The following is a 57,671-nucleotide window of genomic DNA, read 5'->3' on the forward strand; positions in this document are numbered from 1 at the left end:
TTCGACAATCCATCCCGATAACGGGCATATTGCATTTTCGTTGGCGATGATATTTTCTTATAGTCAGTCTCCAACTGCTTCTTTTCCCGCTCAGCCATCAAATCCTGACTTTATCACTTTTTTAAAATTTTCTCATGAACCTGCCCTATAGATATCTGTAGCAGTGTTTTTAAGTCTAATTTGGGTGACGCACGGGAATTTTGTATCTTCGTGCTATGTTTGTGCGTAGGAAAAAGAATCGATCCGGTTCGACCAGTGTTGTCGTCGCCGATAAGAGTTCCAGTAGATTTACGGAACTCCATGTCATAGGTGTGGGTACAACCGAGGATGAAATTAGTCAACTTGTAAATGAAGGAAAGAATTGGATAGCCCATTACGGTGGACAGCAAACCATAAGCTTCCCTGATGATGAGTGTGAAAAACTAAGACGGGAAGAGAATTCAATGACTGAGTACATAGTATCCAATATAATAAGTACTTCTCTGAATTCACCTCAGAGAATCATCAATAAAGTTTACGATAAAATCGGATTCAATATCATACAGGATGAAGAACTACGTCATCTTGTAGTATCCAGAATATGCTCTCCTATGAGCAAGAAGGCCACAGTGGATTATCTGAGACGGCATTTCAAGGAAGAGGTCAGTTTACAGAAGATTTATCGTTATCTCGATAAACTATATAATACCCAGCAGGAACTCGTGCAGGAGATAAGTGTTAAGCATACAAAAGGATTGTTTGGCGGGAATTTAGGGATACTTTTCTACGATGTCACAACCCTTTATTTTGAGACAACGAATAAGGACGAGTTACGGGAATCCGGTTTTTCCAAAGATGGTAAAAATGCAAATTCACAAGTAGTTTTAGGACTTCTTGTCAGTCGTGGAGGATATCCCTTGTCTTATTCTCTGTTTAACGGTTCACAATATGAGGGATATACAATGCTTCCCATCGTAGATGATTTTGTTCAAAGATTCAATCTCGGCAATGATTTTGTAGTAATTGCAGACTCCGGGCTTATGAGCGCAAAGAATGTAAAGCTACTCCGTGATGGTGGATATAAGTATATAATAGGTGCCAGGATAAAGAAGGAATCCGGCCGGATAATGGAGAAAATAATTGCAACAGAGCGTCGGTGTGGGGTGTTCAATGATATCAAATATCCGGATGGAGACAGGCTTATTGTTGGATACTCTGATGAAAGGGCAAAGAAGAACGCATTCGATAGAGAACAAGGTGTGGAAAGGCTAAGAAAACGTTTTTCTAAGGGAACACTGACGAAGGCGGACATCAACAAACGAGGCTACAACAAGTTCCTTTCAGTCAGTTCTGGAATTACAGTCAGTATAGATGAGGAAAAGATAAAGGAAGATGCAATATGGGATGGATTAAAAGGGTATAAGACAAATACGGATCTAAGTCCAGAGAAAGTCTATGAAGCCTATCAGAATCTATGGAATGTGGAACGGTCGTTTCGTATTACCAAAGGTACGCTGGATGTAAGACCGATGTTCCATTTCACGCCAAGAAGAATTGAGGCTCATGTTTGTATATGTTTCGTTGCTTTGAAAGTATACAAGGAACTTGAAAGGCTATTAAAATTGTCTGGGTGTCCATACTCTGTAGATGAAACACTCAAGATAGCCGAGACTATAGTTACTATTGAGATTGCACGTCCGGAGAATAAAGACACTATAACAAAAACTCTCTGCCTCACAGAGGAGGAGAGAGCTATAGCGTACCTCATTGATACTGATGATTGGTTAGAGTTATGATTTGGGTGACGCAATGATAAAGTCAGGAGAACTTTTCTATTAATGAATGAAAAGTGGGTTATTAAGAGCCTGCTCCGAGTTTTGCCCGACACAGTTTTGAGAGTTGCTTTCGAGTATATTTTCTGTTGTTGTGAGCAGCAGCATGACGGAGACTATGTGACGAATAAAAACTGGTCGGTAAAGCCTATCTAACATAATCTCAGGAAAATTTAAACAGGCTCTAAGAATTTGATAGTAAAAAGATGTATCCACAAGGCTACGTCACTGCCAGACGGTCAAATTCACACATACCGAATATATACGGTGAATCGCTTAGCGATTCACCTCTTTTTCTATTCTCAATATCTTATCCAACGTCTTTTGAGCCTCTGTCGACGGAAACCTCAATACAACCTTCCGCAAGGAGTTCCGTGCCTTTTCGTATCCCGTAGCAAACACTTTCGACAATCCATCCCGATAACGGGCATATTGCATTTTCGTTGGCGATGATATTTTCTTATAGTCAGTCTCCAACTGCTTCTTTTCCCGCTCAGCCATCAAATAATAGTAATTCCCTAAAAAGATATTGGCAGCCAAGTTGTCCGCATCCAATTGCAATATCTTCTCATACATGCGCAGAGCATCTTTTTCTTGTCCTCGATAAACTTGCATTTCGGCACAGGGTTCGAGATAGTCTACATTATTGGGAGCCTTTTGAAGTAACTCTTTATAGAACAGATAAGCCTTGTCATAATTCCGCTTCTTCTTATAGGCAATCGCCAGTTCATTCGCCAGATTCACGCTGATTTCACTGCTTTTGTCCACACTCGTCCAATAATACATTTCCGTGCGGTCAATATTCAGGCTGATCGTTTGCCGGAAATAGCTCACAGCCTGTCCGTGCTGCCCGATTTCGATAGCGGCAGACACTTTCTGCAACATCTCATCCACCGACTGCGCATTGAGCATCAGCGGCAACGAAAACAATGATAAAAAGAAGATAGTTAAGGCTCTCATAATCCAATATTTGCTATTTAGTTCGTGACACACAAAGATACAATAAAAAAATAAAAAATGTACCTTTGCACACAAAAAGAACAATCGATTTGATAAAAGTGTTTCTATAAAATGATAGATAAAAAACAAACCTCTGAAAACAGACGAATATTACAGATTGCCATACCATCGATTATATCCAATATAACCGTTCCTCTACTCGGACTTATTGATGTCACTATCGTAGGTCATCTCGGTTCTCCGGCGTATATCGGAGCCATTGCCGTAGGGGGAATGTTATTCAATATTATCTATTGGATTTTCGGATTCCTGCGTATGGGGACGAGTGGCATGACTTCACAAGCTTACGGGCAGCATGACCTTAATGAAATCACCCGGCTATTGCTTCGCTCGGTCGGCGTCGGCTTATTCATAGCAGTCTGCCTACTGGTACTCCAGTATCCTATCTTGAAACTGGCATTCACTTTTATACAGACTACTCCGGAAGTTGAACAACTGGCAACCACCTATTTCTATATCTGCATTTGGGGAGCACCTGCCATATTGGGGCTGTATGGATTCGCTGGCTGGTTTATCGGCATGCAGAACTCACGTTTCCCGATGTATATCGCCATCACCCAAAATATCGTCAATATCGCAGCCAGTCTATGCCTTGTCTATCTGCTGGACATGAAAGTGGCAGGAGTAGCCACAGGAACCCTTATCGCACAATATGCAGGTTTCATCATGGCAATACTGTTATACATACGTTATTACGGCAAGCTCCGCAAACGAATCGCATGGAAAGACATCTGGCAGAAACAAGCCATGTACCGCTTCTTCCAGGTCAACCGGGATATATTCTTCCGCACGCTTTGCCTTGTCATGGTTACCATGTTCTTTACCTCAGCCGGAGCCGCACAAGGAGAAATCGTATTGGCTGTGAACACATTGCTCATGCAATTATTTACGCTCTTTTCCTATATCATGGACGGCTTTGCCTATGCCGGTGAAGCATTGGCGGGACGCTATATCGGAGCTAAAAATCAAACAGGTCTGCGCAACACTGTATATCACCTTTTCTATTGGGGATTCGGGCTTTCGCTGGTATTCACTATCCTATATTCTGCCGGCGGGAAGGAGTTTTTGGGATTACTGACTAATAATGATTCCGTAATCAATGCATCGGACTCCTATTTTTATTGGGCACTCGCCATTCCATTAGCAGGCTTCTCCGCCTTCCTGTGGGACGGGGTCTTTATCGGCGCTACTGCCACCCGCCAGATGCTTTACTCTATGTTAATCGCTTCCGCCAGCTTTTTCGGAATATATTACGCATTTCATTCTCTTTTGGGAAATCATGCTTTATGGCTGGCTTTTCTTGTTTATCTTTCATTGAGAGGAATTGTACAAACCTTCCAGGGAAGACGAATCATGAAAAAAGTAATCGTATCTCAATAAGGCTATATGACAAATTATCTCTATATTTGCGGCAAACAATAAAAAGCAAAAGATATGGCTAAGTATAAAAGAATCTTGCTGAAACTAAGCGGAGAGAGCCTGATGGGCGAAAAGCAATACGGCATTGACGAAAAAAGGCTGGCAGAATACGCAGAGCAAATCAAAGAAATCCACGGACAAGGCGTGCAGATAGGCATCGTTATCGGTGGTGGAAATATCTTCCGTGGATTGAGTGGAGCCAATAAAGGTTTCGACCGTGTGAAAGGTGACCAGATGGGGATGTTGGCAACTGTTATCAATAGCTTGGCATTGAGTTCGGCACTGGTAGCTGCCGGAGTGAAAGCCCGTGTATTGACAGCAGTCCGCATGGAACCTATCGGCGAGTTCTACAGTAAATGGAAAGCTATCGAATGTATGGAAAACGGTGAGGTTGTCATCATGTCTGCAGGAACGGGAAATCCTTTCTTTACTACTGACACAGGTTCTTCATTAAGAGGAATAGAAATCGAAGCAGATGTAATGCTGAAAGGTACCCGTGTAGACGGTATTTATACTGCCGACCCTGAAAAAGACCCGACTGCAACCAAGTTCGACGACATCACATACGATGAAGTGCTGAAACGCGGATTGAAAGTGATGGACTTGACAGCGACTTGTATGTGCAAAGAAAACAACCTGCCTATCGTCGTATTTGACATGGATACGGTAGGTAACCTTAAAAAAGTAATCGACGGAGAGGAAATAGGTACAGTTGTACACAACTGATTAACCCCTTCAATACATCTATAACAAGGCAGAGAATCTCGTTTCGGGAGATTCTCTGCCTTGTTTCGTATATAATTATTCCCTCCTAAAGACTATCCTTCCACCTGCACTCCTTTAATCCTCAAACTGCATGATTTTAGTTCTATGCAGGCAGAAGATTAGTTTTCAGCATACGAAAGATTAAATTATACTATCAACGGGGGAAACGCTTGTTTATCATGTGCGAACTGCGTACTTTTGCACGCCATTTTAAAAACTTAAAACGATGAACAGCAAAACCAAAGGCTTTATCTATGGAGCGATTGCCGCCGCAAGTTACGGTATGAATCCTCTTTTTGCGCTCCCGCTCTATGCAGCAGGCATGAGTGTCGATACGGTATTATTCTACCGTTACTTTTTTGCTGTCATTGTATTAGGGATACTGATGAAGATGCAACATCAATCTTTCTCCCTTCAGAAAGCGGATATTCTGCCGTTGGTTATTATGGGATTGTTGTTCTCGTTTTCTTCTTTACTCCTTTTTATGAGCTACAACTACATGGACGCAGGAATCGCATCCACGATTCTATTCGTCTATCCAGTGATGGTAGCTGTTATCATGGGAGCGTTTTTCAAAGAAAAGATTTCAGCGATTACCATATTTTCCATCCTGCTGGCACTTTCAGGCATTGCATTGCTATATCAGGGAGATGGCGGTAAGCCGTTATCAACCGTGGGAATCATCTTTGTCCTGTTGTCCTCACTCTCCTATGCTATATATATAGTAGGTGTGAACCGTTCGACACTGAAAAACCTACCGACAACAAAACTCACATTTTATGCTATTCTGTTCGGGCTTTCAGTTTATATTGTCCGCCTGAACTTCTGCACGGAACTGCAAGCCATACCATCCGCATGGCTCTGGGCAGACGTACTGGCACTGGCTATTCTGCCTACTGCCGTATCATTGGTATGCACAGCACTGGCTATCCATTATATAGGCTCTACACCGACAGCCATCTTAGGCGCTTTGGAACCTGTGACGGCTTTGTTTTTCGGAGTTCTTCTGTTTCACGAAAAACTCACGCCCCGGTTAATGGTAGGTATTTTAGTGATTATCACCGCCGTTACCTTGATTATCATTGGCAAGTCGCTCATAAAAAAGATGAGTATGCTGTTGCAGATGAACAAAAAATAATATACTTTTGCTAATTAATCAATCGAATAGCAACTTTAATTATCGAAAAATATGGTAGACGTAAAGACTTGCCTTGACAATGCACAAGAAAAAATGGATATGGCGATCATGTATCTGGAAGAAGCACTGGCACATATCCGCGCCGGAAAAGCGAGTACCCGACTGTTGGACGGTATCCGTGTAGACTCTTACGGAAGCATGGTTCCTATCAGCAATGTAGCAGCCGTGACCACACCCGATGCACGCAGCATCGCCATCAAACCCTGGGATAAAAGCATGTTCCGTGTCATCGAAAAAGCAATTATCGACTCCGACCTCGGCATCATGCCCGAAAATAACGGTGAAATAATCCGTATCGGTATCCCGCCTTTGACGGAAGAACGTCGTAAACAACTGGCAAAACAGTGTAAAAGCGAAGGCGAAACGGCTAAAGTAAGCGTGCGTAACGCCCGCCGTGACGGTAACGACGCATTGAAAAAAGCCGTAAAAGACGGATTGGCAGAAGACGAGCAGAAGAATGCGGAAGCTAAACTGCAAAAAATCCATGATAAGTATATCAAACAAATTGATGATATGCTGGCTGAAAAAGACAAAGAAATAATGACAGTATAAGTTGAGAACTCTCCATTCATGAAGGGATTAGTAATCAAAAACACAGGTAGCTGGTATCAGGTAAAGACCGATGACGGGCAACTTATCGAATGTAAAATCAAAGGTAATTTCCGACTCAAAGGTATCCGTAGCACCAATCCGGTAGCGGTGGGCGACCGTGTTCAGATTATACTCAATCAGGAAGGCACTGCTTTCATCAACGAAATAGAAGATAGGAAGAACTACATTATCCGTCGTTCTTCCAATCTTTCTAAACAATCTCACATTCTTGCCGCCAATCTCGACCAGTGCATGTTGGTGATAACCGTCAACTATCCCGAAACTTCCACTATCTTCATCGACCGTTTTCTTGCATCGGCAGAAGCCTACCGGGTTCCTGTCAAACTGATATTCAACAAAATAGACGCTTACGATGAAGACGAACTACGCTATTTGGACGCACTTATCAATTTATACACACATATCGGATATCCCTGTTTCAAGGTTTCCGCCAAGAATGGCGACGGGATAAACGAAATTAAAAAGGCTTTGAAAGGCAATATCACTTTATTCTCCGGTCATTCGGGAGTAGGTAAATCGACGCTTATCAACGCCCTACTACCGGGAATAGAAGCTAAAACCGGCGAAATATCCTCTTATCATAACAAGGGAATGCATACCACTACTTTCTCCGAAATGTTTCCTGTAAACGGAGACGGGTATATCATTGATACTCCAGGCATCAAAGGCTTCGGCACATTCGATATGGAAGAGGAAGAAATCGGACATTATTTCCCCGAAATATTCAAGATTTCCGCCGACTGCAAATACAATAACTGTACCCATCGCCACGAACCGGGATGCGCTGTGCGCAAAGCGGTAGAAGAACACTTGATAAGCGAATCACGTTACACCTCTTATCTGAATATGCTGGAAGATAAAGAGGAAGGCAAATACCGGGCTGCTTACTAACTCTCTTCCCGCCTTCGGGAGATTAACGTTTTTTTACTACAATCTTTATTAAACCTTTCCGATTAGAAGATGTCTAATTTTCTAAAGACGTAATGTAACATGCTATATACTATACTAAACCATGAATAAGAAAACTAAATGGGGCATCATTATTCTTGTCGGTGCCGGTATCATTGGTGGTGGAATCTACTCACAATTACCCAAAAAGAACAACGAACTGGCCGCTGCCGACAAAGTGATGGGCGGCAAATCCAAAAAGGGAAAGCAGATTTTAAATGTGAACGCCAAAGTCATAAAGCCACAATCCCTGACAGATGAATTTACGACTACAGGGGTACTTCTGCCTGACGAAGAAGTGGATCTGTCTTTCGAGACTTCCGGCAAGATTGTTGAAATTAATTTTGAGGAAGGAACATCGGTAAAGAAAGGTCAGTTGCTTGCCAAAGTAAACGACCGGCAGTTGCAGGCACAATTACAACGTCTTGTTTCACAATTGAAATTGGCAGAAGACCGCGTATTCCGCCAAGACGCGTTACTGAAACGCGATGCTGTCAGTAAAGAAGCCTACGAGCAAGTGAAAACAGATTTGGCTACCTTGAATGCCGACATAGAAATAATCAAAGCTAATATCGAGTTGACCGAGCTTCGTGCTCCGTTTGACGGAATTATCGGACTTCGCCAAGTCAGTATCGGTACCTACGCCTCTCCTACTACGGTCGTTGCCAAACTGACTAAAATCGCTCCCCTCAAAGTTGAATTTTCCGTACCGGAGCGTTATGCCAAACAGATTAAAAAAGGGACTAACTTAAACTTCAATGTTGAAGGCAATTTGGATGCGTTCGGCGCGCAAGTGTATGCTGTGGAATCGGCCATCGACCCCAACCTGCACCAGTTTACCGCCCGCGCACTGTATCCGAATGTCAACCATATCCTACTCCCCGGCCGCTATGCAAGCGTGTTAATAAAAAAAGACGAAATAGCCAATGCCATCGCTATCCCTACGGAAGCGATTGTGCCGGAAATGGGTAAAGACAAAGTCTACCTGTACAAATCCGGAAAGGCCGAACCAGTGGAAGTCACTACGGGCATCCGCACCGCATCCGAAGTGCAAGTGATAAGGGGATTGCACATGGGAGATACTATCATCACCTCAGGAACATTGCAGCTCCGCACCGGACTTGCCGTGAAACTCGACAACATTGATTAATACCAGCGCCCTATGAATATATCCGAATTAAGCATACGCCGACCGGTATTAGCCACCGTACTGACAATCATTATCCTACTCTTCGGATTTATCGGATACAACTACCTGGGTGTCCGTGAATATCCGTCTGTGGATAATCCGATTATTTCCGTCAGTTGCTCCTATCCGGGAGCCAATGCCGACGTTATCGAGAACCAGATTACCGAACCGTTGGAGCAGAACATCAATGGTATTCCGGGTATCCGTTCTTTGTCCAGTGTCAGCCAACAAGGACAGAGCCGTATTACAGTAGAGTTTGAATTGTCCGTCGACCTGGAAACGGCAGCAAATGACGTGCGCGACAAAGTTTCACGTGCCCAACGCTATCTGCCGCGCGATTGTGACCCGCCTACCGTATCCAAAGCCGATGCGGACGCTATGCCTATCCTGATGGTGGCCCTTCAGAGCGACAAACGTACCTTGTTGGAATTGAGTGAAATCGCTGATTTGACAGTAAAAGAACAGTTGCAAACCATTTCCGATGTAAGTAGCGTATCCATTTGGGGAGAGAAACGCTACTCCATGCGTCTCTGGCTCGACCCTGCAAAAATGGCCGGATACGGTATCAGCCCTATCGACGTGAAAAATGCAGTGGACAGTGAGAACGTAGAACTTCCGTCCGGTAGTATCGAAGGAAATACCACCGAGCTGACAATCCGCACCTTAGGATTGATGCACACAGCAGACGAGTTCAATGATTTGATTATCAAGGAAGAGAATAACCGCATCGTGCGTTTCAGCGACATCGGACGTGCCGAATTGGGACCTGCCGACATCAAAAGTTATATGAAGATGAACGGTGTGCCGATGGTAGGTGTCGTAGTTATTCCACAGCCGGGTGCCAACCACATTGAGATTGCGGACGCCGTATATCAGCGTATGGAACAAATGAAGAAAGACTTGCCGGAAGACGTGCACTACAACTATGGTTTTGATAATACCAAGTTTATCCGCGCATCCATCAACGAAGTGAAGTCTACTGTGTATGAAGCTTTCGTACTCGTTATCATCATCATTTTCCTTTTCTTGCGCGACTGGCGTGTCACACTCGTGCCATGTATCGTGATTCCCGTATCCCTTATCGGCGCGTTCTTCGTCATGTATCTGGCTGGTTTCTCCATCAATGTACTTTCCATGCTTGCCATCGTATTGTCCGTGGGACTGGTAGTAGACGATGCCATCGTTATGACGGAGAATATCTACATCCGTATTGAGAAAGGAATGACCCCGAAAGAAGCGGGTATAGAAGGAGCCAAAGAAATCTTCTTTGCTGTTATTTCCACCACTATTACGCTGGTAGCGGTATTCTTCCCTATCGTCTTTATGGATGGTATGACGGGACGTCTGTTCCGGGAGTTCAGTATCGTAATCTCCGGTTCGGTCATCATCTCTTCATTTGCCGCACTGACTTTCACGCCGATGCTGGCAACCAAGTTGCTTATCAAACGGGAAAAACAAGGCTGGTTCTACACAAAGACAGAACCGTTCTTTGAAGGTATAAACCGGCTGTACAGCCGTTCACTTGCCGCTTTCTTGAATAAACGATGGATTGCGCTTCCATTCACATTCATCACCATTTGCCTGATTGGTATCCTGTGGAATGCGGTTCCTTCGGAAATGGCACCTTTGGAAGACCGTTCGCAAATCAGCATCAATACGAGAGGTGCAGAAGGCGTCACTTATGAATACATACGCGATTATACCGAAGATATCAACCAACTTGTCGACTCCATCCTTCCGGATGCGGAAGCGGTGACTGCCCGTGTATCCAGTGGTAGCGGAAACGTACGTATCACGCTGAAGGACATGAAGGACCGCGACTACACGCAAATGGAAGTTGCCGAGAAAATCTCGAAAGCGGTACAGAAGAAGACAATGGCGCGTTCGTTCGTGCAACAGCAATCTTCCTTCGGCGGACGTCGTGGAAGTATGCCTGTCCAGTATGTACTTCAGGCTACCAATCTGGAAAAACTGGAAGAGGTATTGCCTAAATTCATGGCGAAAGTGTACGAAAACCCGGTCTTCCAGATGGCGGACGTTGACTTGAAGTTCAGCAAACCGGAAGCCCGCATCCAGATTAACCGCGACAAGGCGAGTATCATGGGGGTAAGCACAAAGAACATCGCCCAAACGTTGCAATACGGATTGAGCGGCCAACGCATGGGATATTTCTATATGAACGGAAAACAGTACGAAATCCTCGGAGAAATCAACCGCCAGCAAAGAAACAAGCCTGCCGACCTGAAAGCGATTTATGTTCGCAGCAACGGCGGAGACATGATTCAACTGGACAACCTGATTGAACTGGAAAGTGGTATTGCCCCGCCTAAACTATACCGCTATAATCGTTTTGTATCCGCCACTATCTCTGCGGGACTGGCAGACGGAAAAACCATCGGACAAGGGTTGGACGAAATGGATAAGATAGCCAAGGAAACATTGGACGATACGTTCCGTACGGCTTTGGCAGGCGACTCCAAGGAGTATCGCGAAAGTTCTTCCAGTTTGATGTTTGCCTTTATCCTGGCTATTCTTCTGATATACTTGATTCTGGCTGCCCAGTTCGAGAGTTTCAAAGATCCGTTGATTATCATGTTGACAGTGCCGCTGGCTATTGCCGGAGCATTAGTATTTATGTATTTGGGAGATATTACAATGAATATTTTCAGTCAGATTGGTATCATTATGCTTATCGGGCTGGTGGCCAAGAATGGTATCCTGATTGTGGAATTTGCCAATCAGAAACAGGAAGCCGGCGAGGACAAGATGAATGCCATCAAGGATTCTGCCCTGCAACGTCTACGCCCGATTCTGATGACAAGCGCTTCTACGGTTTTGGGACTTATCCCATTGGCTTTTGCCACCGGTGAAGGTGCTAATCAGCGTATTGCCATGGGTACGGCAGTAGTAGGTGGTATGGTAGTTTCTACTTTGCTCACCATGTATATCGTACCGGCTATTTACAGTTATATTTCGACGAACCGAATCAAAAAACTAAAAGAATGAAACAGAAAGATAGTTGTATGAGACGCATCATATATATAGTTACCGCATGTGTATTCTTATCAGTTTCTACTGCGAAGGCACAAGTGCTCACCTTAAAAGAGTGTCTGGAAGAAGGATTGCAAAACAATTACTCTCTGCGTATCGTCCATAATGAAGAGCAAATCAGCAAGAACAACGCGACATTGGGAAATGCGGGTTACCTACCTACATTGGACTTCTCTGCCGGATATACCGGAAACTTGGACAATATCGAAACCAAGGCACGTGCTACCGGAGAAATAACAAAGCATAACGGAGTCTACGATCAGACGGTCAATGTCGGTCTTAACCTCAACTGGACTATTTTCGACGGCTTCAATATCAGTACCACCTACAAACAGTTGAAAGAGCTGGAACGTCAGGGGGAAACCAACACGCGTATTGCCATTGAAGATTTTATTGCTGCCCTGACTTCCGAATACTATAATTTTATCCAGCAGAAGATTCGTCTGAAAAACTTTCATTATGCAATGTCACTTTCCAAAGAGCGTTTACGTATAGCGGAAGCAAGCCACCTTGTGGGCAAGTTCTCCGGGTTGGATTATCAGCAGGCAAAGGTGGATTTCAATGCAGACAGTGCCCAATACATCAAACAACAGGAATTGCTACATTCTTCACGCATCCAGTTGAATGAACTGATGGCTAACAACAATGTTAATCAAAACATTATTATCAAAGACTCTACCATCGACGTATACAGCGACTTGCAATTTGATGATTTGTGGAATTCAACGTTAGCAACCAATGCTTCTTTGCTCAAGGCAGATCAAAACACGGTACTTGCCCAATTGGACTACAAGAAAATAAACTCACGCAACTATCCATATCTCAAACTAAATACCGGATATGGATATACATTCAACAAGTATGACATCAATGCAAACAGCAGAAGAGGTGAACTGGGCTTCAATGCCGGAATAACTGTCGGTTTTAAGATATTCGACGGTAATCGTCGTCGCGAAAAGAGAAATGCAAGTCTGGCTTTCAAAAATCGTCGCCTGGAACGACAGGATTTGGAATTAGCCCTTCGCTCTGATCTCAGTAACCTATGGCAAGCCTATCGTAACAATCTTCAATTATTGAATCTGGAACGTCAAAACCTGATAACCGCCAAAGACAATCACGATATTGCCATGGACCGTTATATACAGGGGGACCTTTCCGGTTTTGAAGTGCGCGAAGCACAAAAGAGTTTGTTAGATGCAGAGGAACGCATCCTCTCTGCTGAATACAATACGAAACTTTGCGAAATATCCCTGTTGCAAATCAGCGGAAAGATTACGAAATATCTGGAATAAGGAAGTAGTTTCCATTTATTTTTTGATTGAGGCTGTCTAAAAAGTCGTCAGTAACTCTAACTCCCCTCCTTCGGGAAGAGGAGAAGAATGAAGATAGAACCGACTTTTTAGACAGTCTCAATTTTTACTGTATAAAAAACAGTTATTACATACCGATATTTTTCTTTCTTCCTACATTTGCATACTTAAAAACATTAAAATAATAAAAGCCATGAGAAAACTAAGTCTTTTCTTACTATTACTTTTTATCCTGGCAAACGCCTCAGCCCAAAAAGCAACAGATTACAGAAAACAACAGAACTACAAAGATTGGGTACACATCGCCCCCAAATTTGACGATGATTTCTTCAAGACGGAAGAAGCCCAACGCATCGGTGACAACGTGTTACTCTATCAACAAACGACCGGAGGCTGGCCCAAGAATATCTATATGCCGGCGGAACTGACGGAACAAGAATATAATGCGGCACTAAAAGCTAAAGAAAATACCAACCAAAGCACCATCGACAACAATGCCACCACGACAGAAATAGAATATTTGTCACGGCTTTATCTGGCTACGCAAAAAGAGAAATATAAAGAAGGAGTGCTGAACGGTATTCAATATCTGCTTAAATCGCAGTATGAAAACGGTGGATGGCCTCAATTTTATCCGCGTCCCAAAGGTTATTATGTACAAATCACTTACAATGACAATGCAATGGTGAGAGTGATGAACCAACTTCGGAGCATATACGAAAAGAGAGCTCCGTACACTTTCCTTCCTGACAATATCTGTGAACAAGCACGCAATGCATTTAACAAAGGGATAGAGTGTATACTCAAAACGCAGGTACGCCAGAATGGAGAGTTAACAGTGTGGTGCGCCCAACATGACCGTGTCACTTTAGAACCCTGCAAAGCACGTGCCTATGAACTCCCGTCACTAAGCGGACAAGAGTCGGACAATATTGTATTACTGCTGATGTCACTTCCCCATCCATCTGCAGACGTTGTGAAATCCATAGAAGGAGCTATCAAATGGTTCCAAAAGTCTGCAATAAAAGGAATACAGAAGGAATATTTCACTAACAGTGATGGCAAAAAAGACTATCGCATGGTTCCCTGTGAAGACTGTCCTACTCTTTGGGCACGTTTTTATGAGCTGGAAACAAACCGGCCTTTTTTCTGCGACCGTGATGGCATAAAGAAATATGATATATCGGAAATCGGACACGAACGCCGGAATGGTTATAGCTGGTATAACAAAGATGGAAGCAAGGTGCTGAAGAGATATGAAAAATGGAAAAAGGAACAGAATAAGTAATCATAACTGATGAAAGGTTGATATTTACACTGAAAAAGTAAATATCCGGAAAGTCTTTAAGTCCTTAAAATAAGAAGAGGGGCTGTCTGACAATAAAATAGTCAGACAGCCCCTTTATGAATTCAAGAGGCTGTCTAGTTACTAACGACTTTTTAGACAGCCTCTCTTCTTACTGTTTCATCCCAACAGGTATCAACCGGTTATTTTTTGCAATTCCACGGTTTCAACTGTTTGAAGAAGTCGTTACCCTTATCATCTACCAAGATAAATGCCGGGAAGTCCTCTACTTCAATCTTCCAGATAGCTTCCATACCCAATTCCGGATATTCCACACATTCGATGCTCTTGATGTTGTTCTGTGCAAGGATAGCTGCCGGACCTCCGATAGAACCAAGATAGAAACCACCATATTTCTGACAAGCATCTGTCACCTGCTGGCTACGGTTACCTTTTGCCAACATCACCATACTGCCGCCATGACTTTGGAACAGTTCTACATAAGAGTCCATACGTCCTGCCGTAGTAGGACCCATAGAGCCACACGCCATGCCTTCCGGAGTTTTTGCCGGACCAGCATAATAAATAGGATGATCCTTAATATATTGTGGCAAGTCTTCACCGCGATCCAAACGCTCTTTCAGTTTAGCATGAGCGATGTCACGACCTACAATAATCGTTCCGTTCAATGACAAACGGGTAGCAACCGGATATTTAGCCAACTCTTTCAAAATTTCAGGCATCGGACGGTTCAGGTCGATCTTCACAACATCACCTTCACCTGCCTGACGCAGTTCAGCCGGAATCAGTTCACCCGGATTTGAATCCAGTTTCTCAATCCAGATACCTTCCTTATTGATTTTACATTTGATGTTACGGTCGGCAGAGCAAGATACGCCCAAACCTACCGGACAAGATGCACCATGACGAGGCAGACGGATGATACGTACATCGTGAGCAAGATATTTACCTCCGAATTGTGCACCCAGCCCAATCTTGTGAGCTTCTGCCAATACTTCTTTTTCCAGTTCGACATCGCGGAATGCACGACCATATTCGTTTCCGGTAGTCGGCAGGTTATCATAGAAATGAGTAGAAGCTAATTTCACTGTCAACAGGTTCTTTTCAGCAGAAGTACCACCGATTACGAAAGCGATATGATAAGGAGGACAAGCAGCTGTTCCCAATGTCTTCATCTTTTCAACCAGGAACGGAACCAATGTACCGGGATTCAGGATCGCTTTTGTTTCCTGATACAAATATGTCTTGTTGGCAGAGCCACCACCTTTTGTTACACAAAGGAATTCATATTCCATACCTTCGGTAGCTTCGATGTCAATCTGTGCAGGGAGGTTACATTTGGTATTTACCTCATCATACATATTCAGAGGCGCATTCTGTGAATAACGCAGGTTTTCTTCAGTGTATGTTTTATATACGCCCAGTGAAAGCGCTTCTTCGTCAGAATATCCAGTCCATACCTGCTGTCCTTTTTCACCATGAATAATAGCAGTACCGGTGTCCTGGCAGAATGGAAGTACGCCTTTTGAAGCAACTTCTGCGTTACGCAGGAAAGTCAGCGCCACATACTTATCGTTCTCGCTTGCTTCCGGATCGCTCAGAATCTTAGCAACTTGTTCGTTGTGCGAACGACGAAGCATGAATGATACATCACGAAAAGCAGCATTAGCCATCGCAGTCAAACCTTCTTTTTCAATTTTCAGGATGGGATTTCCTTCAAACTCGCTTACTGATACATAGTCTTTTGTAAGCAGATAATACTCAGTTGTATCTTTTCCCTTTTCAAACATGGGCTGATACTTAAACGGAGGTGTTGCCATAAGTTTCTTATTTTATTACGTAATGTTAGTTAGTGTGGCAAAGGTAATGATAAATTAAGAATTGAGAATTAAAAATTGAGAAATAAAACATTGTAGGATAAAAATAGGTAGGTCAATAAATGATAATTTATTTTTCACCACAGAGGACACGGAGGACACAGAGTTCTTCTCTCTCTTTCCGTAGGTAAAACAGAGCGATAAATAACGTCAGTTCGATACAACTTCGTCCGCATGGTTTCCCCTCCCTTCGGGAAGGAGGAGAATAGGAATAGTACAAGCTTATATCGAACTGACGTCAAATACGATTCTAAATACGTAAGACTCTGTGTTACTCTATAGTAAAAAAAATAGTAAACCTCTGTGTCCTCCGTGTCCTCTGTGGTGAAATTGAAATTCCCATTTATTAATCTACTTATTCTTGACTCGCTACACTATTTCCGTTTTATCAATCATTTTGATTCGCTCGATGAGCTCATTTCCAAGAGCCGTTTTATCTTCAATATGTTTCAACACCGCAGTCACAAATGTATTGCTTTCGAAATCACCGCGTACTTGCTCAAAGTCCTGCTTCATTTCGTCATGAGAGCCATCAGCACCGAATCCGGTCATAGAAGATAACGAAAATTCTTTCTTAGCATCCTCATATACCATCTTATCCAATCCGACAACTGCTTGCTGCCAGGCTTTCACGATACCGATGATGTCTTGCGCTGTAATCGTTTCCGGATCTAAGCCATAGAATTCCTGAATCTTATAATACGCCCATGTCCATTCATAAGTATAATAATTCTCGTGCATTTCTGCGAAGCTTGCATTGATAGACTTCAAACGATTGACTGCTCCTTTCTCAATACCATCCAGCAATCGGTCGATCTCACTCTTGGGAGCAATCAGTCCGGAAACATCCACCCATTCGCCGATGCCAATTTCCGTATCGGGTTTCAGGCGTTGGCGGATTTCGTCATTGCTCTGGAAGTTAATGCCTTCCAGCCGTTTTATAATGGAGTTTCCTAAGAACTTGTGGATAGCAATTTCATAAAAACGGATTCCATTGTTCAAAGAAGAATTCTTGATTTTAGCACTCTGGTAAGAGTAGATTTCTGAAGTTTCGCCGGACACACGTTTCAATTCTTTCAAAATAGAACGCCCTTTGAACATCTTCTGAATGGTATAAGGACTCAACAGGTTATAGTTGATATAATCCAGCTTGTTCGGGTCTTTACGATTATCACGTTTCGGCCATTTTTGTGCGTCACGGATAGTACCTACACTTCTTAAGTTGACTCCCGGAACCAGATAAGTCGTATTCCGCTGCTCTATCAGGTAAGAGAAAGGAAGATTAGAAGTATCGGCATGATTGACATGACGTCCCATGACCAATGAGAAAGCTCCGACACGTGCCGGCCACAAGATATAGGAATCGGAAGTGGTCTTCGCTCCTCTTTCCATCGTTCCTTGATGGATAGGTCCCAACTTATACATGTGGTTGCTCTGATTGGATCCCGAACCTGCATTCATAAACGAGAACATTCCGGCAATCAGCAAAGTAGATTTATGATGTGTCACGGTGAAAGGACCTGCAAAGATAGCACATGCCTCACCGTTCTCTCCTTGGCAATTACTAAAAAACAAAGAATCGGAAGCAGAATAATTGTGTCCCAGTTTACAGGACTGCCCAACGAAACAACGGGTCAGCATTGTGCCGTCATCCACTTTTGAACCGGAAGAGATTATGAAGTCGTCACAAATTACCCCGTGACCGATATGCACAGGCGCTGTCACATTACTATTGATGCTTCCATTAAATAAGCGGCAAGTTCCACAGATATGGCAGTAATCACCAATCCGGACATTCTTGATTGAACCTGTATTGAGAATCATAACATGATTGCCAATACTGCCGACAGCAGAAGCATGTTTATTGGAATAATAATCCGCAATTGCTTTCATGCGGTTAATCAGTTCGGGACGATGACGGTACAACGCAAGTATATATGCCTGATGCGCAGACAGTTTGTCGTTCATCAACACTTCACGCCCCCCTGTTTCATTCAATACAGCCACTTCTACCCCATTACCGAAGGTGCTTAATCCATCCACTAAAATAATATCTACATTCTCAATGAAAGTATCGCTACCGATCTCATAGTTAGCAATGTAGTTCTGGATATTCTCAATACAACAGTTATCGCCCACCGATACATTGTGTAACGTCACATGACGTAATCCCGAATGTTTCTTGATTCCCCCCGGCAATGTAAATTCTGATTCGAATACTCCCAGTTTTACTTCACCCGAGAAACGGGTATGATGGACATACTCACAATTAAAGCCCTCTGCCACTGATACATTTCCCCAATCATCAGCCAAACACGACTGACTCTTCAACTGAAGTACCTCATCTTCAGTCAATCTACGATAATCTTTCATTTTAATAATGTGTTAATGTGTCAATATGCTAATGTGTCAATTGACTACGCATGTTGCATAGAAATTGGCACATCTGCACTTTGACATATTGATTATTCTACCTCTTCTTCGTAGGTCTGATAAAGAAAATCGTTATAGGGATATTTCTGAACGTGTAATTCTTTCACTCGCTGATAAACTACATTTTTCAGTTCGTCTATATTGATTCGTTCGCGGGCGGAAATAAAGAGGCAGTTATCCTCCATTTTTGCCATCCACGTCTTCATCAGTTCTTCGAGTGTTAAGTTTTCCTTTGTTCGGGGGGTAAGGTCGTCCGGCGCTTTCTCCACGTAGGTGTAAGCGTCTATTTTATTAAATACAAGTATCATAGGTTTGCCACTGCCGCCAATCTCTGCCAGTGTCTTGTTCACTACCTCAATCTGTTCCTCAAATCCGGGGTGGGAAATATCGACTACGTGCACAAGCAAATCTGCTTCACGCACTTCATCCAGGGTAGATTTAAAAGATTCTACCAGGTCGGTAGGCAACTTGCGAATAAATCCTACCGTATCCGACAACAAGAACGGTAGATTATCAATAATCACTTTACGCACAGTGGTGTCTAAAGTCGCAAATAGTTTGTTTTCTGCAAACACTTCGCTCTTGGAGAGAAGATTCATCATGGTTGATTTTCCCACATTGGTATAACCAACCAGTGCAACACGTATCATGCGTCCGCGATTCTTTCGTTGGGTAGCTTTCTGCTTGTCAATCTCCGCCAGACGTTCTTTCAATAATGACATACGGTTCAGGATGATACGGCGGTCCATCTCGAGCTGTGTTTCACCCGGACCACGAAGTCCTACGGAACCTTTACCGCCACCTGCACCGGAACCACCTCCCTGGCGTTCCAAGTGAGTCCAGAGTCGCTGCAAACGCGGCAACATATATTTATATTGCGCAAGCTCCACCTGCGTCTTCGCATTGGCTGTCTGCGCACGCATGGCAAATATATCAAGAATCAGTGAAGTACGGTCCAGTATCTTCACTTTCAGTTCGGCTTCAATATTACGAATCTGTTTCGCAGAAAGTTCATCATCAAAGATGACCATTCCTACTTCACGTTCTTCTTCCTCTTCATTACGAATATATTGTCTGATTTCTTCCAGCTTTCCCTTTCCGACATATGTCACTGAATGAGCTGTCGGCAATTTCTGCGTAAACCGTTTCACTACTTCCGCCCCAGCCGTCTCGGCAAGGAAAGCCAGTTCATCCAGATACTCGTTCGTCTTACGCTCATCCTGCGTTTGTGTGATGAGTCCGACAAGCACTGCTGTCTCTACTTTGGCTTCGGATATTACAAATTCTTTCATTCTTTACTTCTAATGTATATATAATAATGTGAGCGCAAATATAATAAAAAATATGGAGCTTATGATTGAGTTCCTTTATTTTCGTCAACCACAAGCCCCATATTCTAAGGAAGAGTCTCTTCCGAACCGGATGTTAATATCCCGGATTCTGCTTGATATTCGGATTAGCGTCTATTTCCGCTTGCGGAATAGGCATTATTGTACGGTAATCGTTCCAGTTCACTGTAATCAAATCATTGCCATTCAAAAAATGTCCCGTTCCCTGACGCTTGATTTCTGATCCTTGACGCAATATGTCATACAAACGATGTCCTTCCAATACCAACTCTTTACGACGTTCTTTAGCTACCAAATCCAATGTTGCAGCAGGTTTTTCAACACCCGGATGAGCACGATCTTTAATGGCATGCAGATAGTCGTTAGCCAAAGTTTGATCGGGCGACGTTTTTTTCAAAGCAGCCTCGGCACCAATCAGGTAAATATCCGACAGGCGAATCACCCGAACATTGTTAATCGTTACCGCACCACGTCCCGGATATTTATTGATTGTACGTTTTGTTCCATTCTTATCTTCAATCAACAAACCAAGACGCACGTCGTCCGGATCCTCATTCAACAGATCGATAAATGTTTGTGTAGCAACCACTGCACCATATTCACTTGGGCTGACAACAGCTCCCCACAATTCGCGGCTACCGGAATACATCGTTGATGACAATGCCAAATCAAAAATCGATTCATCATTTTCCTCTTGTCCCCATACTTCCAGATATTTGTCATGGTCAATCAATTTATACGGACCATTCTCTACTACATCCTTGGCATATGAATAAGCTGCTTCATAATCACCCTTATACAAATTGACACGCGCCAGCAAAGCTTTTACGCCCCATTTGTTCAGATGACCATAGTTTTTCTCTTCACTGATCCAGTTCAACGCTTCTGTCAAATCGTCCAAAACAGCTTTATATCCCTCTGCTACTGTAGAACGACTTGGCAAATCAACTGCATTCAACACCTCTTTCACAACAGGTACACCCAGCGAAGCTCCATTGTCTTTCAAATAGGGAGTACCATACGTAATAATCAGATTGAAATGCGCCAAGGCTCTAATAGCCAACGCCTCGCCTTTTGAGTTCTTCACTACATCATTCATCTGGACTTCGCCTTTATCAATAGCCTCCAAAAGCACATTTACTCTATTGATAACGGTATAAGGAGGATACCACAAATCTTGCGGAGCGTTATTCTGACGGTCAGTAAAACGATAATAATTCTCTGTACGGTCGCCCACTTTATTTGTCTGAGCGTCCTCTCCGCCCACCTCTGCACGAGCCAGAAAGTCTGTGCCATAATAATAATTAGACTCTACGGCAATCAATCCGGCATACGCACCGTTCAATGCTGTTTTTGTATCTTCCGGAGTACTGATTGCTCCATCACTCACCAAAGAATCAGTAGGCAAAGTCGTTAGATAATCGCTGCACGATGATAGCATCATCAAGCTGGCGAAAAGAACTCCCCCTATATTTTTATATCTATTGATTGTTTTCATCATATTCTGTTTTTATTAAAATCCGATTTCAATACCAAATGTCACACTTTTCAGATTCGGGAAAGCGAAAGTGGGAATACCGTTTATCGACAATTCCGGATCTACATTCTTATAAGAGGTCAAAGTCAGAAGGTTGCTTCCTGAAACAAACAAACGAACATTCTCCATTTGCACACGACGCACCCACTGTGCAGGAAGTGTGTATGACAAGCTCATGCTCTTCAGACGCAGATAATTCAAGTCTTTCATGAAACGAGAACTTCCATAGTTTCCATACTCGTAGTTGTTGATACGTCTCGGAACACTTGTCACATCGCCCGGTTTCTGCCATCTGTCAAGCTGGTCGACAGAAGAGTTGTAATAAATCACATAACCGTCGGTATCCGTAAAACTAGTTCTCATGGTATCGAACACTTTACCACCCAACGAGAAGTTAAACAGCATATTCAGTTCCAAGCCTTTCCAAGACACGGTGTTTCTCCAACCTCCGGTCAGTTTCGGATCCGGCTTACCAATTATTACGCGCTGAGCCTGAGCCGGATTCTTAGTCAAGTCCTTGTTAAGGGTTCCATCTTCATTTTTCGTGTTCAACACCCATTGTTCTTCACCGGTTTCGGGATCAACTCCCGCCCATTCGCGGCTCCACCATGAATAATAGGATTCACCTTCGCGGATGATGCTTGTACCATCAATAATATCTTTTCCACCATACAGTTTTGATACCTTGTTTGAGTTGTGTGAAAGAGCCAGACCTGTATTCCATCTCACTTGTGAGTGCTTGAACACATCCACATTGATATCAAGTTCCACACCTCGGTTAGTCATCTCTCCTACATTCTTCAACATATTCTTGAAGCCAACAACCATTGAAGTCGGTACATTTTGCAACAAGTCGCTCGTTTTACGGCTATAATAGTCAAAGCTAACATTCAAGCGGTCGAACAACGTAGCGTCAAAACCAATATTGAAGTTCTTATTCTTCTCCCATGACAAGTCAGGGTTAGGTACAGATTGCGGTGCCGAACCTGGTATGTCTTGATAATTGTAGCCGTACCCATACAGACTCAAATGACCATACAAATCACTCGGCAATGTTCCGTTTATACCGTAAGACGCTCTCACCTTCAAGTCGTTAATCTGCGTGATTCCCTTCATAAACTCCTCCTGCGTCAATCTCCAAGCTGCTGACACTGACCAGAAGTTAGCCCAACGGCTGTTTGCTCCCAAACGTGAACTACCGTCTCTACGGAAATTTACCGAAGCGTAATACTTATTGTCATAATCATAATTGACACGTGACAATAAAGAAAGCAAATGATCTTCAGTATAGTAAGAAGACCCCTCCTGCGGAGTAGCCGCATTGATCGACTCAGGCAGTTTGTCATGAGGATATCCTGAAGATGTTGCAAAAACATACTCCGTACGACGGTCGTCTACATCCCAGCCTACCAATGCATCCAAATTGTGCTTTTGCGCAAATGTCTTCACATAATTCAACGTAGTAGATGAATAGACATTATGCTGCTGCACCGGATAGTTGGCCCTCAATCCGTTGTTCATCGAGCCGTTATTAGAGTTCAAGGGCCAATACGTGATAGAGTTGTTGTTCAGATAATCATAATTGACGCTTTCCTTCAATGTCAATCCGTCAATAATCTGATAAGAAGCCCATAAGTTGTTGGTGCTTCTGAACACTCTCGATTCATTCTTATCCAAACTGATGTCTTCTACCGGATGGGTGTGAGGGAAGATTTGCTGCAAGAATGGATGCGTATAATAATTACCCTCATCATCATAAATCGGCATATTCGGTGTACATACGTAATTGATCAGAAAGAAAGGATTAGAATAGGCAGTCCCCTCGCTTGCTACAGAAGAATTCTGTTTGGACAAAGAGATATTAGCTCCCATCTGCCACTTATTATCAGCAGAGCGGTGAACGGCATTGATACGTCCCATAAAACCATCTAATGAAGATGTTCTAGACTTGCCTTCCTCTTTCTTATAGGCTAATGAAGCAAAGAATGAATTGCGCTCGTCTCCACCCTGTGCCGAAAATTCATAATTTTGGCTTGAACCATGTTTGCGGAAGAAAGCATCTTCCCAATCCACATCATATTTAGAATCAGCATAGAAACCAGCCATCTCCTCTGCGTACGCTTTCGCTTCCGCATCGGAAGCCGGACCGTTATAGTTACCATCATTGTCAGGAATACCATAAATAGTAGCCTCATTATAGCATGCCTCATACGTTAACTCATGGCGTTGTTTTCCGTTCACACTCTTACGATTCTTCATAGCCCAATCCGAGAATCCCCAATTCGCCTTGAAATTAACACGTGTTTTTCCGGCTTTACCATGCTTCGTGGTAATCAGGATAACACCGTTTGCCGCACGCGAACCATATAACGAAGCAGCTGCCGCATCTTTCAACACTGTAATATTTTCAATATCACTCGGGTTGATAGACGACATTACGTTAAATGCCTTCGAATCGTTTGACACGGCAGAGATTGCAATGTCTCCCGAGACAACAGGCACACCGTCAATCACATACAACGGTTCGTTCGAAGCGTTCATAGAACCCGTACCACGTACACGAATCTGCAATCCCGCTCCCGGCTGTCCGCTGGTAGAATTGATCGTCAGTCCCGGAGTCGTTCCAGAAAGAGCCTGTTCAAAAGATGTTACAGGAATATCTTTCAGGGCCTGGTCGCCCTTAATGGAAGAAGCAGCACCTGTAAATGACGCTTTTTTTGTAGTACCATAAGCTACAACCATCACCTCATCCAATTTCTGAGCATCCGACTTTAACACCACTTTCAAAGTAGACTTTATAGCCACTTCTTGTGTTTGCATACCGATATACGAAATCTGCAAAGTCTTTGCAGAACTAATAAATTTGTATGCAATTGATAATCAGATATGTAAATAGAGATAAAACAGTAATACAAGTCGATGTTTTGTCAAATGGGAATATTCTATATATCTAATTAACAATTGATTATCCTAGTTCAGCTAATATTCTACTCTCTTGTATGTAATACCATTTCTCTACCGGAATGAGCGCTATTTGTTTTATAATCAACATTATATCTATAAAGCAAGGAGCTATTATAAATAAAAAATAGTATCATGCTATTAGAGAGGCACTTTTATTTGTAAACAATTAATCGGGTAATGGATGTTGCCAAATTAAAAACATGATCTCACTCATTTTTCTTTTAAAGGCAAGTAATTATTGTAAAGATTGAAGATTACTCATATATTAATCTGTCTTAGTTAAGGTTAGATTGCAAAAAAAAGGCTGCCCCGATTTATTGGAACAGCCCTCTCTATATTTAAACTCCTCTTTTAAAAATCGTCAGCAGGGAAACCTGTTCGACGGAAGCCTGAAATCTTATAAGTTAATTCATTTTCATCGTCGTCGAACTGTACCATATATACGATACTGTCAGCAGGCATACCGCTAGGAGTAGTGGCAGCTTTTTCCAGTACTTTGCCATCGGTTATCTTCACTTTGGATTCGTATGTTACATTATCCACAAAGCCTGTTGTCGAGAAAGTTCTTGTTGCATAATTCACGTTCACTTTCACTTTATATTCCCAAAAGTTTCCTAAATCATCCAGCCACATTTCAGTTTCATTGTTGCTGGCTGTATTGTAGGTACTCATTTGCAGATGTCCTGCTCCAAAAGGATCTTCTACTTCTTTCCCGTCAATAAATGCATTCACTGTCACCCACCAGTCTCCAGCCATTTTTTCAACAGCAGTACCACCTGGTTCTGTATCGTTGTCGCATGCTACGAATGTAAAAGCCAGTGAAGCTAAAAGTAATATCATATATTTCTTCATAATCGTATTTTTATTGTTTTACTATAATGTCAAAAGATAGCTGACCGGCATAAGCAACAGTCCATTTCAGAGTCCCAATTGCAGGGTCCAATGCTGTATTATCCATTTGATCCATGGAATCTCCCCAACCTGCAACATAGCTTTCCAAAGGAGTAATGGTATTATCATCATTCAATTGGAATTTGCCAACCATTGCATAATCCGGTCCATAACCTCTACGCTGGTCATACCAGCCTCCTAAGAAATCGCTGATATAAAAAATCCCTGGTTCCATTTGCAAAATCACAATCTCATATCCACTGAAAGCTACCACAGAAGGGATGGTACATTTACTACCTTCGGCCACAGTATAAATTCCGGATTTCAAAGGAGAAGCTGTATTATCTGCCACATACACTGTTCGTGTAAATGTTTTGGCAAAACCATCCTCATTGTATGCCGCATATACTAAATTGTAGATTCCCGGAGTGTTAACATCAACACTTCCTTTTATCTGAACAGATTCTGTGATATCTTCTCCGTTCATTTCTGCATAATATCCCGGTTCCTCAAAGGGTTGTCCTTTTTCCAAAACGACCTTTTCATCACCTATTCTTTCCAACGTTACAAAATAGGTGACTTTAGAGGTGTCATCTGTTGATTTGTCGCAAGCTCCAAAGACAAACGACAAACATACTAATATGCTGTATATTATTTTTTTCATACGTAAAACTTACTAAGTTATTGGTTACTATTTGATATCCCACCAAACCGGAGTACTTCCCGGTACCCCTGTAGGAGTATTCACATTTTGCTGACGTGCGCTTAACGGATAAGTCATGCGTTTCATCAGTCCGCCTGCTTCCAAACCATTAGTCCATGGGGCAACTAACTCTCCCGGAGTGTATACTGACTCATTAGCCTGTATCTGTGCTGCTGAATAAGAAGATAGTTTCGGACAATCTGTACGACGAATCTCACTCCATGCTTCCATGTGATCCATATAGAAAAGAGCTACCCATTTCTGCATATAAATCAAATTTAACTTATCTGCCTGCGTAGTGGCATCAGACCATGCACACGCTCCTTCCAAAATAGTGTTTTCTTGACCTGCAAATCCACGAACGGCAAAGTCGGCAGTTACACCTGCTTCATAAGCAATTTTTGCTTTCGTATCATCATTGTGGAAACGAGCATATACCTCAGCTATCAGGAATTGCAATTCAGCCTGAGTAAAGAAATAGACAGGTTTTGTGGCTCCGATAGAGTAGTCAATCGCGCTCACGTTTCTGTTTTTCCAGTTGTCAGTACCCAAAATGCTTTGCATGTGTGTTTTTCCTCCGGGAAGTTGACCGACGTACTTTCCATCCGCATCTGTTTTACTTATACCATAAGCGATTCGAGGGTCTTCTGTGCTGCTTAAATAAGATATTAACGGATAGGCAGCACAATGATTACCGGTCAATCCGACTGCATTCGTATTATACCATGGATTCCGTTTGTCTGTTTCATCCAAGAAACAATCCAGTTTCACGTCACCGGTAAAGAAATCGTTGTTTTGTACTAGGGTCTTCACTTTCTCTGTATACGAAGCCGCATCTATGTTGGCATCAATGAAACGCAGATACATACGGAGGCGCAGGGCATTGGCGAAACCTTTCCATTGAGCAATGTTTTTGTTGAATATCAAATCGGGTACATCCATATCGCTTCCATCCAAAGCAGCTTCTGCCGCATCTATCTCACCTAATATTCCTCTATATACTGTTTCGCCCGTATCCCACTTAGGTGTGGCATTGGCATTACCTTGCAGGGCTTCCGAATAAGGCGATTCGCTGGTATTATCTACCATTATCTGAAAGGCATACGCTTTTAGTATGGTAGTGGCGAATCGGTCGGCAGGGTTTGTGGTCTTTTCCAACACCTGCTTTGCATCTTCCAAAGCTCCTGCAAACAGGATTCTATAAGAATAATCCATTTGCTGGGAAGATTCGGTAAATGTATATTCACATAGAGTGTTATACTGGTTCGACTCCGGTTTCTGTTCATAGTATTGAGCGAAAAAACCAGCGTAATTATAAATTTCTCCGCCTACTGCCGAAGCAATGGAAGCACTAATAGAGGGGAATATCAAATCTGCCGTCACCTGATTATTCATCGGGTAGTTTGGGTCGTCATTGATGTTCAGGTCGCAACCTGCAAACAATGCTGTTGTTGCTAATGATGCATATAATAATATTTTTTTCATTCTTATTCCTGTTTAAAATTTAACCATTAAGTTGAAACCGAAACGACGTGAGCTAGGATTAGCCGTGTATTCTCCATAGTTACCTTCAAGGTCATTACCAAATGAAGTCATTTCGGGATCAATAAATGTATTGCTGGATGGAGTCCAAACAAATAAGTTGTTGCCATATGCAGACACTTTTACTGCCTGGAAAGGGGTTTTTGCCAACCATTTTTTTGGCAAGTCCCAGCCTAATACAACAGAACGGAGCTTGACGTATGATTTGTCTACCAAGAAACAGCTTCCCATATCAGAGCCACCATCGCCCCAGTATTTATAAATGTTGGAGCTGGTAATAGGAGTTGTGTTTTCTACATAAGTGACGTTTTCTCCATTCACTATTTTATTTGCTGAGTTAGGAACAATCAGCGGATTACGGTCATTGTAGGCAGTCTGTATCGCGTTACCGGTAAAATAGTTTATATCTTTAGTGCGTGAATACATTACTCCGCCCTGACGGATATCAAAATCAATGCCTAAGCTTATACCTTTATATCTCAAGTTGGTAGAAACACCCATTTGATATTTGTTATTCATATCTCCGCAGATTCCGAATTCGCTGGCTTCAACCGGAAGACCCGTTGATGAATTGACTACAATACGTCCTTGCGGATCACGCTCGGCTACCTGAGCCTTGAAAACACCAACAGGCATGCCTGTTATAGCATACATACTGGTACCTCCATTGAGCCCGTAAATCGTTGTAATGCCCCCCAGTTCTTCCGGCAAACTGATCACCTTACTCCAGTTCTTTGTGAAGTTCCATGTCAGTTCCCAACTGAAATCTTTTGTTTTTATCGGAGTTCCGCTGATCAGGAGTTCTACACCACGGTTACGAATCTCACCCAGGTTCATGTTCTGTGCTGTATAGCCTGATGCAGGGTCCATAGCCAAAGAGAAAATCTGCTTATCCGTATTTCGATTATAATAAGATACGTCAAAAGAGAGACGGTTTTTGAAGAAAGCCATATTTAAACCGACTTCAGCTTCTGTGGTCATTTCCGGACTTAATGTGTTGCTTCCAAGCACATTTCCTGCAGAGTAAGCATTGACACCTCCTAGAGGGAAAGTCAGAGAACCGAAAGGTATTCTGTTAGCAGATTGTGCATACACAGGATTAACCATATACACATCAGCATCGTTACCTGTTTTACCCCAGCTGGCGCGTATCTTACCAAAAGATATCACATCTTGCAGATTGTCATTCAATAATTCGCTGAAAATAAAACTACCGGTAATACCGGGGTAGAAGAAGCTGCGATTTTCTTTCGGAAGAGTAGAAGACCAGTCATTACGGGCAGTTACCGTTAAATAGAGCATATTTTTCCATGAACCTTCAAACTGTCCGAAAACACCCATCAGACGTCTGAGTTCCATGTGCTGTTCTACTATAGGGGTTTTGCCGGAGTTCTTCAGATTAAACCATGTAGGAATCGTTAAATCATTTACTTCTGAATATTGGTAAGAGACTTTACGCTCATTGCCATTGAAACCGACCAATGCATTGATATTAAAATCGTTAACCGGCATATTGAAATTAACCATAATGTCCTGGTTTATCTCGCGACGACGGGTTGTCTGTTCAGAATATTGTCCGGTTTCACCAGAGAAAGGACTGCTGGAACCCTGGCCTTCTCCATTAGGAGTGCCTTCATAATAAAGAGCGTACAGGTTCGGTTTTCCTTTGTCGCTTTGCCCTGTCGTGGTATCCAAGCCCATACGGTACGTAAACTTGAAGTATTTCAGGAATTCATAATCCAATTGAAATTTTCCGTAGAATCTTTCAGACTCATACTCATTCAAATAGTTATTCAAAATATAATAAGGGTTCATAACTCCGTAGGGGGTATAATAATATCCCGGAGTGTTGAACGGATCATTCTGGTCTTCCAGTCCTATGATGCTGATATCTCTTGGTGTCTGATATAAAGAGTTCAGCATGGACAAACCTTGTCCCGTAGTAGCAAAGTTATTCTTTTGATAAGCGTAATTCAGTGAAGAAGAGAATGTCAACGCTCCTGCCTTATGGCTACCGCGCGCAGAAAAAGTATATTTATCGTAGCTGTCAGCATCTGTTGGTATCATACCATCGTCGCTAATTTGAGAGAAAGATACATAATAATCACTTTTATCTGTAGCTCCATTGAATGAAAGGCTGTTGCTATATCTGAATCCCGCATCAAAAAAGTCTTTGATGTTGTCAGGCATTGCCACATAAGGTTTCAGTTTCTGAGAGTTATTGTACACATTACCCCATAGCTGCATGGAACCATCAAAACGAGGTCCCCAAGAACCGTTCTCCAATTCTGTGTGGTTGCCGTTCCATCCCATACCGAATTCATTTTGAAATTCCGGCAAACGCAGAACTGTTGACCACTGAACTCCGCCGTTATACTCGATTCCAACTCCTTTTCCCTTTTGGCCGCTTTTGGTAGTAATCATGACTACACCATTGGCAGCACGGCTACCATATAAAGCAGTGGCAGCAGCCCCTTTCAAAATAGTCATGTTTGCCACATCATCCGGATTAATAGCGTTTGCTCCATTACCAAAATCATATCCGCTGTTCAAACCATCTGTAGAATATACTGTAGAGTTATTCAATGGTACACCATCCACTACATATAATGGTTGATTTGTACCCGATAGTGAACTAACACCACGAATAATTACAGAATTTGAAGAACCAGGATCTGATGAAGTACTGGAAATCTGAACCCCCGCAATTTTACCTGCTAAACTTGACATAACATCGGAAGTACGACTCTCCGCAATTTTGTCACCTCCCACAGAAGTCGCAGCATACCCTAATGCTTTTTCGGAGCGTTTAATACCCATTGCTGTAACAACAACTTCATCAATTTGCTGGGCATCAGACCTAAGTACTACCTTTAAATTAGATTTGATTGCCACCTCTTGCGTTTGTATACCGATATACGAAATCTGCAAAGTCTTTGCAGAACTAAATATATTCATAATAAGTTGATTATTAAACAAATGCGTAGGTAGTGTTTGCTTCCCATAGTAAATATTATATTATTTCTATCATTCAGATTATCAATGTATTGATGACTTGTCAAACACTCAAAACGAGTGATTTATGCTACCGTATTTCTATCAGTATTAAAAAGTAACTTGCTTTATATCAATATACTATACCTTTTATTAACGTAAATGCAGATGATATATATTGCCATATTTTATAATCAGTAGCAGTTTCACAGCTTTGAATTGTATACCATAATTACTCTATGCAACCCTGAATGACAGTTACTTTTCCTGTAAACCATTAATAGAAAAATTCCTTTTGATTAAGAGTAAACTTGTTTTTGTCCGATAGTAAACTTCTTTTCTGTTATTTGCATACTTAAAATGCAAGTTTTATTTTTATAAATGCAAGCTCAGGGCAAACGCATTATATTTTTATCTTATTTAATAGTTTGAACAAATATTCATCATTCCATCCTGCGTTTTTTCTTTTGGCTGCTACACTGCCCTTTGTTTCATCTTGTTTGATGATATAAAGGGCCATCTTATTAATTAAAGAAAAATTTTGCGCAGCATTACCTACTTTCCTTCCTGCGTCTTCTCTAAACGATACGTCTAACTGCCAATGTAGCCTGTTTTCTATATCCCAATGCGATCTTATAGCCTCTGAAATTTCTTTCGGTTTTAGCCCTAGTGAAGTAATGTAATATCTTTTTTCTACGGAAAGTTTTTTAGTGGCTACCTCCAGTCTTTCGGTACTAATTCTTACGATGGACTTGACCCCCTCAAATTTATCTTTCAGCATTGATTCCATAATCTTTCCCGGGCTATAAACCAGACATTCACGAGTCTCAATTCTCCCATGAGAAACCTCCTCTGTGACATATTTTCCATAGTGTGAACGGTATACCGGCCGATCAATATCAACACCATCCATCTCGTCTAGCCAGCGTTCCACATCCATTAACCTGTTTTTTTGATTGGCCTTTAATGCCAGAATATAGTCTGCATTATTTTCTATTATTACTTCGGCAATATCTGTTTGGCATGCAATAGCATCAATTGTCACTATGCAATCCTGCAAATCCAGAGATTTTATAAGAGAAGGAATAGCGGTGATTTCATTGCTTTTATCATCTACTTTTACCTGACCCATACTGATTCCATTGGAAACAGCCCAGGCACTAACCATATGAAGCTTGAATCCTTTTTTGCCAAAGGGATTGTCTTTGCTGCACTTACTTGCTCCACGAAGCATTTTACCGTCTATAGCAACAACCCCTTCATACTTACCACAAAGCTCAGATACCCAATCACGAAAGACCAATTCAAAATAACCGGGTTTGAGTAAACTGAAAAAACGATTGAAAGTGTCATGACTTGGGATCTTTACTAAATCAGGAAAACGACGTTTAAAGAAGTCAAACTTACAAATACCGAACCGTTCTATTTCATTCCAGCTTTCACTTCCACAGATTACAGCACACAAGGCTATATAAACGATGACTTCCAAAGAGTGTTCTTTTTTTCGGTCAATACGAGGATCTTCAAGTTGTTTACAAAGACTAATTAAGCTCATTTTAGGGTTTATTTTTGTTTAAATTCAATACAACAAAAATACAAATAAATAATTAATATACAAAATATTAATAGATTAATAATAAGACAAATAATAAAAATGAAATATAGATAATAGTTGACTAATTGATAGACAAAATATAATGCGTCTGCCCTGATGCAAGCTTTGTTTATAAAAACGGAACCTTTGTTTTTATAAATGCAAGTTGCGTTTATAGATTAGAAATCATAAAAAGGAACTTTGCTATTAAGCAAACAGAAGTTTAGCCTTAATCAAAAGGAACTTTTCTATTAATAGACTGCACGATAGGTAATGTAATAATGTACAATGAAAGCAAGTTTCCATGAAAAAATATAAATTAAAGGAAGAGATTAGAGTACATACATATATATTAAGCGGCTATTCAATCAAGACCGAAATACAATGAGAAATGAATCTGAAAACTATGAGAAATAACTAAAATAAAAGCCTTTTTACGATGAAAACTATGAGAAATGTCGATTTATAAAACATTTCTCATTAGTTATTATTTTCATTATCTGCTACTTATATTCATGTTATGAGAATATGAGAAATGAAAACATCAAAACGATTTCAGGTAGAGGCAGAATAAATTGCTATTGTTTATTGTAGAGCTTTGATGAGGCCGTTTTCTCAAGATCACGCACCACTGTAATATCCATTATATTTGCATAGACTTGTGTAGTCTTCACACTTTTGTGCCCTAATAGCTTTTGTACCGTAGTAATATTGGCACCACTATATAATAATAAGGTAGCATTTGTATGCCGGGCAGTGTGGAATGATACACGTTTATCAATTTTCGCCAAGCCTGCCAACAGACTCAATTCTTTGTTGATATTAGAATTGTCTTTTAACTTAAAGAAGCTGTCAAGATCATCTTCATAGTGTTGCAATATCTCGATTCCTTTGCCTTCAAATAATAAATATAAAGGAAGGCGTACCTCAATACCAGTTTTAACAGACTTGTATATAATCCAGGTCTCCTGATGGAATTCAATAATATTTGCGGAGGTCAGACTGATGAAATCAGAATATCGTAATCCTGCGTAACAACAAAATAAAAAAGCATCTTTTGTTTTTTGCAATCTCGTATATCTTCCTGTCAACTGCAAATTCTCAAATCTGTATAACTCTTCCGGGGCTAAGTGCGTATGGCTTCCCTCTATGCTTTTAATTTTATACTTTCTAAAAGCATACTTTTGTATATCCATATACTCTTTATTTATAGCAACATTAACGTATCGTTTCAGGTGCTTCATGTGCTTGGCGATAGTATTAAGATGATAACTTTTAGACTGTAGGTAATTATCAAATGAGGATACAAATTCAAATGTCAAATCGGTAAATAATACCTCTTTTTTGAAGCCCTGAAGTAATTCAAGCGTGGAAAGGTGATTTTGACGGGTACTCTCTTTTAAAGAAGAATTAGCTATCTCATCTTTAAAAAAAATCAAAAATGACCTTTCGTTGCTGAGAGGTTTATCAATAGAATTTCTTAATAAATCTAACGATATGGTCTTTCCCTGTTGCCATAGTCCAAGTTCAGTTTGCTCAATAGCTGCTATATTTTCATATAACATACGATTCAAAACATTCGCATTGGGATGATTTTTCACCATTTTTCGTTTGGCATCCCACTGTTCCGGTTTGAGATATATTTTGGTGGAGAAATACATCTTTTTCCTGTTCAGATAGGCTTCTACCTGAACTAATGCCATTCCTCTTTTATTCAATCTCTTCTTTCTATTAAACACAAGGTTGTAACTGATCTTTTCCATACTTTCTTTTTTAATTAATAATAGAATAAATTAGACGTAATTCTGTGCTATCTCTGAGGCGAATAAGCATTAATATCTCTAAAAAAAATAAGTCTTTCAATAACATAGTATTCACAAAACTTTAAATTAAATGCCACTTTTTTATTCGCTTTTCCACGAAAAAAGCAAAAAGAATAGCCCTTAAAGGAGTTTTATGACTAAAAACGAATAAAATAAATATTAAAAGATACATTTTGCTTATGCAAATTGTTAGTTATTGTTTTAACAAACAACACTTTTAAGAACGAAAAATATGCTTATAAGCATAAATATTGCTTATTAAATAGCAAAATGTTACATTTACAACTTTTTTTCATTAAATATAGTGGTTGGTTTTAGTTTTATTAATATATTTGCAAATTGTTAGAGTAAAGATACAAATAATGTAAAGTTAAACTTTAAGAGAGAATTTATGAAAAGAAAATTGATGCTGTTATTGGCATGCCTTTTTGTGGGCATAGGTCTAGTAACTGCCCAAACTCAAAAGGTCACAGGCGTTGTGATTTCTGAAGAAGACGGGCAGCCAGTTGTTGGCGCTTCTGTGTTAGTAAAAGGTACCACTCAAGGTACAATCACAGATGTAGATGGTAATTTTAATTTATCGAATATACCAAGTTCTGCAAAGACTTTGCAGATTTCGTATATCGGTATGCAGACGCAAGAGGTGGCAATCAAACCTCAATTGAAAGTAATACTAAAAGCCGATGCACAGCAGCTTGAAGAGGTTATGGTAACAGCAGTTGGAATCCAACGAGCTGAACGTTCATTAGGCTATTCTGTATCCAAAGTTGATGCAGATGAAGCTATTCAGAAAGCAGAACCGGACCTAATACGTTCTTTAGACGGAAAAATACCCGGTGTTTCGATTAATTCACCCTCTGGTGCTGCCGGTTCAGCCACACGTATGACTATTCGTGGTAATTCATCGTTCCTAGGCAACAACCAACCATTATATATAGTTGATGGTGTTCCCTATAGCAATACGGAAGTTGCCTCTTCAAATCAAGCAACTGAAGCTGGTGGTGCTTACGGTAGTGGTATTTCTACGCTTGACCCCAATGATATTGAATCAATGAATGTATTGAAAGGTGCAGCAGCTGCCGCTTTGTACGGTTCACGTGCCGCCAATGGTGTAGTGCTCATCACAACAAAGACAGGTTCAAAAAATAAGAAAAAAGCAGGTAAAGGCATGGAAATAACCTTGAATGCATCTTACACTATTGAACAAATAGCCGGTTTGCCTGAATATCAAAATTCTTTTGGTACAGGTAACGATTTTATTCCAGGGGGCGCAAACGGTTCATGGGGAGCGGCTTTCACAGATGTAACAGAAGTGCCCTTAAGTATATATGCAAATAATGTTTATGGAAAAGCCTATCCGAATCTTCCCCAAACTGTACCTTACAAAGCGTATAAGAACAATGTCAAAGATCTATTCGATTTGGGAGGAATATACGATCTCTCATTAAACTTCAATAAGTATACCGAAACCGGTAATTTCACTGCAACTTTGTCCAAAATGGATCAGGACAGTTACATACCTTATGCAGACTTTAGCCGTTATTCTATCAGTGTCGGTGGAAACCAGACTTTGGCCAACGGAGTACGTATCGGGGGAAATGTTTCTTTTTCAAGAAACGAACAAAATGGCCCGATGTTCGGTAACAATCAATCCAACGGTATTGGTGCCTCTTCATTTGCACGTGCTTTAATTCTTGGACGTAACTGGGATATGTCACTACCTTATGAAACACCTGACCATAAATCTTTATTCTTCGTGGGCGATCAGGCAGATAATCCGATTTGGTCATGGAAGTATAATACGATCAACACCCAAATGGATAGAACCATAGCAAACGTAAACATGGGCTATGATATTACAAAATGGCTTTCTGTTGACTATCGTGTTGGTATCAATGATTATAAAATGGATCGTAAGGAGGTTTTGAATTTAGGGTCAAGAGCTTTGGGAGGAAAAGGACGTATTCTTGTTTCTACTTATGATACACAAGAAATAGAATCAACTTTACTGTTACGTTTCAATATTCCGGTTCATAAAGATTTTGGGCTGAAAGCGACTTTGGGACATAATGTGAATCAATTCACCGCTAACGAAACTCTGACAAAGGGTATGAACATTATGTCTCCGGGAGTTTACAATATAAATAATACAGAATCACAAACATCGGAAGAAGAATATACAAGAACCCGTTTATGGGCATTATTTGGAGATGTTACATTGGATTACAAGAATTATGCATTCTTAAATATCACAGGACGTAATGACTTTTCATCTACACTACCCAAAAATCATCGTAGTTTCTTCTATCCGTCAATTGCAGGTTCGTTTGTATTTACAGATGCATTTCATATCAATGAAGATATTATTAAATTCGGTAAAGTACGATTAAGTTGGGCTAAAGTTGGTAATGACGCCGGCGCATACTACAAAAATGGTACATTCACTTTGGGACAGCCCTTTAACGGACAACCCATATTATCATTACCATCTTCTATGTTTGACCCGGATTTAAAACCGGAATTTACATCAGAGGTTGAATTTGGAGCTGAATTACAATTCTTAAAAAGCCGTGTAAATGTTGATTTCACCTGGTACAATCGTAATTCTACTAACCAAATCGCTCCATTAAGCCTTCCATATTCTACCGGATACGGGAGCTATTATACCAACTTTGGTAAAATGAATAACCACGGTATCGAAATAGGATTGAATGTTATACCTATTTTAAATAAAGATTTCAAATGGGATATGTACTTCACTTATACTCAAAACCGAAGTGAAGTAAAAGAATTGGCAGAAGGAGTAGAACGAGTTTCTTTAAATACAGGTTTTGCAACACCAAAAGCGGTTCTTGAAGTAGGCAAACCTTATGGAATGCTGGTTGGACAAGTTTTTGCACGCGATGAAGAAGGCAATTATCTGGTGGACCCAAATTCCGGAGCTTATCTTATAGCGGATGAAGAAGGTGATCTAGGAGATCCTGCTCCAGATTGCAAACTTAGCTTGAACAATACATTTACCTACAAAGGTTTTTCATTATCATTCATGTTTGATGCACAAATTGGTGGTTGCGTCTGGACTTCATACATTCCTGACTTATTGGGACGTGGCGTTACCAAAGATACAGAAGACCGTTATGGTTCACGTATCTTACCCGGATACCTGGCTGATCCTTCCACGAAAAAACCTTTATTAGACGGAAATGGAAATAAAATCCCCAACAATGTTCAAATGAAGGAGCTTGACTTATGGTTCTCACCGGGTAGCGGTGTGTCCACATTTGCAACTAATGGTGTAGATGAAGCATCCGTTTATGAAGCTACAACTTTCCGTTTAAGAGAGTTAAGCATCGGGTACCAGCTTCCTAAATCCTGGCTGGCAAAAACATTCATCGGTTCGGCAACTGTATCCTTTGTAGCCCGCAACCTTTGGTATTTTGCTCCCAATGTTCCTAAGTATTCCAATTACGATCCAACAGCAAGCAGTTATGGTGGCGGAAATGTACAAGGAATTGATTACACCTCAGCCCCTAACACAAGACGTTACGGCTTTAATATCAAACTCACATTCTAATAAAAAAAGAAAGTATGAAAATCATCAAATTATTATACACTTTAACAACAACACTGATTGTTTGTACGAGTTGCTCGAAATATCTCGATATTAATGATAATCCGAATAAGCCAACAACTGCCGAACTAAACAAAGTGTTAACCGGAGCTGAATATGACATAGCCATGTCTTTTGCAGCTGGCAGCTATATCGGTTCATCATTACCTTCTTATGTTTTTCATCTAAGCTCCCGTGAAGTTGACAACTACGGTATAACTAATGCCACTTCCACTTTGGGAAACACCTGGCTACAGGGATATGCTTATGGTTTGAAGAATACAAATGCTGTTATTAAAGCCGCAGAAGAAGGAAATAACATGATTTATGCGGGAATAGGCAAATTAATGAAAGCTTATGCATTTACCAGTCTCGTTGACCTTTGGGGAGATATTCCATACACAGAATTTGATATAGAAGGTAATTATGCTCCCAAATTAGACCGTAGCCAAGATATTTATAATTCATTACTTGCACTTATAGATGAAGCCATAGGCAATCTGCAAGATCCCAATGCTGCTAATTTATTAAAACCAGCAAACGATGATTTGATATATAAAGGCAACGTTGAGAAATGGGTAAGAATGGGTAACACATTAAAGCTGAAGCTATTGGTGCAATCAAGAAAAGCTAAAAACGAGATAACAGAGTGGAATACAAGGTTATCCGATTTGCTTTCTGAGAACAATTTCATGAACAACGGAGAAGATTTCGAATTCAAACATACAGCCAAAGATACGCCAGACGAACGTCACCAAGCTTATGTAGATGAATATCTCGGTGGTCAAAGCACTTATTACATCAGTCCATGGATTTACGAAACAATGAGTGGAAAGAACTTAAATGTAACAGATAACCCATTTGTAGGAATCACAGACCCACGTATCCCTTATTACTGGGTAAACCAAATAAAAGCGGGGGATACAGCACAAAATCCTACGGATTACCGTGACGATGCTTTTGTTTCCATATTCTTTGCATCCAATGCTTCTGGAGCAAGTAATGACCAGCGGGAAACTTCTACTTTTATCGGTATTTATCCATGTGGTGGAAAGTATGATTATGGCAATGGCGGAAAATGTGACGCGAAAGTCGGTAATGGAGTGGCACCAGAAAAGATGTTGCAAGCCTATTCCGTCCCTTTCCTTTTAGCTGAATTATATTTAACAGGAGATGCAAACGGAGATGCCAGAGAAGCTCTTAAAGAAGGAATTAGACGTTCTATAAATCACGTCAATTCAGTAGCGAAGGCTTCTGATGCAACTGTACCTGCCATAAGCAATGAAGCCATTGAGACTTTTATAGAAAAAGTCTCAGGAAAGTATGACGCTGCTTCCAATAATGAAGAAAAGTTACGCATTGTCATGACTCAAAAATGGATTGCAAACTTCTTTAATCCAGTTGAAGCATATACCGATATACGCCGTACCGGATATCCTACCCTATTGCCTAAGAATGCAACATATGCTCAATCTCCTTATAAAACCAGCCAAAATCCGGAATTAGGACCAGTAAATATTCCACTAAAAGGTATCAATGCTTTTCCGAGAGCAATGTGGTATCCTAGTTCGGAAGTAACACGTAATCCTAACGTGACCAACGAAGGAAGAAACTTAAGCAATCCTATTTTATTCTGGGATAAATAAACTATTTAATGATGAAAACAAAAACGAATATGAGATATATACAATTATTCATAGCAACTGCTCTTTGGGCATTGCTGACAGTCAGTTGCGATAGAGATCTCCCTTATCCTATAGATCAGGTAAAAAAAGGAGTAGTCATTGACATTGTTCGTGCACCCGACTCTGACGGGGTACTTTCCGCCGGAGTCACAGACGGCGATTATAAAGTTTCCGTATCTATTCCCAAACAGCAAGGAGATTATTCCATGCTTGACTACGCACAACTCTTATGTGTTTTTACCGATGTAGATGGAAAAACAACTTCAAAAGTCATCGTAGATAACATTAAAGAATTCCCTAAAGATATATCAATAGATATAGCCAGCGTATATCAACAATTTGGAAAAGAAGCTCCTACGCTAGGAGAAATTGTATACTTCACAACAAATGCTGTTCTAAAGGACGGTTACACTGTATATGGCTGGACTGAATATTCAGACTTCAACAACAAACTCTTCACCGGATGGGAAGTTGATGGAAGAGCTTATTCGTATAATGTCAGATATCCGGTTGCATGTCAGTTGGTTCTTGAAGAATTTGTCGGTCCTGTAGTATTAAATGATTTTTATGATGAGTATCGGGCAGAAATCGTTAAAACATCGGATACGGAACTGGAGATACATGGAGTCGCTGAAGGTGAAGATCCTGATGGCATCTTAAAATTAACAATTGATACAAGCACTCACACTGTAAAAGTAGCCAAACAAATTGTTGCTCATGGATTTGTTCCATGGATTGGTTATAATAACCTTGCCTATCAAGCCACTGGTACTATTGATGCATGTAAAGGTACAATAACACTGAATGGACCTCTGACTGTTGATGAAGGTAGTTTTAGTGATCAGCAAATGATTATATCAACGAACTATTCAACGAACTATTGACATAATCTAAAATAAAACATCTATAAAGGCATAATAACACCGACAGTTTGTATTATTAAAATCAAACTGTCGGTGTTTCGTATAAAACAGATTTTTCCTATATATAGAATTCTAGAATTACCAAAGTAATATCCTTTTCCCTTGCTTACTTAAGAAGATTCCCCATCCCCTCTCTCACAATATCCACCAATATCGGCTTCACCCCGCTCACGAAACATTCTACCGCAATCACCATCAGAATCAATCCCATGAGACGCATCATCACATTATTGCCCGTCTCACCCAAGACATTCACCAACTTCGTAGAAGCCCGAAGAATAAAGAAAGTCAGCAGATAAATTAATGCAATAGTGCCTATCAGTATCCCTTTCATTTCATAAGAATGGGCATCCTGCATCAATACGATAGCGTTGGCAATCGCACCGGGTCCACACAACATAGGTATGCCAAGCGGAGTAATAGAGATATCATCCGCATACGTTTTGATTTCCTCATCTTTCAGTTTCATCGGAGTATAACGGGCTTGGAGCATATCGAAACCTATCTTGAAGATAATCACTCCTCCGGCTATACGGAATCCGTTGGTAGAAATACCGAAGAACTTAAAAAGAAACTGACCGGCAAAGACGAAAACCATTATTGTGATAAACGACACAATAGTGGCACGACGAACGATAGACTGACGCTCTTTTTCTGTCATCCCGTGAGTCATAGTAAGGAAGACAGGCATTGTTCCCAAAGGATTGGTCAACGTAAAAAACGAGGTGAAGCAAAGTAAAGCAAATGGCAGAAGTGCACTATCCATGATTATATCGTATTTTTATACATTTATTAAACGCAACAAAAATACGACTTAATCCAGAAAACTTATAATAAATTCATTAATTCTTTCAGAGAATGAATGTGATAAGTGGGAAGAAAAGGGAAAGCAGCCCGTTCCGTCACGTTGTAGAAGGCTTGATGCATCCCTATCCCGTGCGCTCCGGTAATATCCGCTTCCCAGCTATCACCAATCATCAACGATTCGCGCATCTCGGATTGAGTGGCGGACAGGGCAAAATTAAAGATTTCGGGGCGGGGCTTCAACACTCCGAGGTCTTCCGAAAGAATCACCTTTTTGAAATATCCGTCCACTCCTGCCGAACGCATCTTGCGTGACTGCAATTCACGGAATCCATTGGAAAGGATATAAAGGTTATATTTAGGAGCAAGATATTCCAACACCTCCTTTGCATGAGGCATCAACGTACTTTTAGTAGGAATAATCGCAAAAAAATCTTTCGAGAACTGTTCGGCAAGCGCTTCATCTTCCACTCCCACTGCCTGTAAAGGATAGAAGAAACGTTGGCGGTTCAATTCGTCTTTCGTTATTTTTCCTTCGCCATACTCAATCCAAAGTTCGGTATTTCTTTGTTGATAAAGGGTATAATAATGATTGAACGAATCAAAATAGCGGTCGAACGAATATTTCTGATATACTTCTTCAAAAGTATCACGGGCATTTTGAGAGAAAGCCCAAATGGTATCATCAAGATCAAAAAAGAGATTTTTATATTTCATCAGTAGTTATACGTATATAATAAATAAAAAAGCCAATGTGCTAATTTCTTGAATCCAGGAATCAGCACATTGGCAATTCAAAAAGGGATATCTACATCTACCTTATTTTACCTGGATAACCAAGTATTTGGACACACTCCAGAATTCAGTAGGATTAGTAATCTTCAATGTCAACTGACCTTTGTCATCTTTTACCAATTCATAAGAACCAGTCGGATGAGTAGTCAACAACTCAGCACGTTTAGAGTACAACTTGATTTCTTTGGTGGTACGAATATCGATTTGAGTGAAATAATCTTTATTGAAATCAGCGCTCTTCAATACATCTCCGCTTTGAAGAATCTTTTGAGCTTTCAATTCTGATTTAGTACCGAATACAAACCAGGCAGCGTTCAGGCTCTTTTCCTGTTCAGCAACGGTTTTAGCTTTCGCTTCGTTTTCTGCAGCCAACGTTTCTTTAGCAGCAGACAAGTCGCTGACAGCAGCATCCAATTCCTGGATACGGATATTCTTGGAAGCCAATTCTGTTTGAAGTTCTTCGATACGTTGTTGTTTAGCGTTCAATTCTGCTGTCAAAGCGGCTACAGCTTTTTTCATCTGCGCAGAATTGTACTTACTGTTTTTCAACTGAGCTTCCAATTTTGCAATCTGAGCCTTGTTTTCTTCCATCTGTTTAGAGATGAATTCGATATCAGAAGCAATCTGTTGCTTGGCATTGGCAGAGTTTTCAGTGATGGTTCCACGTTGCAAATCAACACGGCTTTCGGCAGCACTGATCTTACGGAAGCCTTCCTGAACTTCATTGAAAGTACCCATCATATCATCCAATTCAGCATTGCGCTGGTTCAGTTCCATCAAAAGAGAATCATTTTCAGCTTTCAGGTCCTTACTTCCACCTTTAAAGCCATCACACGAAGCCAACATAGCTACGCATACAAATAAAACTGCTAACTTTTTCATACGTTTACGTTTTACGTTTTTAATGAAATTATTTTAATCGTCTATTCCTGCTAATACTATCACAATCTCGCCCCGAGGCTCGGTAGCGGTAAAGTGTTCTATCAGTTCAGCCAAACTGCCCCGAACAGTTTCTTCGTGGAGTTTGGATATTTCGCGCGACACGGTTGCCTGACGTTCAGCACCGAAATATTCGGCAAACTGCGTCAACGTCTTCAACAGACGATGGGGTGATTCATAAAACACCATCGTGCGGCGTTCTTCCGCCAATGTCTTCAGCCGTGTCTGCCGTCCTTTCTTCTGGGGAAGAAAACCCTCGAAGCAGAACTTCTCATTCGGCAAGCCCGATGCAACGAGCGCCGGAACAAAAGCTGTTGCTCCCGGCAAGCACTGTACTTCAATACCGTTTCGCACACATTCACGAACAACCAGAAATCCGGGATCTGAGATTCCGGGTGTTCCGGCATCTGAAATCAATGCAACCGATGCACCACCCTTTATTTTATTAACAACACTTTCCACCGTTTTATGTTCATTAAATTTGTGGTGAGATTGCATTACATTCTTTATTTCAAAGTGTTTCAGCAAAATACCGGAAGTACGTGTATCCTCCGCCAAAATCAGATCGACCTCTTTCAGGACTTTGATAGCCCGAAAAGTCATATCCTCCAGATTTCCTACCGGCGTAGGCACCACATATAGCTTTCCCATCTGTTTTTGTTTATGCTGATTGGTTAAAATACTTTTTCAATAACTCCAAGAAGTCAACTACTGCATCTTTCTCTTCGTCTATTTCAACTTTCGAGGAAAGAAATGCGACAGCAGTCTTGTATGAGCCCATAACTGATATCTGCTCAATCACACGGTTCATCAAATCAGTATCTCCCTTAAACAGTTCGCGTGAGAAACGGAAAGAATCATTCAAGCTGATAGAATGGCGCAAGCCGGCAGCCAGCTTTATGCTTTCTCCCAACACGGCGTTTTTGGGTTCTTCCTTCTTTATTATGAGGGGGGCCTCTTCGATGACGGGTTCTTCTTCTTCTTCTTCTTCTTCTTCTTCTTCTGCTGCTGCCTCTATAACAGGTTCGGGAGATTGGATAATAACAGACGCATCCTTTTCCTGAGCGATAGTTTCATTCTCTTTCACTACCGTTTCTTCTACGACAAAAGAAGACAAAGAAACCAACTCAACAGAATCTATTTCCTGCGACAATTCATCCAGACGTCCCTGCATACGCGCAACACTCCGCTTCAACAGTTCAGACAGAGTCTGAGTAGGTTCCTTGGTAAATGAATCCATGAGATACTTCAACTCATGAACATCCAATTCGATATCTGCTAATAGCTTCTGTTTCATGTTCATCCATTATTAATATGATGCGAATGTAGGAATAATTTATGCAATAACTTAAAATAATGGATATTTTAACAGTTCTTGCACATTGAATTGTTTACCTTTGTGCTGTCATTTATTTAATCAAGAAAGCACGAAATCACATGGTATTATTCTCAGAAGACCACATACAGGAAACTAAAAGAAGAGGTAGAATTGAAGTTATCTGCGGCTCTATGTTCTCAGGAAAGACAGAAGAACTGATTCGCAGAATGAAACGGGCAAAGTTTGCACGTCAGCGTGTGGAGATATTCAAACCGGCTATCGACACCCGTTATTCGGAAGAGGACGTAGTTTCACACGACAGCCATTCCATCGCTTCCACTCCTATTGATTCATCGGCAAGCATCCTGCTGTTCACTTCCGAGATAGACGTAGTAGGAATCGACGAAGCACAGTTTTTCGACAGCGGGCTGATAGACGTATGCAATCAGCTTGCCAATAACGGAGTCCGCGTCATTGTTGCAGGTTTGGATATGGACTTCAAAGGGAATCCTTTCGGCCCTATGCCACAACTGTGTGCCATAGCCGATGAAGTATCCAAGGTGCATGCCATCTGCGTAAAATGTGGAGATCTGGCATCATTCTCACATCGTACAGTCAAGAACGACAAGCAAGTCCTTCTAGGTGAGACAGCAGAGTACGAGCCTCTTTGCAGGCAATGCTACCTCCAGGCACTGGAAGAGGACAGGCAAAAGGTATAAACTCAACAGAAAACAACTATGGAAAGGAAGAAGATAACATTCGACAGTTTTATACGTGGTGTCATCGGATGTATGATGGTGGTAGGAATATTAATGCTTGTAGAACGACTGAGCGGAGTGCTATTGCCTTTCTTTATCGCCTGGTTGATTGCCTATATGGTTTATCCGTTAGTCAAGTTCTTCCAATACAGACTAAAGCTGAAAAGCCGCATCCTTTCCATTTTTTGCGCATTGTTTCTGATCACTGTTGTGGGAGTGGCATTATTCTATCTGTTAGTTCCGCCTATGGTTTCCGAAATAGGCAGAATGAATGATTTATTAGTAAGCTACCTCACAAACGGCGGTGGCAGTAACGTCCCCAAGACACTTTCCGAATTTGTCCATGAGAATCTTGATTTGGTAGCATTAAACAAAATGCTGAGTGAAGAGAATATCCTTGCCGCAATCAAAGAAACTGTACCCAAAATGTGGGCTCTGCTTGCAGAATCACTCAACATCCTGTTCAGCATCTTTGCTTCCTTTATCATATTATTATATGTAGTCTTTATATTACTGGATTATGAAGCCATAGCCGAAGGATGGCTGCACCTGCTCCCCAATAAATACCGCAAATTCGCTTCCAACCTGGTTTATGACGTGCAGGACGGCATGAACAGATATTTCCGTGGACAGGCATTGGTTGCATTCTGCGTAGGTATTCTTTTCAGCATAGGCTTCCTGATTATTGACTTCCCGATGGCCATTGCTTTGGGACTTTTCATCGGAGCCCTCAACATGGTTCCTTACCTGCAAATCATCGGTTTTCTCCCTACCATCGTATTGGCTATCCTCAAAGCTGCCGATACCGGACAGAACTTCTGGATTATCATTGCATGCGCATTGGCAGTCTTCACCATCGTACAAATTATACAGGACACTCTCCTCGTTCCCAAAATTATGGGAAAGATTACTGGGCTGAATCCTGCCATCATCCTTTTATCTCTTTCTATTTGGGGTTCTTTAATGGGAATGTTAGGAATGATCATCGCGTTACCTCTCACCACTTTGATGCTTTCCTATTATCAACGCTTTATTATCAACAAAGAAAAGATAAAATATAATGAAATCGAAATCACTGATAATCAAGAGAAAAGCGGTATAGAGAAAAAATAATTGAAACTTTTTTCTACGAAATACTTGCAGATTAAATAAAAGTCACTACCTTTGCACCCGCAATCAGGAAATAACTGATTTGCGAACAAGGATTGATTCGCTAGCTCAGCAGGTAGAGCACAACACTTTTAATGTTGGGGTCCTGGGTTCGAGCCCCAGGCGGATCACCAAAGAAAGATGAAAATCGAAGAAAATCCCTGATAATAAACAGTTATCGGGGATTTTTAGTTTCTTTCCACCTCCCCTTTTTACGCAGAATGCGGCAACTTTCACAGGCCAATTCGGTGGAGTAAGATTCCGGCCGAAAAAGTCCACCGAATAAGATTGCTTTGCGTTGATACACAATATTTTGCATAGTCGCACTTCTGGCTTTGAAACTTAATTTTGCAAACAAAAAGTATCAAGCCATGCAAAGAAACTATTTTTCGATTCTCTTCTTTATCAGAAGAACAAGACTGTTGAAGAACGGTGAAGCACCTATCGGGCTACGAATCACCGTAAACGGACAACGTGCCGAAATGCAAATCAAGCGCAGCGTTGCCGAAGAGCGTTGGAACGCATCCAAAGGATGTGTGACGGGAAAAGACCGGAAAGCCTTGGAACTGAACCAGTATCTGGAATCTGTCAGGACAAAGATTTATCAGATACACCGTGAACTGCTGCAAGACGGCAAACCTATCACGGCCCTCACCATTATACAAAAGTTCAATGGTGAGGGCGAATCTCCTAAGATGCTCTTGGAAGTATTCCGTGAACATAACAAGAAGTATAGGGAGCTTATAGACCGTGATTATGTGAAAGGCACGGTTTTGAGGTATGAAAGGACTGTCCGCTATTTGGAAGAAATGCTTCAAAGCCAATACAATCTGAAAGATATTCCGTTGAAGGAGCTGAACCATGAATTCGTCCTGAACTTTGAACACTTTGTTAAAGTGCAAAAGAATTGTGCTCAAAATGCGGCTGTCAAGTACCTGAAAAACTTGAAGAAAATCACACGGCTTGCGCTGGTCAACAAATGGATTACCGATGACCCGTTCACTGAAATCCGCTTTCACCAGACACAGAGCAACCGTGACTTCTTGACGGAAGAGGAACTCAATGCCATCATCAATAAGAAGTTTGATATACAACGCCTTGAAACCGTCCGTGATATTTTTGTCTTTTGTGCGCTAAGTGGCTTGGCGTTCACGGATGCGCAGCATCTGACACCGGAGCATATCACACAAGACTGCAACGGGGACTATTGGATAAGGAAGCCACGCGAAAAGACAAACAATATGTGCAACATCCCCTTGCTGGATATACCACGGATGATTGCGGAGAAATACAAGAACCATCCCGAGTGCATCAAAAGAGGTGTGGTATTGCCTGTTCCGTCCAATCAGCGGATGAACAGCTACCTCAAAGAGATAGCGGATGTATGTGGTATAAAGAAGACCTTAAGTACACATATCGCCCGGCACACCTTTGCCTGCATTGCCATAGCCAACAAGGTGTCTATGGAATCTATCGCAAAGATGTTGGGGCACTCCGACCTCAGAACAACTAAAATCTATGCAAAGCTGATGGATAAGACGGTTTCCGAAGAAATGAATATCTTGAAACGAAAATTCAGCGTAGTATGAACAGAGGAATAATAACAATCAGTGAAGCAGGTACGGTCACTATACCGACTGCACCTATATGGATGACACAATTTGAGATAGCGGATTTGTTCGGTGTATTCTCATACAATATTCGCAAGGCGATTCATTCTATCTATAAGCATAAGGAACTGGACGAGTCTGAAACGCGGAAGTATGTCAGACAACCGGATGGCATCAGTTATGAAACTTATAGCATTGAAATGATTATAGCCATTGCATTTAGAATATACAGTAGAGAAAGTGTCCTGTTTAGGCAGTTTATAATCGCTAAAATGAGTACCGCCACAAAAGAGATACCGATAACGTTATTTGTTTCCTGTGGCAGAGTTAGTAACCTATGGTATAGTTGAGTCCATTCCACCAGCCACTCGTTACCGATGTCGGATGCAAAGGTAGCGCATGGCTTTGACGGCAGAGGCAAGGTCAGGCGGCAATGCCGTTTCGGGCGGAATCTTCCTCCTTCGGAGTGTATTCGACCCGAAAACCTTGCCACTGCCTGCCACACGCTTGAAAGGCATCCGGCAACGGAAACAAGCGACTGGCGGGAAATCAGAAGATAGAAAGGAACGGCTTACAGACGAAGCAGGATATTGGCGCTTCATCCGTAAGCCGTTCCTCTTTTTGTCGAAGAGTTCCATTGCTCCGCAACCATAGGGCAGACGGCAAACTGCGCTCCTTCAAGAAAATCAGGTTGCCGTCAATCGGTAAGCGGAGCGGTAGCCGTCATTCAGCATCCTTTCGATGTCGGATTCACGGTAGAGGATTTTGCCACCCAACTGGATATAGGCGATGCGTCCTTCGTTGCGGTAGTCCTGAAGTGTCCGGCGGCTCACCTTCAGCCGTGCCGACACCTCTTTGTCGGTGAAGAACCGCTCACCGCCCAATGTCGGGCGGTAATTGGCGGTCAGATGCTCGAAGCTGTCCAACAGTCGGTCAAGACTGCCCATGAAGTGGATTATCCACTCGTTATCCTTGTTAATCAGCTCGTTCATATCACTTTGGATTTATTGGGATTATTGTTATTACTCTATTCGGTTATCAGATTGTCCTGCCTTTGAACCTCGCTTCTTTTCTCCTGTCCTCCACGATGGATACGATACGTTTCACATCTTCAGGACAGTAGTAGGTTTTGTGATTGATTTGGCTGTATGCCAATGTGCCGTTATCCCGAAGAGTCTGCAACATGCGTGGGCTGATGTTGAGCATCCGGCACACGTCCTGATTGTCCATCCACTCGCTCATTGTCTTTTCCCCGTGCCGATGGCAGATGGCATCCATTCGGCAGATGAAACGGTCGAACTTGGCGACCATCGCTTCAAAGGTCTTTCTTTCGATTGATACGATTTCCATATTGTCTTTCTTTTAATTGTTACTGTTTTTTTGCTGCAAAGGAATACATAATCTATTGCCCTGCAATGGATTTTCCGAAAGTGGCAGCATGTTGCGCCGATACGGTGGTCATTGTCCGGGTTACTGCCTGTCAATTCCCCGTAAGCAAGCCTGTGTACCATGATTTCCGCTCCACCTTTTGAGACTGCTATCATTCCTTTTGCCGCAAAGAAAGACATAATCCGATACCTGACAATGGATATTACCATTACTGGTAGTATGTGGCACAGGGTGGTAGAGGTTGGCACACGTTGTAAGTGGCGCCAATTCCCTTGATTCCGAAAATTAGGAATGCGGCAAGATTGAAAATAAGGGCTTAATTCAAACCTGCCCTCTATCTCATCTCTATCCGTTCCGCTATTCATCTCCGGCAAATCGGAGAAGTCTGCACCGCTATTTCCATCACCACATTGCAAAACCACACAAAATTGGCTAAGAGAATCCAAACGCTTGAATGACTGCACTAAAGCACCTTACTTTACTCCCGATAATCGGTCGAGATGCTGACCAAGACCACATTCAATAACTTAATCAATTTGTTTTTTACAATGAAAAGAGAACCAAACATTACAGAGCAGCAGGCTCGTGAAATCGTGGAAAAAATGGGACGCAGGGAATCCCACACTCCCAAGTCTGTGGATGACTTTTACAGGAGAATCGGTCTGGAGCCGGAGGAGCTGGAACAGCCCGACAAGACCGTCACGGAAGAAACGGAGACCGCTATAACGGATGAACCGTCAGGTGTGAAGACCGGAGATGTGACAATGCCACAGAAGCGAGTCAGTAGCAAGTAGCGCAGGCTGTCTTTGGATGAGTACCGCACCACCTATCTCCAAGTCCCCAAGATTATCAACCGCAAGCCTGTGTTCGTCAGTGAGACGGTACGTGACGAGCTGGACAGGGTTGTCCGCTACCTCGGCGAAAAGGGCATGAGCGCATCCGGACTTATCGAGAACCTTGTCCGCCTGCACCTTGAAACTTATCGTGAGGACATCGAGCAGTGACGCAAACTCTGACGGGATTACGGTGGAACCGATTGAGCCGTTGGATGCACTCCATCGGTTCGACCGATACACAAGGTGAGTTATTACACTCGGAAATCAATCCGACAGGCGGAGAATTTTTGTGTCCTCAAAGACACAGCAAGATATATTTTCAGTTACCCGAATAATTCTAAGTAACTGAAAACACCTTCACCGCTGTGGGCAGAATTATCCTCCGCAGTCGGATAATTTCGAGGTTCTTTAATCAAAGATTAAACAATGGACAAACCATAAAATTAAAAGAATAAGAAGAATGAAAAAGAAGAGCAAGTACGGGAGAAATCCCAAATTGAACCCAAAGACGCACTGCGTGATGGTGCGCTTCGACGATGTGGAATGGAACAGGTTCCTAACGATGTACGAGGAATCGAACGTGTATGCGAAAGCCGTCTTTCTCAAGGCGCATTTCTTCGGACAGAAGTTCAAGGTCCTGAAGGTGGACAAGACGCTGGTGGACTACTACACCAAGCTGTCGGACTTCCACGCCCAGTTCCGTGCCATCGGTACGAACTACAATCAGGTCGTTAAAGAATTGCGCATCCATTTTTCGGAGAAGAAGGCGATGGCGTTGCTCTACAAGTTGGAGAAACATACCATCGACCTTGTGAAACTGAGCTGGGAAATTGTGGAACTTTCAAGGGAAATGTATGCCAAGTGGGAACAACGGAAAGAATAATTCTGTTACATACCCAAGATACACATTACAGATACGTAATTCGGTAAATGAACGCATTTTTACTGACAATTTCATTGTCAATCATGTTGTAATCGTACATTCGGAACTTTAGAACAAAGACAAGTATTACTTAACAGACTTGAAAACTAAATTCTTATAATTGAAACGACTGTATCATTTATAATGGTGCAGTCGTTTTAGGTAGTCGTTTTATATTCAAGAGGATAAATAGTTGCAAATGTTCATTTAGCTATCAATATGAAATTACTATCTTTGTAAAATGATTCAAGAGGAATTCGATTTTTACAGACCATGTAAGCTATTGCAACCTTACGTGAGATATTATTGGGTATTCAAAAGTAACCAGTTTTTGAATACCCTGACTTATCCTATCGGTTGCCCTCAAATCATCTTCCATAAACAAACACCGTTATATATCCCTGAACTGAATGTTACACAACACAAACTGACCATCAGCGGACAAGTTAATTTTTCATCCCATTTGTATGCTGACGGCAATACAGAAATGATAGTGGTCGTGTTCCAGCCCCACGCCATGAGTATGTTTCTGAACATACCGACATCGCTCTTTTACAATCAAGAAGTGTCCGGTTACAGCCTTGAAAACAAGAGTTTGAATGAACTGGCTACACGAATATTCGACTGTGAAAATAATTCTATTTGCATAAGCTATATAGAAAAATGGCTGGTGTCACAAATTGCCGATAATTTAGCTGATACCACATACAGAATTAAAAGGATAGATGCCGCCATACAGCAAATATATATCACTCCGCAAATCTCTGTAAACGAATTATCTTCCATTGCCTGCCTGAGCAAAAAACAGTTTGAGCGGTTGTTTCATTCATTTGTCGGCATCAATCCCAAAGAATATACCCGTATCGTCCGCTTCCAAAAGGTTTTGGCACAGATGCAGCATCAAGCGGGTAAAGAAATCAATCAGGCACAAATAGCATACGCCAGCGGCTATGCCGACCAGTCTCACTTTATCCGGGAGTTCAAGAAATTCTGCGGATATACGCCCGTGTCTTTGCTGAAAGTATCAAATCCATATTCCGATTTGTTCACCAATCCCGTGTAAATGTCCCGTTTGTTCTATCCGGGTTCAAACGCTTCCCCTACTTTTGCCGCCTGATTCATTGAATGAAAAATAGCATTAAGTATGAAAGAAGTAAATCCCCAAGAAACCGGCCGGGCATACGCCTTTGAAATGTGGATGAACGCACCCATGCCGATGGTGACGTTCTTTAAGACACTCGACGTGTCACGCCTTGCGAAAATCAGCCGGAAATCGGGCATGAAGTTTAATATGTTGATGTGCTGGTGCATCGGCAAATCCGCAAGGGACGTGAAAGAATTTTATCTGCTGCCCGTTGGCGGTAAACTGATGCAGTACGACACCATTGCAGTAAACACCATTGTCGCTAACAGAGAGGGCGAGGTAAGTTCGTGTGATATTCCTTTCTGCGATGATTTATCTGTGTTTAATCAACACTATCTGCGACTTACCAAACAAGTGGCTGAAAGTTGCGTCAATCACGACTTGACGGAAAGCATGGTTATCGGAACTTCCGCCTTGGCACAATATGAAATAGACGGTGCTGTCGGGATGTATAGCGGCATTTTTAATAATCCGTTCCTCATTTGGGGCAAATACAAGCGCCGCCTGCTGAAAACGACACTTACCGTTTCTTTCCAGTTCCACCACACGCAAATGGACGGGGCGCACGCTTCCCGCTTTTTGGACGGGATTCAGAAAGAAATTGATAAATTGAGAATATAAGTTTAGGGAAAAACGCTATCTTTGCAGAACTAACAGAAAAATAAATAGTTGTTCAACAATATGAAATGGCAGTTGTGCATATAGCTACGCTCAACGAATAGCACTTCCAATTATTGCTATTCAACAATAGACAGGCTTATGTTTTTAAGTTTGCCTGTTATTGCCTTGTCATTATCCCTTATTATAAATCTATAAGATTGTCGTGCTGTTTAAAGCGGCAGGATGTATCGTATCATATTGGTTTGAACAAATGAATTATACCTATAAGAAAATCTGGCTCATCGCTTTTCCTGTAATGATGAGCATCCTTATCGAACAACTGATAAATATTACCGATGCTTTGTTTTTAGGGCACGTGAGTGATGTGGAACTGGGCGCATCTGCTCTTGCCGGAATATGGTTCTTGGCAATTTATATGCTCGGCTTCGGGTTCAGTTTGGGGTTGCAAGTGGTAATTGCCCGCCGTAACGGAGAACAGCAGTATGCGGAAACGGGAAAAACGTTCTTTCAGGGATTGTTTTTCTTGCTGATACTGGCGGTACTCCTCTGTATGCTATCCAAGATATTTTCTCCTGTTCTGTTGAAACATCTGATAACTTCGGATGATGTGTATAATGCGGTTATCCGCTATTTGGATTGGCGTATTTGGGGATTGTTGTTCTCTTTCCCGTTCCTTGCCTTACGCTCGTTTTTGGTAGGCATTACACAGACAAAAGCTCTGAACATGGCAGCTTTCACTGCCGTACTGGTGAACATTCCGCTGAACTGGCTCCTGATATTCGGCTTCGATATGGGTATATCGGGAGCGGCTATAGCATCTTCATTTGCCGAAATGTGTTCGCTGGCTGTATTGGCTGCATATATGTTTCGGCACATTGATAAAAAAGTGTATAGCTTATACTGGCATATTGATATAACTATATTGAAAGAGGTATTTTCTATCTCGGTATGGAGTATGCTCCAGTTCTTTACAAGTGTAGCCATTTGGTTTCTGTTCTTCGTGGCTATCGAACGTTTGGGAGAAACGGAATTGGCTGTATCGAACATTATAAGAAGTGTTTCCGCACTGTTTTCCGTTATCGTCAATGCATTGGCAGGTGTCACCGGTTCTTTGGTGAGTAACCTGATTGGAGCAGGTGAAAAGAAACAAGTTTTTCCGCTTTGCCATAAGATTATCCGTTTAGGATATGCGACAGGCATTCCACTGATTGCTTTTGCGTTGTTCTTTCACCAGCACATTATAGGGGCTTATACGGAAAATCCCGCTATCGTACAGCTTGCATGGCCGCCTTTTCTTGTCATGCTATTGAATTACTTCTTTGCACTACCCAGTTACGTCTATCTGAATGCTGTCACCGGAACGGGAGCGACACGGACGGTATTCATTTTTCAGGTGATAACTACTATTGCTTATCTGTTCTGCTTATGGGGATTAGATTTTTGTGATGTCCCGTTAGCGGCATATTGGGCAGTGGAATACTTATATGTAATGCTGCTTGGTACACAATCCGTCATTTATCTTAAATATAAACAATACTAAGAACTGAAAGTTATGATGAACAAGATATATCCCCGTAAGGGTGACACGCAAACCGTTTATTTGAATGCTGTCGTAAAAGACCCGTCTATCGAAATAGGCGACTATACCATTTACAATGACTTTGTTTCAGACCCGTGTCTGTTTGAGCAAAACAATGTATTGTATCATTATCCCATTAACCATGAACGGCTGATAATTGGAAAGTTCTGTTCTATTGCTTGCGGTGCAAAATTTCTGTTCAATTGCGCCAATCATACCCTGAAATCACTATCGACATACACGTTCCCGCTGTTTTATGAAGATTGGGAATTGGATAAGGCAAATGTGGCTTCCGCTTGGGACAACAAAGGCGACATCGTAATAGGCAATGATGTATGGATAGGCTATGAAGCCGTTATTATGGCTGGTGTCCATATCGGTGACGGGGCTATTGTTGGTACAAGGGCGGTTGTGACGAAAGATGTGCCGCCCTATACCATTGTAGGTGGTATCCCCGCAAAGGAGATACGAAAGCGGTTCAGTCCTGATAGGATAGAACAGATGCAGGCTTTGAAATGGTGGAACTGGTCGGTAGATAAGATACGGGAGTTTTTGCCTTATCTGAAAGATGGACGTTGGGATAAATTACAGGCAGTATGAAATCAATCAAGAATCTAATTTCACTCGGCTATTTGCTGATGGCATTATTGGTTATCGGCATAATGTATATTTGGTATAAAGAATGGTGCGAATTAGAGAAATTGGAAGTTCAGAATCGTCATATAGATACTTTTCGCCAAGAATCGCACGAAATATTTGTTCTTCTTATTGAACTTTCTTTATCAGGCGAGACTGTATTGGAATGGGAATATACAGATTTGGAACATTACCATTATCAACGCATGGCAATGGACAGTATGCTATGCCGTTTCAAAGTTATCTATCCGACAGAGCGCATAGACAGTGTACGCCATCTTCTCAAAGATAAGGAACGACAAATGCGTCAAATCGTGCAGGTATTTGAACAGCAACAAGCCATCAACGATAAGATAACCAGTCAAGTACCCGCAATAGTACAAAAGAGTGTCCAAGAACAGTACCAAAAAACAAAACGAAAAGGATTCTTGGGCATCTTCGGCAAAAAAGAGGAAGCAAAGCCCACCGTGACCACCGCGATGCTCCGTTCCCTTAACCGGAATATGATAGCGGAACAACAGGCGCAAAGCCGCCGTTTGTCGGAACATGCCGATAGCCTTGCCGCACGAAATGCAGAACTGAATAGGCTACTGCAAGGACTGATTATTCAAATAGATGGAAAAGTTCAAGCAGACCTGCAAAAAAGGGAATTGGAAATAGTTGCCATGCGGGAACGGTCATTTCTTCAGATTGGCGGCTTGACAGGGTTCGTCCTTCTTCTGTTAATCATTTCATATATCATAATTCACCGAAATACTAACCGTATCAAGCGGTACAAACGGGAAACGACAAATTTAATCAAACAGCTACAACAAGTGGTAGAGAAAAACGAGGCACTGATAGCCTCTCGCAAGAAAGCGGTACATACTATCACCCACGAGTTACGCACACCGCTGACGGCAATCACAGGCTATACCGGGTTGATGCAGAAAGATTGTAACACGGACAAAATCAAAGTGTATGTTCAAAATATCCGGCAATCCTCCGACCTTATGCGCGAAATGCTTAACACCCTGCTTGACTTTTTCCGTCTGGATAACGGCAAGGAGCAGCCGAACACTTCTCCTTGCCGGATTTCGGCAATCATTCACACGCTCGAAACGGAGTTTATGCCAATCGCCATGAACAAGGGATTGGCTCTGACAATACATTGTCACAAGGATGCCCTCGTCCAAACAGATAAAGAACATATCCTGCAAATCGGAAATAATCTGCTGTCAAACGCCATCAAATTCACGGAGGAAGGCGGTGTGTCGCTGACTACCGACTATACCGATGGAGTTCTGATAATTACTGTTGAAGATACGGGTACAGGCATGACCGAAGAGGAACAGCAACGGGTGTTCAGCGCGTTTGAGCGTTTGGCAAACGCCGCCGCAAAAGACGGCTTCGGACTGGGACTGTCCATCGTACAACGTATTGTGGCGATGCTCGACGGTACAATCCGGCTGGAGAGCGAGAAAGGCAAAGGCAGCCGTTTCACGGTGGAAATACCCATGCAGACAGCCGGGGAACTGCCGGAAAGGATAAATCAGACACGGATTCATCATGACCGTATATTCCATGATGTCATTGCCATCGACAATGACGAGGTATTGCTCCTTATGCTGAAAGAAATGTATGCACAGGAAGGGATACACTGCGACACCTGCACCGATGCTGCGGAGTTGATGGAACTGATACGAAAAAAGGAATACAGTCTGCTTCTGACGGATCTGAACATGCCGGAAATCAACGGCTTCGAGCTGTTGGAGCTGCTACGTACCTCCAACGTTGGCAATTCAAAGACTATCCCGGTAGTCGTGACAACCGCTTCGGGCAGTTGCAGCAAGGAGGAACTTATGGAACGTGGTTTCTCCGGTTGCCTGCTCAAACCGTTCTCCATATCGGAACTGATGGAGGTTTCAGGCAAATGCGCCATGAAAGGTAAACTGAATGAAAAGCCGGATTTCACCTCCCTGCTGTCATACGGCAATGAATCCGTCATGCTGGATAAACTGATAACGGAAACCGAAAAGGAAATGCAGGCAATCAGGGAAGCGGGTCTAAAGAAAGACCTTCAGGAACTGGATGCCTTGACACACCACCTGCGAAGTTCATGGGAGATACTCCGTGCCGACCAGCCGTTAAGGGAACTATACAAATTGCTTCATTGCGATGGCACACCTGACGATAAAACAATTGGCAATGCTGTAAAAGCTGTGCTGGACAAGGGTTCGGAAATCATCCGGCTGGCAAAAGAAGAAAGGAGAAAATACGAAAATGGATAAGACAAAAATCATCGTGGTGGAGGACAACATCGTATATTGCGAGTTCGTCTGTAATCTGCTGGTACGCGAGGGATTCCGCACCGTGCAGGCTTTCCACCTCTCGACCGCGAAGAAATATCTGCAACAGGCCGCAGACGGGGACATCGTGGTTTCCGACCTGCGCCTGCCCGACGGCAACGGTATCGACCTGCTGCGCTGGATGCGCAAGGAGGGCAGGATGCAGCCCTTTGTCATCATGACCGACTATGCCGAAGTGCATACGGCTGTTGAAAGCATGAAACTCGGCTCGCTGGACTACATACCCAAGCAGCTTGTGGAGGACAAACTCGTCCCTCTGCTACGGAACA

44 protein-coding genes, 1 tRNA gene and 2 pseudogenes (2 of these 47 only partly in view) are annotated in these 57,671 nt (G+C 41.9%); 27 read left to right on the forward strand and 20 right to left on the reverse strand.

The genetic code is table 11. The features are described from left to right. Nucleotides 1–101: pseudogene (locus A4V03_RS14520) on the reverse strand (hypothetical protein); its annotated part reaches 127 nt to the left of the window's first position; the annotation flags it as partial. Between the two features lie 114 nt (nt 102–215). On the opposite strand from A4V03_RS14520, the gene A4V03_RS14525 reads away from it, so the two are divergent. Then, nucleotides 216–1,775 (forward strand): IS1634 family transposase, encoded by a 1,560-nt coding sequence (locus A4V03_RS14525; RefSeq protein ID WP_065538612.1) that lies wholly within the window; start codon nt 216–218, stop codon nt 1,773–1,775. A 312-nt stretch (nt 1,776–2,087) separates the two neighbouring features. On the opposite strand, the gene A4V03_RS14530 is transcribed toward A4V03_RS14525, so the two are convergent. Further along, entirely contained in the window at nt 2,088–2,771 is a 684-nt protein-coding gene (locus tag A4V03_RS14530) for a tetratricopeptide repeat protein (RefSeq protein WP_065539427.1), read from the reverse strand. 111 nt (nt 2,772–2,882) lie between these two features. Here A4V03_RS14530 and A4V03_RS14535 point away from each other — a divergent pair, with 111 nt between their 5' ends. The 9 genes from A4V03_RS14535 to pelA all read left to right on the forward strand — a co-directional run bounded on the left by A4V03_RS14535 (nt 2,883) and on the right by pelA (nt 14,611). Next, a complete protein-coding gene (locus A4V03_RS14535) occupies nt 2,883–4,211 on the forward strand; it encodes an MATE family efflux transporter (RefSeq protein ID WP_065539428.1) in 1,329 nt (442 codons plus the stop codon). 54 nt (nt 4,212–4,265) lie between these two features. Beyond that, nucleotides 4,266–4,976 (forward strand): UMP kinase, encoded by a 711-nt coding sequence (gene pyrH, locus A4V03_RS14540; RefSeq protein WP_024986920.1) that lies wholly within the window; start codon nt 4,266–4,268, stop codon nt 4,974–4,976. Between the two features lie 265 nt (nt 4,977–5,241). Then, nucleotides 5,242–6,153: an EamA family transporter gene (locus A4V03_RS14545; RefSeq protein ID WP_065539429.1), complete on the forward strand. Its 912-nt coding sequence runs from the start codon at nt 5,242–5,244 to the stop codon at nt 6,151–6,153. Between the two features lie 51 nt (nt 6,154–6,204). Then, the gene (gene frr, locus A4V03_RS14550; protein WP_024986921.1) at nt 6,205–6,765 is read left to right on the forward strand and encodes a ribosome recycling factor; all 561 of its coding nucleotides are present in this window, start codon (nt 6,205–6,207) and stop codon (nt 6,763–6,765) included. 18 nt (nt 6,766–6,783) lie between these two features. Then, the gene (gene rsgA / locus A4V03_RS14555) at nt 6,784–7,716 is read left to right on the forward strand and encodes a ribosome small subunit-dependent GTPase A (RefSeq protein ID WP_065539430.1); all 933 of its coding nucleotides are present in this window, start codon (nt 6,784–6,786) and stop codon (nt 7,714–7,716) included. Between the two features lie 121 nt (nt 7,717–7,837). After that, nucleotides 7,838–8,923, forward strand: coding sequence for an efflux RND transporter periplasmic adaptor subunit (locus A4V03_RS14560; RefSeq protein WP_065539431.1), 1,086 nt, complete (start codon nt 7,838–7,840; stop codon nt 8,921–8,923). A 12-nt stretch (nt 8,924–8,935) separates the two neighbouring features. Next, nucleotides 8,936–11,968 carry an efflux RND transporter permease subunit gene (locus A4V03_RS14565; protein ID WP_065539432.1) on the forward strand — a complete coding sequence of 1,011 codons (3,033 nt, stop codon included), beginning with the start codon at nt 8,936–8,938 and terminating at the stop codon, nt 11,966–11,968. Further along, complete coding sequence (locus A4V03_RS14570) at nt 11,965–13,305, forward strand: TolC family protein (protein ID WP_089280730.1); 1,341 nt, start codon at nt 11,965–11,967, stop codon at nt 13,303–13,305. The genes A4V03_RS14565 and A4V03_RS14570 overlap by 4 nt, the downstream gene beginning before the upstream one ends. A gap of 211 nt (nt 13,306–13,516) precedes the next feature. Next, complete coding sequence (gene pelA, locus A4V03_RS14575; RefSeq protein ID WP_065539433.1) at nt 13,517–14,611, forward strand: pectate lyase; 1,095 nt, start codon at nt 13,517–13,519, stop codon at nt 14,609–14,611. A 200-nt stretch (nt 14,612–14,811) separates the two neighbouring features. Here the strand turns inward: pelA and A4V03_RS14580 are convergent, their stop codons facing one another. The 11 genes from A4V03_RS14580 to A4V03_RS14630 all read right to left on the reverse strand — a co-directional run bounded on the left by A4V03_RS14580 (nt 14,812) and on the right by A4V03_RS14630 (nt 34,276). After that, nucleotides 14,812–16,449, reverse strand: coding sequence for a fumarate hydratase (locus A4V03_RS14580; protein WP_024986932.1), 1,638 nt, complete (start codon nt 16,447–16,449; stop codon nt 14,812–14,814). Between the two features lie 426 nt (nt 16,450–16,875). Next, a complete protein-coding gene (locus tag A4V03_RS14585) occupies nt 16,876–18,879 on the reverse strand; it encodes a DUF4954 family protein (protein WP_065539434.1) in 2,004 nt (667 codons plus the stop codon). A 92-nt stretch (nt 18,880–18,971) separates the two neighbouring features. After that, nucleotides 18,972–20,231 carry a GTPase HflX gene (gene hflX / locus A4V03_RS14590; RefSeq protein WP_065539435.1) on the reverse strand — a complete coding sequence of 420 codons (1,260 nt, stop codon included), beginning with the start codon at nt 20,229–20,231 and terminating at the stop codon, nt 18,972–18,974. A gap of 133 nt (nt 20,232–20,364) precedes the next feature. Then, nucleotides 20,365–21,789, reverse strand: a complete 1,425-nt coding sequence (locus tag A4V03_RS14595) for a RagB/SusD family nutrient uptake outer membrane protein (protein ID WP_065539436.1) — start codon at nt 21,787–21,789, stop codon at nt 20,365–20,367. A gap of 12 nt (nt 21,790–21,801) precedes the next feature. Further along, the gene (locus A4V03_RS14600; RefSeq protein ID WP_071807688.1) at nt 21,802–24,666 is read right to left on the reverse strand and encodes a SusC/RagA family TonB-linked outer membrane protein; all 2,865 of its coding nucleotides are present in this window, start codon (nt 24,664–24,666) and stop codon (nt 21,802–21,804) included. 474 nt (nt 24,667–25,140) lie between these two features. Further along, nucleotides 25,141–25,641, reverse strand: a complete 501-nt coding sequence (locus A4V03_RS14605; RefSeq protein ID WP_065539438.1) for a lipid-binding protein — start codon at nt 25,639–25,641, stop codon at nt 25,141–25,143. 10 nt (nt 25,642–25,651) lie between these two features. Beyond that, nucleotides 25,652–26,344: a BT_2262 family domain-containing protein gene (locus tag A4V03_RS14610; RefSeq protein WP_065539439.1), complete on the reverse strand. Its 693-nt coding sequence runs from the start codon at nt 26,342–26,344 to the stop codon at nt 25,652–25,654. 27 nt (nt 26,345–26,371) lie between these two features. After that, nucleotides 26,372–27,868 (reverse strand): SusD/RagB family nutrient-binding outer membrane lipoprotein, encoded by a 1,497-nt coding sequence (locus A4V03_RS14615; protein WP_065539440.1) that lies wholly within the window; start codon nt 27,866–27,868, stop codon nt 26,372–26,374. Nucleotides 27,869–27,880: 12 nt separating this feature from the next. Next, on the reverse strand, nt 27,881–30,883 hold the full coding sequence (locus tag A4V03_RS14620) for a SusC/RagA family TonB-linked outer membrane protein (RefSeq protein ID WP_071807690.1): 3,003 nt from the start codon (nt 30,881–30,883) through the stop codon (nt 27,881–27,883). A gap of 439 nt (nt 30,884–31,322) precedes the next feature. Beyond that, nucleotides 31,323–32,474 carry an ISAs1 family transposase gene (locus A4V03_RS14625; RefSeq protein ID WP_065538162.1) on the reverse strand — a complete coding sequence of 384 codons (1,152 nt, stop codon included), beginning with the start codon at nt 32,472–32,474 and terminating at the stop codon, nt 31,323–31,325. 617 nt (nt 32,475–33,091) lie between these two features. Then, a complete protein-coding gene (locus tag A4V03_RS14630) occupies nt 33,092–34,276 on the reverse strand; it encodes a site-specific integrase (RefSeq protein WP_065539441.1) in 1,185 nt (394 codons plus the stop codon). Nucleotides 34,277–34,727: 451 nt separating this feature from the next. Here A4V03_RS14630 and A4V03_RS14635 point away from each other — a divergent pair, with 451 nt between their 5' ends. Genes A4V03_RS14635 through A4V03_RS14645 form a run of 3 tightly spaced genes read left to right on the forward strand, consistent with a single transcriptional unit; the run spans nt 34,728 to nt 40,515 of the window. Further along, a complete protein-coding gene (locus tag A4V03_RS14635) occupies nt 34,728–37,910 on the forward strand; it encodes a SusC/RagA family TonB-linked outer membrane protein (protein WP_065539442.1) in 3,183 nt (1,060 codons plus the stop codon). A gap of 14 nt (nt 37,911–37,924) precedes the next feature. Then, nucleotides 37,925–39,592 (forward strand): SusD/RagB family nutrient-binding outer membrane lipoprotein, encoded by a 1,668-nt coding sequence (locus A4V03_RS14640; protein ID WP_065539443.1) that lies wholly within the window; start codon nt 37,925–37,927, stop codon nt 39,590–39,592. 8 nt (nt 39,593–39,600) lie between these two features. Next, nucleotides 39,601–40,515, forward strand: coding sequence for a hypothetical protein (locus A4V03_RS14645; protein ID WP_065539444.1), 915 nt, complete (start codon nt 39,601–39,603; stop codon nt 40,513–40,515). Between the two features lie 145 nt (nt 40,516–40,660). On the opposite strand, the gene A4V03_RS14650 is transcribed toward A4V03_RS14645, so the two are convergent. The 5 genes from A4V03_RS14650 to A4V03_RS14670 form a co-directional block, all read right to left on the reverse strand. After that, the gene (locus A4V03_RS14650) at nt 40,661–41,320 is read right to left on the reverse strand and encodes a MarC family protein (protein WP_065539445.1); all 660 of its coding nucleotides are present in this window, start codon (nt 41,318–41,320) and stop codon (nt 40,661–40,663) included. Between the two features lie 62 nt (nt 41,321–41,382). Further along, nucleotides 41,383–42,075, reverse strand: coding sequence for a YjjG family noncanonical pyrimidine nucleotidase (locus tag A4V03_RS14655; RefSeq protein WP_065539446.1), 693 nt, complete (start codon nt 42,073–42,075; stop codon nt 41,383–41,385). A gap of 102 nt (nt 42,076–42,177) precedes the next feature. Beyond that, complete coding sequence (locus tag A4V03_RS14660; protein ID WP_065539447.1) at nt 42,178–43,035, reverse strand: Cbp1 family collagen-binding glycoprotein adhesin; 858 nt, start codon at nt 43,033–43,035, stop codon at nt 42,178–42,180. A 33-nt stretch (nt 43,036–43,068) separates the two neighbouring features. Then, the gene (gene rsmI, locus A4V03_RS14665) at nt 43,069–43,743 is read right to left on the reverse strand and encodes a 16S rRNA (cytidine(1402)-2'-O)-methyltransferase (RefSeq protein ID WP_065539448.1); all 675 of its coding nucleotides are present in this window, start codon (nt 43,741–43,743) and stop codon (nt 43,069–43,071) included. 10 nt (nt 43,744–43,753) lie between these two features. Beyond that, nucleotides 43,754–44,389 (reverse strand): hypothetical protein, encoded by a 636-nt coding sequence (locus A4V03_RS14670; RefSeq protein ID WP_065540446.1) that lies wholly within the window; start codon nt 44,387–44,389, stop codon nt 43,754–43,756. 140 nt (nt 44,390–44,529) lie between these two features. On the opposite strand from A4V03_RS14670, the gene A4V03_RS14675 reads away from it, so the two are divergent. From A4V03_RS14675 to A4V03_RS21045, 6 genes are all read left to right on the forward strand, one after another. Then, a complete protein-coding gene (locus A4V03_RS14675) occupies nt 44,530–45,129 on the forward strand; it encodes a thymidine kinase (RefSeq protein WP_065539449.1) in 600 nt (199 codons plus the stop codon). An 18-nt stretch (nt 45,130–45,147) separates the two neighbouring features. Then, nucleotides 45,148–46,281 (forward strand): AI-2E family transporter, encoded by a 1,134-nt coding sequence (locus A4V03_RS14680; protein ID WP_065539450.1) that lies wholly within the window; start codon nt 45,148–45,150, stop codon nt 46,279–46,281. Nucleotides 46,282–46,375: 94 nt separating this feature from the next. Continuing rightward, nucleotides 46,376–46,451: transfer RNA gene (locus tag A4V03_RS14685), tRNA-Lys, on the forward strand. A 237-nt stretch (nt 46,452–46,688) separates the two neighbouring features. Next, nucleotides 46,689–47,906 carry a site-specific integrase gene (locus tag A4V03_RS14695; protein ID WP_022199353.1) on the forward strand — a complete coding sequence of 406 codons (1,218 nt, stop codon included), beginning with the start codon at nt 46,689–46,691 and terminating at the stop codon, nt 47,904–47,906. Continuing rightward, on the forward strand, nt 47,903–48,277 hold the full coding sequence (locus A4V03_RS14700; protein ID WP_065539452.1) for a hypothetical protein: 375 nt from the start codon (nt 47,903–47,905) through the stop codon (nt 48,275–48,277). Before A4V03_RS14695 ends, A4V03_RS14700 begins: the two co-directional genes overlap by 4 nt. Nucleotides 48,278–48,326: 49 nt before the next feature. After that, nucleotides 48,327–48,581 carry a hypothetical protein gene (locus tag A4V03_RS21045; protein ID WP_167371333.1) on the forward strand — a complete coding sequence of 85 codons (255 nt, stop codon included), beginning with the start codon at nt 48,327–48,329 and terminating at the stop codon, nt 48,579–48,581. Between the two features lie 32 nt (nt 48,582–48,613). On the opposite strand, the gene A4V03_RS14710 is transcribed toward A4V03_RS21045, so the two are convergent. Then, nucleotides 48,614–48,919, reverse strand: a complete 306-nt coding sequence (locus A4V03_RS14710; protein WP_065539453.1) for a helix-turn-helix domain-containing protein — start codon at nt 48,917–48,919, stop codon at nt 48,614–48,616. A gap of 46 nt (nt 48,920–48,965) precedes the next feature. Further along, nucleotides 48,966–49,277 carry a helix-turn-helix domain-containing protein gene (locus A4V03_RS14715; RefSeq protein WP_065539454.1) on the reverse strand — a complete coding sequence of 104 codons (312 nt, stop codon included), beginning with the start codon at nt 49,275–49,277 and terminating at the stop codon, nt 48,966–48,968. 587 nt (nt 49,278–49,864) lie between these two features. Here A4V03_RS14715 and A4V03_RS14720 point away from each other — a divergent pair. The 8 genes and pseudogenes from A4V03_RS14720 to A4V03_RS14760 form a co-directional block, all read left to right on the forward strand. Further along, nucleotides 49,865–50,320, forward strand: a pseudogene (locus A4V03_RS14720) (DUF3408 domain-containing protein). A gap of 292 nt (nt 50,321–50,612) precedes the next feature. Then, complete coding sequence (gene mobA / locus A4V03_RS14730) at nt 50,613–51,035, forward strand: conjugal transfer protein MobA (protein ID WP_065539455.1); 423 nt, start codon at nt 50,613–50,615, stop codon at nt 51,033–51,035. A 280-nt stretch (nt 51,036–51,315) separates the two neighbouring features. Then, on the forward strand, nt 51,316–52,137 hold the full coding sequence (locus A4V03_RS14735) for a helix-turn-helix domain-containing protein (RefSeq protein WP_065539456.1): 822 nt from the start codon (nt 51,316–51,318) through the stop codon (nt 52,135–52,137). An 81-nt stretch (nt 52,138–52,218) separates the two neighbouring features. Next, complete coding sequence (locus A4V03_RS14740; protein ID WP_065539457.1) at nt 52,219–52,839, forward strand: CatA-like O-acetyltransferase, family 2; 621 nt, start codon at nt 52,219–52,221, stop codon at nt 52,837–52,839. Nucleotides 52,840–53,089: 250 nt separating this feature from the next. Then, nucleotides 53,090–54,379: an MATE family efflux transporter gene (locus tag A4V03_RS14745; protein ID WP_201442218.1), complete on the forward strand. Its 1,290-nt coding sequence runs from the start codon at nt 53,090–53,092 to the stop codon at nt 54,377–54,379. Between the two features lie 12 nt (nt 54,380–54,391). Then, nucleotides 54,392–55,018 (forward strand): CatB-related O-acetyltransferase, encoded by a 627-nt coding sequence (locus A4V03_RS14750; RefSeq protein ID WP_065539459.1) that lies wholly within the window; start codon nt 54,392–54,394, stop codon nt 55,016–55,018. Beyond that, entirely contained in the window at nt 55,015–57,324 is a 2,310-nt protein-coding gene (locus tag A4V03_RS14755; RefSeq protein WP_065539460.1) for a hybrid sensor histidine kinase/response regulator, read from the forward strand. Before A4V03_RS14750 ends, A4V03_RS14755 begins: the two co-directional genes overlap by 4 nt. Then, nucleotides 57,317–57,671: the 5' portion of a sigma-54-dependent transcriptional regulator gene (locus A4V03_RS14760; protein WP_065539461.1), read on the forward strand. 968 nt of this gene lie beyond the right edge of the window; 355 of the gene's 1,323 nt are visible here — the first part of the coding sequence; its start codon is at nt 57,317–57,319; the stop codon falls past the right edge of the window. Before A4V03_RS14755 ends, A4V03_RS14760 begins: the two co-directional genes overlap by 8 nt.

Origin of the sequence: Bacteroides caecimuris (assembly GCF_001688725.2) — a bacterium.
Classification (GTDB): domain Bacteria; phylum Bacteroidota; class Bacteroidia; order Bacteroidales; family Bacteroidaceae; genus Bacteroides; species Bacteroides caecimuris.

Bases quoted from the DNA above. Each gene is read 5' to 3' on its own strand.
- frr (WP_024986921.1), top strand. From the start codon at position 6,205: ATGGTAGACGTAAAGACTTGCCTTGACAATGCACAAGAAAAAATGGAT.
- A4V03_RS14605 (WP_065539438.1), bottom strand. From the start codon at position 25,641: ATGAAGAAATATATGATATTACTTTTAGCTTCACTGGCTTTTACATTC.
- A4V03_RS14755 (WP_065539460.1), top strand. From the start codon at position 55,015: ATGAAATCAATCAAGAATCTAATTTCACTCGGCTATTTGCTGATGGCA.
- A4V03_RS14735 (WP_065539456.1), top strand. From the start codon at position 51,316: ATGATTCAAGAGGAATTCGATTTTTACAGACCATGTAAGCTATTGCAA.
- A4V03_RS14620 (WP_071807690.1), bottom strand. From the start codon at position 30,883: ATGAATATATTTAGTTCTGCAAAGACTTTGCAGATTTCGTATATCGGT.
- A4V03_RS14680 (WP_065539450.1), top strand. From the start codon at position 45,148: ATGGAAAGGAAGAAGATAACATTCGACAGTTTTATACGTGGTGTCATC.
- A4V03_RS14655 (WP_065539446.1), bottom strand. From the start codon at position 42,075: ATGAAATATAAAAATCTCTTTTTTGATCTTGATGATACCATTTGGGCT.
- A4V03_RS14700 (WP_065539452.1), top strand. From the start codon at position 47,903: ATGAACAGAGGAATAATAACAATCAGTGAAGCAGGTACGGTCACTATA.
- pelA (WP_065539433.1), top strand. From the start codon at position 13,517: ATGAGAAAACTAAGTCTTTTCTTACTATTACTTTTTATCCTGGCAAAC.
- A4V03_RS14525 (WP_065538612.1), top strand. From the start codon at position 216: ATGTTTGTGCGTAGGAAAAAGAATCGATCCGGTTCGACCAGTGTTGTC.
- A4V03_RS14535 (WP_065539428.1), top strand. From the start codon at position 2,883: ATGATAGATAAAAAACAAACCTCTGAAAACAGACGAATATTACAGATT.
- A4V03_RS14615 (WP_065539440.1), bottom strand. From the start codon at position 27,868: ATGAAAAAAATATTATTATATGCATCATTAGCAACAACAGCATTGTTT.
- mobA (WP_065539455.1), top strand. From the start codon at position 50,613: ATGAAAAAGAAGAGCAAGTACGGGAGAAATCCCAAATTGAACCCAAAG.
- A4V03_RS14650 (WP_065539445.1), bottom strand. From the start codon at position 41,320: ATGGATAGTGCACTTCTGCCATTTGCTTTACTTTGCTTCACCTCGTTT.
- rsmI (WP_065539448.1), bottom strand. From the start codon at position 43,743: ATGGGAAAGCTATATGTGGTGCCTACGCCGGTAGGAAATCTGGAGGAT.
- A4V03_RS14610 (WP_065539439.1), bottom strand. From the start codon at position 26,344: ATGAAAAAAATAATATACAGCATATTAGTATGTTTGTCGTTTGTCTTT.
- A4V03_RS14645 (WP_065539444.1), top strand. From the start codon at position 39,601: ATGATGAAAACAAAAACGAATATGAGATATATACAATTATTCATAGCA.
- A4V03_RS14640 (WP_065539443.1), top strand. From the start codon at position 37,925: ATGAAAATCATCAAATTATTATACACTTTAACAACAACACTGATTGTT.
- A4V03_RS14695 (WP_022199353.1), top strand. From the start codon at position 46,689: ATGCAAAGAAACTATTTTTCGATTCTCTTCTTTATCAGAAGAACAAGA.
- A4V03_RS14630 (WP_065539441.1), bottom strand. From the start codon at position 34,276: ATGGAAAAGATCAGTTACAACCTTGTGTTTAATAGAAAGAAGAGATTG.
- A4V03_RS14585 (WP_065539434.1), bottom strand. From the start codon at position 18,879: ATGAAAGATTATCGTAGATTGACTGAAGATGAGGTACTTCAGTTGAAG.
- A4V03_RS14745 (WP_201442218.1), top strand. From the start codon at position 53,090: ATGAATTATACCTATAAGAAAATCTGGCTCATCGCTTTTCCTGTAATG.
- A4V03_RS21045 (WP_167371333.1), top strand. From the start codon at position 48,327: ATGGCTTTGACGGCAGAGGCAAGGTCAGGCGGCAATGCCGTTTCGGGC.
- A4V03_RS14530 (WP_065539427.1), bottom strand. From the start codon at position 2,771: ATGAGAGCCTTAACTATCTTCTTTTTATCATTGTTTTCGTTGCCGCTG.
- A4V03_RS14710 (WP_065539453.1), bottom strand. From the start codon at position 48,919: ATGAACGAGCTGATTAACAAGGATAACGAGTGGATAATCCACTTCATG.
- A4V03_RS14570 (WP_089280730.1), top strand. From the start codon at position 11,965: ATGAAACAGAAAGATAGTTGTATGAGACGCATCATATATATAGTTACC.
- A4V03_RS14635 (WP_065539442.1), top strand. From the start codon at position 34,728: ATGAAAAGAAAATTGATGCTGTTATTGGCATGCCTTTTTGTGGGCATA.
- rsgA (WP_065539430.1), top strand. From the start codon at position 6,784: ATGAAGGGATTAGTAATCAAAAACACAGGTAGCTGGTATCAGGTAAAG.
- A4V03_RS14560 (WP_065539431.1), top strand. From the start codon at position 7,838: ATGAATAAGAAAACTAAATGGGGCATCATTATTCTTGTCGGTGCCGGT.
- A4V03_RS14625 (WP_065538162.1), bottom strand. From the start codon at position 32,474: ATGAGCTTAATTAGTCTTTGTAAACAACTTGAAGATCCTCGTATTGAC.
- A4V03_RS14740 (WP_065539457.1), top strand. From the start codon at position 52,219: ATGAAAGAAGTAAATCCCCAAGAAACCGGCCGGGCATACGCCTTTGAA.
- A4V03_RS14595 (WP_065539436.1), bottom strand. From the start codon at position 21,789: ATGATGAAAACAATCAATAGATATAAAAATATAGGGGGAGTTCTTTTC.
- A4V03_RS14715 (WP_065539454.1), bottom strand. From the start codon at position 49,277: ATGGAAATCGTATCAATCGAAAGAAAGACCTTTGAAGCGATGGTCGCC.
- A4V03_RS14670 (WP_065540446.1), bottom strand. From the start codon at position 44,389: ATGAAACAGAAGCTATTAGCAGATATCGAATTGGATGTTCATGAGTTG.
- A4V03_RS14675 (WP_065539449.1), top strand. From the start codon at position 44,530: ATGGTATTATTCTCAGAAGACCACATACAGGAAACTAAAAGAAGAGGT.
- A4V03_RS14565 (WP_065539432.1), top strand. From the start codon at position 8,936: ATGAATATATCCGAATTAAGCATACGCCGACCGGTATTAGCCACCGTA.
- A4V03_RS14545 (WP_065539429.1), top strand. From the start codon at position 5,242: ATGAACAGCAAAACCAAAGGCTTTATCTATGGAGCGATTGCCGCCGCA.
- pyrH (WP_024986920.1), top strand. From the start codon at position 4,266: ATGGCTAAGTATAAAAGAATCTTGCTGAAACTAAGCGGAGAGAGCCTG.
- A4V03_RS14750 (WP_065539459.1), top strand. From the start codon at position 54,392: ATGATGAACAAGATATATCCCCGTAAGGGTGACACGCAAACCGTTTAT.
- A4V03_RS14580 (WP_024986932.1), bottom strand. From the start codon at position 16,449: ATGGCAACACCTCCGTTTAAGTATCAGCCCATGTTTGAAAAGGGAAAA.
- hflX (WP_065539435.1), bottom strand. From the start codon at position 20,231: ATGAAAGAATTTGTAATATCCGAAGCCAAAGTAGAGACAGCAGTGCTT.
- A4V03_RS14660 (WP_065539447.1), bottom strand. From the start codon at position 43,035: ATGAAAAAGTTAGCAGTTTTATTTGTATGCGTAGCTATGTTGGCTTCG.